At 73.5% G+C, this 56,952-nt stretch carries 52 protein-coding genes (2 of these 52 running past the window's edge); 31 read left to right on the top strand and 21 right to left on the bottom strand.

Annotated features, from left to right (window positions below):
• A protein-coding gene (locus CCO02nite_RS02345) for a DEDD exonuclease domain-containing protein (protein ID WP_146841385.1) crosses the window boundary here: on the bottom strand, positions 1-1,280 show its 5' portion. It extends 613 nt beyond the left edge of the window; 1,280 of the gene's 1,893 nt are visible here — the first part of the coding sequence; its start codon is at positions 1,278-1,280; its stop codon lies beyond the left edge, outside the window.
• 95 nt (positions 1,281-1,375) lie between these two features.
• On the opposite strand from CCO02nite_RS02345, the gene CCO02nite_RS02340 reads away from it, so the two are divergent.
• Complete coding sequence (locus CCO02nite_RS02340; protein WP_146841384.1) at positions 1,376-2,713, top strand: NYN domain-containing protein; 1,338 nt, start codon at positions 1,376-1,378, stop codon at positions 2,711-2,713.
• Positions 2,714-2,772: 59 nt separating this feature from the next.
• Entirely contained in the window at positions 2,773-3,048 is a 276-nt protein-coding gene (locus CCO02nite_RS02335; protein ID WP_222593113.1) for a hypothetical protein, read from the top strand.
• On the opposite strand, the gene CCO02nite_RS02330 is transcribed toward CCO02nite_RS02335, so the two are convergent.
• A complete protein-coding gene (locus CCO02nite_RS02330; protein ID WP_146841383.1) occupies positions 3,018-4,835 on the bottom strand; it encodes an AMP-dependent synthetase/ligase in 1,818 nt (605 codons plus the stop codon). The genes CCO02nite_RS02335 and CCO02nite_RS02330 overlap by 31 nt on opposite strands.
• A 200-nt stretch (positions 4,836-5,035) precedes the next feature.
• Between CCO02nite_RS02330 and CCO02nite_RS02325 the strand changes: the two genes are divergently transcribed.
• The gene (locus tag CCO02nite_RS02325; RefSeq protein WP_146841382.1) at positions 5,036-5,980 is read left to right on the top strand and encodes an ROK family glucokinase; all 945 of its coding nucleotides are present in this window, start codon (positions 5,036-5,038) and stop codon (positions 5,978-5,980) included.
• A gap of 31 nt (positions 5,981-6,011) precedes the next feature.
• Here CCO02nite_RS02325 and CCO02nite_RS02320 read toward each other — a convergent pair whose 3' ends face one another.
• Positions 6,012-6,560 carry a hypothetical protein gene (locus CCO02nite_RS02320; RefSeq protein WP_146841381.1) on the bottom strand — a complete coding sequence of 183 codons (549 nt, stop codon included), beginning with the start codon at positions 6,558-6,560 and terminating at the stop codon, positions 6,012-6,014.
• Positions 6,561-6,659: 99 nt separating this feature from the next.
• Between CCO02nite_RS02320 and CCO02nite_RS02315 the strand changes: the two genes are divergently transcribed.
• The 3 genes from CCO02nite_RS02315 to CCO02nite_RS02305 all read left to right on the top strand — a co-directional run bounded on the left by CCO02nite_RS02315 (position 6,660) and on the right by CCO02nite_RS02305 (position 10,156).
• Positions 6,660-7,457 (top strand): lysophospholipid acyltransferase family protein, encoded by a 798-nt coding sequence (locus tag CCO02nite_RS02315; protein ID WP_246117285.1) that lies wholly within the window; start codon positions 6,660-6,662, stop codon positions 7,455-7,457.
• Positions 7,458-7,586: 129 nt separating this feature from the next.
• Positions 7,587-8,807 (top strand): pyrophosphate--fructose-6-phosphate 1-phosphotransferase, encoded by a 1,221-nt coding sequence (locus tag CCO02nite_RS02310; protein WP_146841380.1) that lies wholly within the window; start codon positions 7,587-7,589, stop codon positions 8,805-8,807.
• The gene (locus CCO02nite_RS02305; RefSeq protein WP_146841379.1) at positions 8,804-10,156 is read left to right on the top strand and encodes a class II 3-deoxy-7-phosphoheptulonate synthase; all 1,353 of its coding nucleotides are present in this window, start codon (positions 8,804-8,806) and stop codon (positions 10,154-10,156) included. The genes CCO02nite_RS02310 and CCO02nite_RS02305 overlap by 4 nt, the downstream gene beginning before the upstream one ends.
• A gap of 129 nt (positions 10,157-10,285) precedes the next feature.
• Here CCO02nite_RS02305 and pknB read toward each other — a convergent pair whose 3' ends face one another.
• Positions 10,286-12,289, bottom strand: coding sequence for a Stk1 family PASTA domain-containing Ser/Thr kinase (pknB, locus tag CCO02nite_RS02300; RefSeq protein WP_146841378.1), 2,004 nt, complete (start codon positions 12,287-12,289; stop codon positions 10,286-10,288).
• 65 nt (positions 12,290-12,354) lie between these two features.
• Positions 12,355-13,491: a lytic transglycosylase gene (locus CCO02nite_RS02295; protein ID WP_146841377.1), complete on the bottom strand. Its 1,137-nt coding sequence runs from the start codon at positions 13,489-13,491 to the stop codon at positions 12,355-12,357.
• Between the two features lie 136 nt (positions 13,492-13,627).
• Between CCO02nite_RS02295 and CCO02nite_RS02290 the strand changes: the two genes are divergently transcribed.
• Positions 13,628-14,050, top strand: coding sequence for an Rv2175c family DNA-binding protein (locus CCO02nite_RS02290; protein ID WP_146841376.1), 423 nt, complete (start codon positions 13,628-13,630; stop codon positions 14,048-14,050).
• Between the two features lie 84 nt (positions 14,051-14,134).
• Here the strand turns inward: CCO02nite_RS02290 and CCO02nite_RS02285 are convergent, their stop codons facing one another.
• On the bottom strand, positions 14,135-15,274 hold the full coding sequence (locus tag CCO02nite_RS02285; protein WP_146841375.1) for a polyprenyl synthetase family protein: 1,140 nt from the start codon (positions 15,272-15,274) through the stop codon (positions 14,135-14,137).
• Positions 15,275-15,283: 9 nt separating this feature from the next.
• On the bottom strand, positions 15,284-15,829 hold the full coding sequence (locus tag CCO02nite_RS02280) for a hypothetical protein (RefSeq protein ID WP_146841374.1): 546 nt from the start codon (positions 15,827-15,829) through the stop codon (positions 15,284-15,286).
• Positions 15,830-15,961: 132 nt separating this feature from the next.
• Here CCO02nite_RS02280 and CCO02nite_RS02275 point away from each other — a divergent pair, with 132 nt between their 5' ends.
• From CCO02nite_RS02275 to CCO02nite_RS02265, 3 genes are all read left to right on the top strand, one after another.
• Positions 15,962-17,149: a DUF4192 domain-containing protein gene (locus tag CCO02nite_RS02275; RefSeq protein ID WP_246117284.1), complete on the top strand. Its 1,188-nt coding sequence runs from the start codon at positions 15,962-15,964 to the stop codon at positions 17,147-17,149.
• A 136-nt stretch (positions 17,150-17,285) separates the two neighbouring features.
• Complete coding sequence (locus CCO02nite_RS02270; RefSeq protein WP_146841372.1) at positions 17,286-17,678, top strand: universal stress protein; 393 nt, start codon at positions 17,286-17,288, stop codon at positions 17,676-17,678.
• A gap of 241 nt (positions 17,679-17,919) precedes the next feature.
• The gene (locus tag CCO02nite_RS02265) at positions 17,920-19,527 is read left to right on the top strand and encodes an RNA polymerase sigma factor (RefSeq protein WP_246117283.1); all 1,608 of its coding nucleotides are present in this window, start codon (positions 17,920-17,922) and stop codon (positions 19,525-19,527) included.
• A gap of 65 nt (positions 19,528-19,592) precedes the next feature.
• On the opposite strand, the gene CCO02nite_RS02260 is transcribed toward CCO02nite_RS02265, so the two are convergent.
• Entirely contained in the window at positions 19,593-20,390 is a 798-nt protein-coding gene (locus CCO02nite_RS02260) for a hypothetical protein (RefSeq protein ID WP_146841371.1), read from the bottom strand.
• Between the two features lie 162 nt (positions 20,391-20,552).
• Positions 20,553-20,774, bottom strand: coding sequence for a DUF7455 domain-containing protein (locus CCO02nite_RS02255; RefSeq protein ID WP_146841370.1), 222 nt, complete (start codon positions 20,772-20,774; stop codon positions 20,553-20,555).
• 191 nt (positions 20,775-20,965) lie between these two features.
• Between CCO02nite_RS02255 and CCO02nite_RS02250 the strand changes: the two genes are divergently transcribed.
• The 3 genes from CCO02nite_RS02250 to CCO02nite_RS02240 all read left to right on the top strand — a co-directional run bounded on the left by CCO02nite_RS02250 (position 20,966) and on the right by CCO02nite_RS02240 (position 25,090).
• The gene (locus tag CCO02nite_RS02250) at positions 20,966-23,095 is read left to right on the top strand and encodes a DNA gyrase/topoisomerase IV subunit B (RefSeq protein WP_146841369.1); all 2,130 of its coding nucleotides are present in this window, start codon (positions 20,966-20,968) and stop codon (positions 23,093-23,095) included.
• 40 nt (positions 23,096-23,135) lie between these two features.
• Positions 23,136-24,164 (top strand): GNAT family N-acetyltransferase, encoded by a 1,029-nt coding sequence (locus CCO02nite_RS02245; protein ID WP_146841368.1) that lies wholly within the window; start codon positions 23,136-23,138, stop codon positions 24,162-24,164.
• Positions 24,165-24,322: 158 nt separating this feature from the next.
• A complete protein-coding gene (locus CCO02nite_RS02240; protein ID WP_246117282.1) occupies positions 24,323-25,090 on the top strand; it encodes a lysoplasmalogenase in 768 nt (255 codons plus the stop codon).
• A gap of 18 nt (positions 25,091-25,108) precedes the next feature.
• Here CCO02nite_RS02240 and CCO02nite_RS02235 read toward each other — a convergent pair whose 3' ends face one another.
• Positions 25,109-27,604 (bottom strand): DNA gyrase/topoisomerase IV subunit A, encoded by a 2,496-nt coding sequence (locus tag CCO02nite_RS02235; RefSeq protein WP_146841367.1) that lies wholly within the window; start codon positions 27,602-27,604, stop codon positions 25,109-25,111.
• Positions 27,605-27,832: 228 nt separating this feature from the next.
• Between CCO02nite_RS02235 and CCO02nite_RS02230 the strand changes: the two genes are divergently transcribed.
• From CCO02nite_RS02230 to CCO02nite_RS02215, 4 genes are all read left to right on the top strand, one after another.
• Positions 27,833-30,598, top strand: coding sequence for a bifunctional acetate--CoA ligase family protein/GNAT family N-acetyltransferase (locus CCO02nite_RS02230; RefSeq protein WP_146841366.1), 2,766 nt, complete (start codon positions 27,833-27,835; stop codon positions 30,596-30,598).
• Between the two features lie 65 nt (positions 30,599-30,663).
• Complete coding sequence (locus tag CCO02nite_RS02225; RefSeq protein WP_146841365.1) at positions 30,664-31,236, top strand: DUF5998 family protein; 573 nt, start codon at positions 30,664-30,666, stop codon at positions 31,234-31,236.
• Positions 31,237-31,238: 2 nt separating this feature from the next.
• Entirely contained in the window at positions 31,239-32,468 is a 1,230-nt protein-coding gene (locus tag CCO02nite_RS02220; protein ID WP_146841364.1) for an alkaline phosphatase family protein, read from the top strand.
• Between the two features lie 45 nt (positions 32,469-32,513).
• Positions 32,514-33,176: a thymidine kinase gene (locus CCO02nite_RS02215; RefSeq protein WP_146841363.1), complete on the top strand. Its 663-nt coding sequence runs from the start codon at positions 32,514-32,516 to the stop codon at positions 33,174-33,176.
• Positions 33,177-33,245: 69 nt separating this feature from the next.
• Here CCO02nite_RS02215 and sepH read toward each other — a convergent pair whose 3' ends face one another.
• Positions 33,246-34,388: a septation protein SepH gene (sepH, locus tag CCO02nite_RS02210; protein WP_146841362.1), complete on the bottom strand. Its 1,143-nt coding sequence runs from the start codon at positions 34,386-34,388 to the stop codon at positions 33,246-33,248.
• Positions 34,389-34,491: 103 nt separating this feature from the next.
• On the opposite strand from sepH, the gene CCO02nite_RS02205 reads away from it, so the two are divergent.
• The 3 genes from CCO02nite_RS02205 to CCO02nite_RS02195 all read left to right on the top strand — a co-directional run bounded on the left by CCO02nite_RS02205 (position 34,492) and on the right by CCO02nite_RS02195 (position 36,491).
• Positions 34,492-35,160, top strand: a complete 669-nt coding sequence (locus CCO02nite_RS02205; protein WP_246117281.1) for a trimeric intracellular cation channel family protein — start codon at positions 34,492-34,494, stop codon at positions 35,158-35,160.
• Positions 35,148-36,017, top strand: a complete 870-nt coding sequence (locus CCO02nite_RS02200) for an inositol monophosphatase family protein (protein WP_146841361.1) — start codon at positions 35,148-35,150, stop codon at positions 36,015-36,017. Before CCO02nite_RS02205 ends, CCO02nite_RS02200 begins: the two co-directional genes overlap by 13 nt.
• Positions 36,018-36,191: 174 nt before the next feature.
• Positions 36,192-36,491, top strand: coding sequence for a DUF4193 domain-containing protein (locus CCO02nite_RS02195; protein WP_146841360.1), 300 nt, complete (start codon positions 36,192-36,194; stop codon positions 36,489-36,491).
• A 120-nt stretch (positions 36,492-36,611) separates the two neighbouring features.
• Here the strand turns inward: CCO02nite_RS02195 and CCO02nite_RS02190 are convergent, their stop codons facing one another.
• The gene (locus CCO02nite_RS02190) at positions 36,612-37,091 is read right to left on the bottom strand and encodes a DUF3093 domain-containing protein (RefSeq protein WP_146841359.1); all 480 of its coding nucleotides are present in this window, start codon (positions 37,089-37,091) and stop codon (positions 36,612-36,614) included.
• Between the two features lie 94 nt (positions 37,092-37,185).
• Here CCO02nite_RS02190 and dut point away from each other — a divergent pair, with 94 nt between their 5' ends.
• The 4 genes from dut to CCO02nite_RS02170 all read left to right on the top strand — a co-directional run bounded on the left by dut (position 37,186) and on the right by CCO02nite_RS02170 (position 39,735).
• The gene (gene dut, locus CCO02nite_RS02185; RefSeq protein WP_146841358.1) at positions 37,186-37,674 is read left to right on the top strand and encodes a dUTP diphosphatase; all 489 of its coding nucleotides are present in this window, start codon (positions 37,186-37,188) and stop codon (positions 37,672-37,674) included.
• A 90-nt stretch (positions 37,675-37,764) separates the two neighbouring features.
• A complete protein-coding gene (locus CCO02nite_RS02180; RefSeq protein ID WP_246117279.1) occupies positions 37,765-38,610 on the top strand; it encodes a DUF3710 domain-containing protein in 846 nt (281 codons plus the stop codon).
• On the top strand, positions 38,607-38,975 hold the full coding sequence (locus tag CCO02nite_RS02175) for an OB-fold nucleic acid binding domain-containing protein (RefSeq protein WP_146841357.1): 369 nt from the start codon (positions 38,607-38,609) through the stop codon (positions 38,973-38,975). Before CCO02nite_RS02180 ends, CCO02nite_RS02175 begins: the two co-directional genes overlap by 4 nt.
• Positions 38,968-39,735 carry a DUF3159 domain-containing protein gene (locus CCO02nite_RS02170; RefSeq protein WP_307724025.1) on the top strand — a complete coding sequence of 256 codons (768 nt, stop codon included), beginning with the start codon at positions 38,968-38,970 and terminating at the stop codon, positions 39,733-39,735. The genes CCO02nite_RS02175 and CCO02nite_RS02170 overlap by 8 nt, the downstream gene beginning before the upstream one ends.
• On the opposite strand, the gene CCO02nite_RS02165 is transcribed toward CCO02nite_RS02170, so the two are convergent.
• A complete protein-coding gene (locus tag CCO02nite_RS02165) occupies positions 39,662-40,396 on the bottom strand; it encodes a potassium channel family protein (protein ID WP_246117278.1) in 735 nt (244 codons plus the stop codon). The two genes, CCO02nite_RS02170 and CCO02nite_RS02165, sit on opposite strands and share 74 nt — an antisense overlap.
• Positions 40,393-41,043 (bottom strand): potassium channel family protein, encoded by a 651-nt coding sequence (locus CCO02nite_RS02160; RefSeq protein ID WP_146841488.1) that lies wholly within the window; start codon positions 41,041-41,043, stop codon positions 40,393-40,395. The genes CCO02nite_RS02165 and CCO02nite_RS02160 overlap by 4 nt, the downstream gene beginning before the upstream one ends.
• A gap of 127 nt (positions 41,044-41,170) precedes the next feature.
• On the opposite strand from CCO02nite_RS02160, the gene CCO02nite_RS02155 reads away from it, so the two are divergent.
• From CCO02nite_RS02155 to CCO02nite_RS02130, 6 genes are all read left to right on the top strand, one after another.
• A complete protein-coding gene (locus CCO02nite_RS02155; protein WP_146841356.1) occupies positions 41,171-43,171 on the top strand; it encodes an APC family permease in 2,001 nt (666 codons plus the stop codon).
• Positions 43,158-44,402: a class I SAM-dependent RNA methyltransferase gene (locus tag CCO02nite_RS02150; RefSeq protein ID WP_146841355.1), complete on the top strand. Its 1,245-nt coding sequence runs from the start codon at positions 43,158-43,160 to the stop codon at positions 44,400-44,402. Before CCO02nite_RS02155 ends, CCO02nite_RS02150 begins: the two co-directional genes overlap by 14 nt.
• Before the next feature lie 109 nt (positions 44,403-44,511).
• Positions 44,512-44,670 carry a translation initiation factor 2 gene (locus tag CCO02nite_RS02145; protein WP_146841354.1) on the top strand — a complete coding sequence of 53 codons (159 nt, stop codon included), beginning with the start codon at positions 44,512-44,514 and terminating at the stop codon, positions 44,668-44,670.
• A gap of 233 nt (positions 44,671-44,903) precedes the next feature.
• A complete protein-coding gene (acnA, locus tag CCO02nite_RS02140) occupies positions 44,904-47,651 on the top strand; it encodes an aconitate hydratase AcnA (protein WP_146841353.1) in 2,748 nt (915 codons plus the stop codon).
• 56 nt (positions 47,652-47,707) lie between these two features.
• Positions 47,708-48,976: a serpin family protein gene (locus tag CCO02nite_RS02135; RefSeq protein WP_146841352.1), complete on the top strand. Its 1,269-nt coding sequence runs from the start codon at positions 47,708-47,710 to the stop codon at positions 48,974-48,976.
• 43 nt (positions 48,977-49,019) lie between these two features.
• Complete coding sequence (locus CCO02nite_RS02130) at positions 49,020-50,288, top strand: serpin family protein (protein ID WP_222593112.1); 1,269 nt, start codon at positions 49,020-49,022, stop codon at positions 50,286-50,288.
• 4 nt (positions 50,289-50,292) lie between these two features.
• On the opposite strand, the gene CCO02nite_RS02125 is transcribed toward CCO02nite_RS02130, so the two are convergent.
• The 7 genes from CCO02nite_RS02125 to CCO02nite_RS02095 all read right to left on the bottom strand — a co-directional run bounded on the left by CCO02nite_RS02125 (position 50,293) and on the right by CCO02nite_RS02095 (position 56,363).
• Positions 50,293-50,886: a TetR/AcrR family transcriptional regulator gene (locus tag CCO02nite_RS02125; protein WP_146841351.1), complete on the bottom strand. Its 594-nt coding sequence runs from the start codon at positions 50,884-50,886 to the stop codon at positions 50,293-50,295.
• Positions 50,879-51,742 carry an alpha/beta fold hydrolase gene (locus CCO02nite_RS02120; RefSeq protein ID WP_146841350.1) on the bottom strand — a complete coding sequence of 288 codons (864 nt, stop codon included), beginning with the start codon at positions 51,740-51,742 and terminating at the stop codon, positions 50,879-50,881. The genes CCO02nite_RS02125 and CCO02nite_RS02120 overlap by 8 nt, the downstream gene beginning before the upstream one ends.
• Positions 51,743-51,857: 115 nt before the next feature.
• Entirely contained in the window at positions 51,858-52,412 is a 555-nt protein-coding gene (locus tag CCO02nite_RS02115) for an aromatic ring-opening dioxygenase LigA (protein WP_146841349.1), read from the bottom strand.
• Positions 52,413-52,595: 183 nt separating this feature from the next.
• Positions 52,596-53,495, bottom strand: a complete 900-nt coding sequence (locus CCO02nite_RS02110; RefSeq protein ID WP_246117277.1) for an aminoglycoside phosphotransferase family protein — start codon at positions 53,493-53,495, stop codon at positions 52,596-52,598.
• On the bottom strand, positions 53,492-54,190 hold the full coding sequence (locus CCO02nite_RS02105) for an NUDIX hydrolase (RefSeq protein ID WP_146841486.1): 699 nt from the start codon (positions 54,188-54,190) through the stop codon (positions 53,492-53,494). The genes CCO02nite_RS02110 and CCO02nite_RS02105 overlap by 4 nt, the downstream gene beginning before the upstream one ends.
• A gap of 20 nt (positions 54,191-54,210) precedes the next feature.
• Entirely contained in the window at positions 54,211-54,903 is a 693-nt protein-coding gene (locus tag CCO02nite_RS02100; protein WP_146841347.1) for a type 1 glutamine amidotransferase, read from the bottom strand.
• A gap of 5 nt (positions 54,904-54,908) precedes the next feature.
• Entirely contained in the window at positions 54,909-56,363 is a 1,455-nt protein-coding gene (locus CCO02nite_RS02095; RefSeq protein ID WP_146841346.1) for a GuaB1 family IMP dehydrogenase-related protein, read from the bottom strand.
• Between the two features lie 171 nt (positions 56,364-56,534).
• Between CCO02nite_RS02095 and dxs the strand changes: the two genes are divergently transcribed.
• Positions 56,535-56,952, top strand: the 5' end (the start) of a protein-coding gene (gene dxs / locus CCO02nite_RS02090; protein WP_443092607.1) for a 1-deoxy-D-xylulose-5-phosphate synthase. 1,478 nt of this gene lie beyond the right edge of the window; only the first 418 of its 1,896 coding nucleotides appear in the window; its start codon is at positions 56,535-56,537; the stop codon falls past the right edge of the window.

Genomic DNA, 56,952 nt, shown 5'->3' with positions numbered 1-56,952 from the left:
CCGAGCATCGCGCGCCGCACGCGCGCCGTGACCTCGGCGTACGTGTCACGGTCCTGCCCGCCGACGCACGGAGCGCCGCACCGACCCATGTCCGCGAGCACGCACGCCGACGCGCCCGCAGCGGCGACCAGCGGCAGCCGTCGCGTGCACTGCCGCACGGGGAACGACTCGTGCAACGCCTCGACCGCGAGCTGGGCGGCTGCCGCCGAGGAGAACGGGCCGAGGTAGGCCGCTCCGTCCTCGTCGCGGACCTCACGCACGACGGACAGGCGCGGGTACGGCTCACTCGTCAGACGGACCCACGGCATGCGCTCCGGGAAGCGTGACCGCCGGTTGTAGCGGGGTGCGTGCTCGGCGATGAGCCGCAGCTCGCGCACGCGGGCCTCCAACGGTGTCGCGCACACCACCGGGTCCACGCGCTGCGCGATGCGCACCATCTCGAGGATCCGCCCGCGCTTCTCGGCCGACGTGAAGTACGAGCGCACCCGCTTGCGCAGCGACGTCGTCGACGTCCCGACGTAGAGCACCTCGTCGTCCGGGCCGCGGAACAGGTAGACGCCGGGAGCATCGGGCAGGCCGTCGGCGAGCGTGCGCTTGCGCCGGACGTCCGCCGGGACCGGGTCGGTCGCGGTGTCGAGGTCCTCGAGGTGAGTCACGCCCAGCGGACCCAGCCGGCCGAGCAGTGCGTGCAGCACGTCCACCGTGGCGCGTGCGTCCTCGAGCGCGCGGTGGTTGGGCGTCACCGAGGCGCCGAACAGGGCCGCGAGCGTCCCGAGCTTGTGGTTGGGCGCCTCGTCGCGCGTGACGACGCGCCGCGCGAGCCGCACCGTGTCGAGCACGCGGTTCCCCGGCCACGCGTAGCCTCCGCGCGCCGCCGCGGCCCGCAGGAACCCGATGTCGAACGGCGCGTTGTGGGCCACGAGCACCGCGCCGTGGCTGAACTCGAGGAAGCGGGGCAGCACGTCCTCGATCACCGGCGCGCCGACGAGCATCGACGTGGTGATGCCCGTGAGCACCTGGATGAACGGCGGCACCGGGCCGCCCGGGTCCACGAGCGTCTGGAACTCGCCGAGCACCTGGCCGCCGCGGACCTTGACCGCGCCGATCTCCGTGATGCCGCACTCTGCCGGTGCGCTGCCGGTCGTCTCGAGGTCGACCACGACGAACGTGACGTCCGCGAGCGGCGTGCCCACCTCGTCGAGGCCCGGCTGGACCGCGGTCCCGGTCGTGGCGACCGCGCCGTCGGCCCAGACGGGGCGCAGGCGGCGGACGGGCGACATGCCGGGGACGTTACCCAGCCCCACCCACACGCGGGGTTCCGTCGGCATCGCCGCACGTCAGGGCGCGCGTCGTGGTCCGGGCCTAGGGTGGCTGGATGAGCAGCCCGATGCCGGTCCCCGCGCAGCTGCGGGCGGCGCTCGTCGCGGTTGCCGCCGACACGTTGTCGGGCCTGGACGCGGTCGCCGTCCCGCCCACGCTGCGCCGGGTCCACCGCTTCGCCCCGCGGGTGCGTGCGAGCGCGGGTGCGCAGCCGCTGTGGGCGGCGCTCGGCGACGACGCATTCCGCGCGCGCGTCGCGCGCACCTGGATCGAGGTGCATCCCGACCTCGCGTCCGTCGTCGGGCCGACTCCCGACGAGACCGCGCCCGACGGGACCGCGCCCGACGAGACCGCGCCCGACGAGACCGCGCCCGACGAGACCGGAGAGGGGGTGCGGTCGGTGCGTTCGCTCGAGGCGGCGGCCGGGGCATGGCTGCTCGGCGGTGACTGGACCCGGTTCCTCCCGGAGCCGGCGGAGCCGCAGGCCGACGTGACGGCCGCGCTCCGCGACGCCGAGCGGGCGAGCCACGAGGTCGAGCGGCTCCGGTCGGAGCTCGCAGAGGCTCGGGCGCTGGCGAGCTCGGCCCAGGAGGCGCTCGCGACCGCGCAGCGCGAGATGCGACGGCTGCGCTCGGACGCGGATCGCGCACGCGCCGAGGGCCGGACGGCCGCGGCGCAGGCGGCCGTGGCGGCCCAGGAGGCCGCGGAGGATCTCGCACGCGCCGTGGCGGAACGCGAGCAGGCGAGCACGGACCGGCGCGTGGCGCAGGCGGAGCGCTCGGACGCGCGGGCCCAGGCCCGCGTCGCGCAGCAGCTCGCGGACGTACGGGTCCGGCTGCTGCTGGACTCGATCGTCGACGCCGCGAGCGGTCTGCGCGCCGAGCTCGCGCTGCCGCCGGCGGCCGAGCTCCCGGCCGACCTCGTCGCACCCGAGCGCGAGCGCGCACCGGTGCGCGCGGGTTCGCGCGGCCGCCAGGTCGACGACCCCGCGCTGCTCGAGGAGCTGCTGCGGTTGCCGCGCGCACACCTCGTCGTGGACGGCTACAACGTGAGCAAGACGTGGTTCGACGCGCTCACGCTCGAGCAGCAGCGTCGTCGGCTCGTGCAGGGGCTCGAAGGGCTTGCCGCCCGGACGGGTGCGGAGGTGACCTGCTGCTTCGACGGGCGCGAGGACGCCGGTGCGCCGACCGCGGCGCCCGTGCGCGGTGTGCGCGTGCGCTTCTCGGTCGGCGAGATCGCCGACGACCTCATCCGTCGGCTCGTCGCCGCGGAACCGCCCGGGCGTGTCGTCGTCGTCGTGACGAGCGACCAGGAGGTCGTGCGCGACGTCGAGGCGCGGGGTGCGTACGTGGTGCCGTCGGCGACCCTCGTCGCCCGGCTCCAGCACGCCTGAACCCGCGGGCGCGGGCCGCCGCGGCGATCGTGTGGGTGGGGGTCGCTACCGTCCGGCGCATGAGGATCGACTGCGATGGATGCACCGCGGGACCCGCGGGCTGCGGGGACTGCGTGGTGACGTTCGTGCTCGGGCTGCCCACCCGCCGCGAGGAACGCCGCCTCGAGCTCGACGAGGCGGAGCGGACCGCGCTGGGGGTGCTGGCCGCGGGCGGGCTCGTTCCGCCGCTGCGGTTGGTCGCCGGCGGCGCAGGGGCGCCCCCGTCGGAGGCGCCCCGAGCGCTGTCGGGTCGCAGCGACGGCGGTCAGTCCTGGCCCGGCCGCGTGTCCTCGTAGAGCGCCTCGACGTCGGCCGCGAAGTCCTTGAGGACCTCGTGCCGCTTCACCGAGAGCTTGGGGGTCAGGTAGCCGTTCGCGAGCGTCAGGTCGGCGTCGAGGATGCGGTACTTGCGGATGGACTCGGCGCGCGAGACCGCCTTGTTGGCGCGTGCCACCGCCTTGTCCAGGGACTGCAGCACGTCGGCGTCCTTGACCGCCTCGGCGACCGTCATCTCGGGCTTGCCGTGCGCTCCGAGCCAACCGGGCAGGCCCTCGGCGTCGAGCGTCACGAGCGCGCCGATGAACGGACGCTGGTCCCCGACGACGACGACCTGGCTGATCAGCGGGTGCCCGCGCAGCCGGTCCTCGAGCACGGCGGGGGCGACGTTCTTCCCGCCGGCGGTGACGATGATCTCCTTCTTGCGGCCGGTGATCGACAGGAAGCCGTCCTCGTCGAGCGAACCCAGGTCACCCGTGCGGAACCAACCGTCCTCGAGCGACTCGGCGGTCGCAGCTTCGTTGGCGTGGTAGCCACGGAAGACCGGGATGCCCTTGATCTCGATCTCGCCGTCCGCCGCGATGCGCACCGCGGTGCCGGGCATGGGCAGCCCGACGCTGCCGATCTTCGTCTGCGACGGGCGGTTCACGGTCGCGGGTGCGGTCGTCTCCGTGAGGCCGTAGCCCTCGAGGACGTGCAGTCCCACGCCGCGGTAGAAGTGCCCGAGCCGCTCGCCGAGCGGCGCGCCGCCGGAGATGGCCCATTTCGCGTTCCCGCCGAGCAGCGCGCGCAGCTTGCTCAGCACGAGCACGTCCGCGACCTTGTACTGCAGTCGCAGCCACAGGCTGGGGCCGCGGGGGTCGTCGAGCGCGCGCGAGTAGACGATCGAGGTCTTCGCGGCGCGCTGGAAGATCGCCCCCTTGCCGCCCGCGGCGGCCTTCTGCTCGGCGCCGTTGTAGACCTTCTCGAACACGCGCGGCACGGTGAGGATGAAGGTCGGCCGGAAGTCGGCGAGGTCCTGGAGCAGCGTTCGCGTGTCGGGCGAGTGGCCCAGCACAGCGCCGGCCGGGATGCACAGCACGTGGATGAACCGCGCGAACACGTGCGCGAGCGGCATGAACAGCAGCGTGCGGGAGCCGGGATCGGAGACGACGACCTTGAGCCCCTCGACGGTGTTCACCGTCAGCTCGTAGAAGTTGCCGTGCGTGAGCTCGACACCCTTGGGCCGGCCGGTCGTCCCGGACGTGTAGATGATCGTCGCGGTGCTGGCGAGCCCCGCGAGATGCCGGCGGCGCTCGATCTCGTCGTCGGGCACGTCTGCACCCGCGGCCACGAGCGTCTCGATCGCGCCGTCGTCGATCACGAGCACCTCGCGCAGGTGCGGCGTCTGCGGGCGGGCCTCGGCCGCGACCGCGGCGTGCGCGGGGGACTCGACGACGAGCAGCGACACGTCGGAGTCCGTGAGGATCCACTCGACCTGTTCCGCGGACGACGTCTCGTACAGCGGCACGGTCACGGCGCCCGCGGCCCAGATCGCCCAGTCGAGCAGCGACCACTCGTAGCGCGTGCGCGACATGATGCCCACCTGGTCGCCGGGCTGGACGCCCCGGGCAACCAGTCCCTTGGCGACCGCGACGACGTCGGCGTCGAGCTCACGTGCCGTGATCGGGATCCACGGGCCGTCGGGCTCCGGCTTGTGCTCCACCAGGACCGCGTCCAGGTCGGTGTTCACCCGCTCCGCGAGGAGGTCGTTGAGGTTGCGCGAGGCGTCGACCTCGACGAGCAGGGGGCTGCGGAACTCGTCCATGCTGGCTCCAGTGACAGTGGGCGATCGGTGGGGACGAGGATACGTGAGGGAGCGGCCCGAGCACCCACCCGTTTGGGTAACCTTTCGGCGCGCCGTCCGACGACCGCGGCGTCCCGGGCTGGAAGGCCCGCACCAGCGCGACGCGGGGGCGCTAGCGTGGGTCGCCGACACCCAGGACGACGCGTAGGAGCGAACGACACATGCACGCCATCGGTGTGGACATCGGCGGGACCAAGATCGCGGCGGGCGTCGTCGACGAGGCCGGCACGATCCTCGCGCAGACCCGTCGGCAGACCGAGCCCGACCACGCAGCGAGCATCGACGCCGCGATCGCGGACGTGTACGCGGAGCTGAGTGCCTCCTACGAGATCGGCGCGATCGGTCTCGCCGCGGCGGGCTTCGTCTCCGCGGACCGCTCCGGCGTGCTGTTCGCGCCGAACATCGCCTGGCGCGACTACCCGCTGCGGGACAACGTCGCCCGGCTGATCGGCGACAAGGTCGACATCGTCGTCGAGAACGACGCCAACGCTGCCGGCTGGGCCGAGTTCCGCTTCGGTGCGGCTCGTGACGTCGACGACATGCTCACGCTGACGATCGGCACCGGCCTGGGCGGCGCGATCGTGTCGAACGGAGAGCTCGTGCGCGGCGCCTGGGGCGTCGCCTCCGAGATCGGGCACATGCGGGTCGTGCCCGGCGGGCACTACTGCGGGTGCGGCCACGAGGGCTGCTGGGAGCAGTACGCGTCGGGCAGTGCACTGGTGCGTGACGCCCAGGCGGCGGTGCTGCGCGACCCCGGGCGCGCCGCGCGCCTGCTCGAGCTCGCGGGTGGATCCGCCGACAAGCTCAGCGGTCCGCACGTGACGACGGCCGCGCAGGAGGGCGACGAGCTCGCGATCGAGCTGCTGGCCGAGCTCGGTCGCTGGATCGGCGAGGGCGCCGCCTCGGCGACCGCGCTGCTCGACCCCGCGCTGATCGTCGTCGGCGGCGGCGTCGCGGCCGCGGGCGAGCTGCTGCTCGCGCCGGCGCGCAACGGCTTCGCGTCGCAGCTCTCGGGACGTGGGCACCGCCCCGAGGCGGCGATCGTCGTCGCCGCGATGGGCAACGACGCGGGCATGGTCGGCGCGGCGGACCTCGCGCGCCTGTGACGTCGTCCGGCCGTCGACGGGCGTTCGGGCCCTAGACGACGGCGCCGGAGTCGTCGCCCGACTCGCCGGGCTCGCGGCGGTCAGGCATGCGCCACAGCAGCAGTCCGACGCCCAGCACGAACACGATGCAGGCCGCCTGGATGAACGCGGGCGGCGCGCTGCGCCACGCGATGAGCACGACGAGCAGGAACACCGGCACGCCGGCGACGGCGAACCACGCCATCGTCAGGAGCGGGTCGCCCCCGAGCACGGGACCCGGATCGGGCGGGACGAAGCCCTCCTCGTCGTCGACCTTCGCCTCGGCGTCGTCGTACTGGCTCGTGCCGTCCCAGTCCCGTCCGGTGCCCTCGTCGCGTGCGGGTCGCACGATCCGTGCATCGCTCGTCCAGGGGGAGTCCACGCCGGGTGCGACCGGGAAGTCGAGCCCGCCGGGTTTGTCCGGGCGCTCGTCGGACGTGATCGCGGCGTCCTCGGCGCTGCGCCGTTCGGCGGCCGCGTCGACGTCCCCGAGCTGTGCGACGATCTGCGCCCAGCGGTCGTCGTCGACAGTCCCGTCGGCGTCGTCGGCACGTGGAGCCATGAAACCACTCTAGAGTCGGACGGAGCGGTCGTCGGTCCGCGAGGCGGCCCGGTGCTGTCGGAGACGTTCGTCTGAGGTCTCGGCTCGAGAGGTGGCCCGTTGTTCTACTGGTTGATGAAGCGGATCTTCGTGGGTCCGCTGCTGCATGTGATCTATCGACCCTGGATCCGTGGTGCGGAGAACGTGCCGGCCGAGGGTGCGGCGATCATGGCAAGCAACCACCTCGCGGTCATCGACTCGTTCTTCCTGCCGCTCATGCTCGACCGTGCGCTCGTGTTCATCGGCAAGCAGGAGTACTTCACCGGCCAGGGCGTCAAGGGCCGGCTGACCGCGGGGTTCATGCGGGGCGTCGGGACGATCCCGGTGGACCGTGGTGGCGGCAAGGCGAGCGAGGCCGCGCTCAACACCGGTCTGCGCCGGCTCGAGGCCGGTGACCTGTTCGGGATCTACCCCGAGGGCACGCGCAGCCCCGACGGCCGGCTGTACCGCGGCAAGACCGGCATCGCACGGCTCGCGCTCGAGTCCGGCGCACCGGTGATCCCCGTCGCGATGGTCGGCACGAACATCGCCCAGCCGGTCGGCCGCAAGATCCCCAAGGTGATGCGGATCGGCATGGTCATCGGCGAGCCGATGGACTTCTCGCGCTACGAGGGCATGGAGAACGACCGGTTCATCCTGCGTTCGGTGACCGACGAGATCATGTACGCGATCATGCGGCTGTCCGGCCAGGAGTACGTCGACGTGTACGCCGCGACGCAGAAGGCGCGCATCGCCGCCGGCCATCCGGCCGTCGCGGGTGACGAGCAGCACCTCGCCGCCGCACCCGGCGGCCGTCCGGTGCCCGACGTCCAGGTTCCGATACCGCCGCAGGACGAGCCGGCCCCGCCGGTAGAATGACCGCGACCCCGGCACGGTCGTCCAGGTAGCGTGCCCGGACCTGGGTCCCGGCGTCGTCGTCGCGCCGCCCCTTAGCGTCGCCTGCGGTGCCAAGCAGGTGCCGAGCCAGCCCTACGGAAGGTGTCTCCCATGTCGGTTCGTCGCGTCGCTCTCCTCACCGCGGGTGGCTTCGCTCCGTGCCTGTCGTCCGCCGTCGGTGGCCTCATCGAGCGCTACACCGAGATCGCCCCGGACGTCGAGATCATCGCCTACGAGCACGGCTACTACGGTCTCCTGCGCGGGGACAAGATCGTCATCGACGACGAGACGCGCGCGAAGGCCGGCATCCTGCACCGCTTCGGCGGCTCGCCCATCGGCAACTCTCGCGTCAAGCTCACCAACGCGAAGGACTGCGTCAGGCGCGGCCTGGTCGCCGAGGGCGAGGACCCGCTGCAGGTCGCGGCCGAGCAGCTCAAGTCGGACGGTGTGGACGTGCTGCACACGATCGGCGGCGACGACACGAACACGACGGCCGCGGACCTGGCCGCCTACCTCGCGGCGAACGACTACGGGCTGACCGTCGTCGGACTGCCCAAGACGATCGACAACGACGTGGTGCCGATCCGGCAGTCGCTGGGCGCGTGGACCGCGGCCGAGGAGGCCGCCGGCTTCGCCGCGAACATCATCGGCGAGCACCGCTCGGGCCCGCGCATGCTCATCGTGCACGAGGTCATGGGCCGGCACTGCGGCTGGCTGACCGCGGCGGCGGCGGTCGAGTACCGCAAGTGGCTCGACCAGCAGGAGTGGGTGCCGAGCATCGGCCTGTCGCGCGAGCGCTGGGACGTGCACGCCGTCTTCGTCCCGGAGGTCGCGCTCGACATCGATGCGGAGGCCGCGCGCCTCAAGGCGATCATGGACGAGCAGGGCAACGTCAACATCTTCCTCTCGGAGGGTGCGGGCATGCACGAGATCGTCGAGCAGCTCGAGGCATCCGGCCAGGAGGTGCTGCGCGACGCGTTCGGCCACGTGCGCCTCGACACGATCAACCCGGGTCAGTGGTTCGCCAAGCAGTTCGCCGAGAAGCTGGGCGCCGAGAAGGTCATGGTCCAGAAGTCGGGCTACTACTCGCGTGCCGCGGCCGCGAACGCCGAGGACCTGCGCCTGATCAAGTCGATGACCGACCTCGCGGTGGAGTGCGCCCTGCGTGGCGAGTCCGGCGTGATCGGGCACGACGAGGAGAACGGCGACGTGCTGCGCGCGATCGAGTTCCCGCGCATCGCGGGCGGTAAGCCCTTCGACGTGACGCTGCAGTGGTTCGTCGACCTGCTCGACGAGCTCGGCCAGCCCTTGGTACCGGCGAGTCACGCATGAGCGTCCAGCCTGACCCGCAGGTGATCGCCGGGCTCGACGCCTGGCGGGACCGGCTGGCCGCGCAGCAGCCCGACTGGCCCGACCACGAGGCCCTGCGCCGCGTCACCGACCGGCTCGCCACGCTGCCGCCGCTCGTCTTCGCCGGCGAGGCCGACGCGCTGCGGGCCCAGCTCGCCGCGGCGGGTCGGGGTGAGGCGTTCCTGCTGCAGGGCGGCGACTGCGCCGAGACCTTCAGCGAGGTCACGGCAGACAACATCCGCAACAAGATCAAGACGATCCTGCAGATGGCGGTCGTCCTGACCTACGGCGCGAGCCTGCCCGTGGTGAAGATGGGTCGCATGGCGGGGCAGTACGCCAAACCCCGTTCGTCGGACACGGAGACGCGCGACGGTGTGACGCTGCCCGCGTTCCGCGGCGACATCATCAACGGCTTCGAGTTCACGCCCGAGGCGCGCACGCCGGACCCGCAGCGGCTGCTCGAGGCGTACCACACGTCGGCCTCGACGCTGAACCTCATCCGCGCGTTCACGACCGGCGGGTTCGCGTCGCTGCTGCGCGTGCACGAGTGGAACCGCGGCTTCACGTCCAACCCGGCGTACAAGCGCTACGACCAGGTGGCGAACGAGATCGACCGCGCGATCCGGTTCATGGCGGCGTGCGGCGCCGACTTCGAGGCGTTGCGCTCGGTCGACTTCTACTCCTCGCACGAGGGCCTGCTGCTCGACTACGAGCGGCCGCTCACGCGCATCGACAGCCTCTCGGGCCTGCCGTACGACTGCTCGGCCCACTTCGTGTGGATCGGCGAGCGCACGCGGCACCTCGACGGGGCGCACGTGGACTACTTCTCGCGCGTGCAGAACCCGATCGGCGTCAAGCTCGGCCCGACGACGACGGGCGACGACGCGATCGCGCTCATCGACAGGCTCAACCCCGCGGGCGAGCCGGGCCGGCTCACGTTCGTCACGCGCATGGGTGCGGGCAAGGTCCGTGACCTGCTGCCCGCCCTCGTCGAGAAGGTCACGGCCGACGGCCGCCCGGTGACGTGGGTGTGCGACCCGATGCACGGCAACGGCATCACGTCCGAGAGCGGCTACAAGACGCGCCGGTTCAGCGACGTCATGGACGAGGTCGCGGGCTTCTTCGAGGTGCACCGCGCGCTGGGCACCGTGCCCGGTGGCCTGCACATCGAGCTCACGGGCGACGACGTGACCGAGGTGATGGGCGGCAGCGAGGAGATCGACGACGCCCGGCTGGCCGAGCGCTACGAGACCCTCGTCGATCCGCGCCTGAACCACCAGCAGTCGCTCGAGCTGGCGTTCCAGGTCGTCGAGCTGCTGCGCGCGTCCTGACCTGCGTGTCCTGACCAGCGCGTCCTGACCAGCACCGAGAGGCCCGTCCGACGACCACGGACGGGCCTCTCGGCGCCCCGGGCGGCGGCGGGCGGTGACGGGTGCGTGACGGGTGCGTGAGGGGTGCGGTCAGACGACCGTGAGCGTGACGGTCGTGCCCTTGGGCACCTGCGTGTCCGCAGGCACGCTCTGGTCGACGACCGTGCCGATGAACCCGCCCCACGAGTCCTTGCGGTCGACCTTCAGCCCGAGCGCCTCGAGCTTCTTCTTGGCCTCGTCGTAGCCCATCTGGAACACGTTCGGCATCGTCACCAGCTCGGGACCCTTGGACACGACGAGCGTGACGGTGTCGCCGCGGTGCGCATCGGCGCCGCTGACGGGGTCCTGGCTGATGATCACGCCGGCCTTCACGGTGTCGCTGTAGGCCTCGCTCGAGGTCACCTTCAGCCCGATCTTGTCGAGCTCGTCGGTAGCCTCCTCGAGCGTCGCCCCGACGACCGACGTCACCTTGACCGGTGCGGGACCCTTCGAGACCGTCAGCTTCACGGTGTCGCCGCGGACCGCCTGCGCACCGGCTTCGGCGTCGGACCCGTCAGGCAGCACGGCCCCGATGACCACACCGAGTCCGGCGTTGTCGTCGTAGACCTGCGGGGCGTACTCGACCTTCAGGCCGGCCTTCGTGAGTGCGGTCTCGGCGTCCTTCTGCATCTGGCCGACGACGCCGTCGGGCACCGCGACGAAGTCCGGGCCCTTCGAGACGACGAGGTCGACCGTCGAGCCGCGGCGGACGCGTTCGCCCGCGGGTGGGTCGGTGCCGATGACCGAACCCTTGGCGACCGTCGAGCTGAAGTCCTCGGTGGGCGTCGCGACGAGGTCGGCGTCCTCGAGCTCCGCGGTCGCGGCCTCCTGCGTGTCGCCCACGACGGTCGGGATCGTCGTGAAGGCGCCGGGTCCGGAGGTCGCGTACCACCAGGCGCCGATGCCGAGCAGCGCGGCGACGAGCACCAGCGCAAGGGTCCACGCGACCACGCGGCGGCGCCGTGACGGCGGCGCGGGCGGCGGGGGAGGCACGGGCTTGGCCGCGCCGATCGGCAGGGCGACGGTCGAGCCCCCGCCCGGGCGGCTGCCGCCCGCTGCGAGCCGCTCGGTCGCGGCGTCGTCCGGCTCGTCACCGTCGGTATCGGTCGCGTCGGAGTCGAGCTCGGTCTCCTTCGGATCGGTCGCCGCGGGCAGCGCGATCACGGGGGCGACGTCCGCGCGCCGCTCGAGCGTGGCCGCGTCGAGCACGGCCCTGGTGCGGCGCAGCAGCGCGTGGGCGGCGCCGGCGTCGACCGGGCGGTCGTCGGGGTCGCGTGCGGCGAGGGCCCGCACGAGGTCGTCGATCTCGACCGGGAGCCAGTCCACGAGGTCGGACGGCGCAGGCAGGTCGGAGTTGACGTGCTGGAACGCGACCTGGATCGGCGTCTCGCCGGTGTACGGCTGACGCCCGGTGAGCATCTCGTAGAGCAGGATTCCGCACGCGTACACGTCGGTCCGGGCGTCGCTCGCGCCGCGCACGACGAGCTCGGGCGCCAGGTAGGCGACCGTGCCCAGGACCGTGCCCGTGGTCGTGGCGGTCACCTCGGTGACGGCGCGCGCGAGGCCGAAGTCGGCGAGCTTGACGCGTTCGTCGGACGCGATCAGGACGTTCTCGGGCTTGACGTCGCGGTGCACGAGGCCGGCGCGGTGCGCGGTCGCGAGCGCGTCGAGCACGGCCTCGGTGACCTGCAGCGCATCCCCGACGGTGAGCGCTCCCTGCTCGCCGATACGGCGGCGCAGGTTCACGCCGTCGACGTACTCCATCGTCAGGTAGCTGGTCTCGCCGTCGACGCCCTGGTCGAGGACGTTCACGAGGCCGGGGTGCGTCAGGCGCGCGGCGGTACGTGCCTCTCGGCGGAACCGGGCGACGAAGTCGGCCCCCGACGTGCCCTCGGCGAGGTGCGGGTGCATGACCTTGAGCGCGACCTCGCGGTCCAGGCGCCGGTCGATCGCGAGGTAGACGGTGGCCATCCCGCCGCGCGCGATCCTGGACACGACCTCGTACCGTCCGTCGACCAGACGGCCGAGGAGCGGGTCGGTGAGGGTCGTCGCCACGACTGGAGTCTACGTTCGGGGTCGCCGCGAACCGTGCATCTCGCCGCCTGAGCCGGGTGGCCGGATCAGCCGAACCGGGCCATCAGGGCCTGGACGTTGGCGACGTACCCCCGCGTGTCGGCGAACATGCCGTACTTCCGGACCGAGGCGGCGCCCTGGTAGTAGCCGGCGATCGCGCTCGGCACGTCCGGGGAGACGCGGACGAGCGCCTTGAGGATGACGACGCCGGCGGTCACGTTGTCGTCGGGGTCGAGCAGGTTGAGGTCGCGTCCGACGAGGCCCGAGGCCCAGTCGCCGGACGTCGGGATGACCTGCATCGTGCCGATCGCGTTGGCCGGGGAGACCGACGTGTGGTTGAAGCCCGACTCCTGGAACGCGATCGCCTGGGCCAGCGCGGGGTCGAGGCCGTACGTGCGTGCGGTCGCGATCACCTTGGCCTGCATCTGCGCGGTCGAGGGCACGCCCGCGGCGAGCAGCGCGTGCTTGTTCGCGTTCGCCGCGTCGACGACGTCACGCGCGTAGGTACGGCCCGCGAACGTGTCGCCGACGAGTGAGGCGCCCGACGACGAGCCCGTCGAGCCGGCCGTGGCACCCGGGATCGTGAGGCGCTGGCCGATGCGGATGAGCGCGCTCGGGCCGAGGCGGTTCGCCTGCACGATCGCGGCGATGCTCGAACCGGTCCGGGCCGCGATCGCGCTCACGGTGTCGCCGGAGCGGACCGTGTACGCGCTCGTCGTGGCCGGTGCGGAGGTGCCCGAGGTCGCGCCCGACGAGGCGCCGGGGATCGTCAGGACCTGCCCGATCCGGATCAGCGCGTTCGAGCCGAGGCCGTTGGCCGCGATGACCGCCGCGACCGTGGTCCCCGACCGTGCGGCGATCGCGCTGACCGTGTCACCCGGGCGGACCGTGTAACGGGCCGTCGTCGCCGTGCTGCCGGCGGTGCGGCTGGGGATCGTCAGGACCTGGCCCGCGAGGATGCGCGACGGGTCGGCGAGGTGGTTGGCCTGTGCGATCGCGGCAGCCGTCGCGCCCGTGCGGGCGGCGATGTGGCTCACGGTGTCGCCGGGCCGGACCGTGTAGCTGTCGTCGGCCTGCGCGGGCGATCCGGCGGCGACGGTGACGGCGGCGAGGGCGAGCGTCGCACCCGTCCCGGACGCGGCCCGGCGCAGGGCGACCGGGCGGCGGTTGGCGGTCACGGACATCTCGGTACCTCGACTCGTCGTGTGGCGCAAGTAAACAGATGTGACTGAAGTGAAAGAAGTGACAGAACGTGAAGGTAGCGGACTGCGGCCCGCGGCGAAACCCCAGGGGGACCGCTGTCACCCGTACCCTGGGCCGGTGACCGATACGACACCCGCCCTCGACGACCTCGTCGACTCCTGGCTGACGCTCCCCGATGTGGCCGAGCGGATCGGCATCGACGTGGGCAAGGTCCGCCGCCTGGTGCAGGAGGGCCGGCTCGTCGCCGTGCGCCGCGGCACCCCGCGCGTCGTGAGCGTCCCGGAGCGCTGCCTGGTCCCCGTCGGGCAGACCCTCGGCAACCAGGTCCTCGGCCGCCCCGAACCCGCGTCCGAGGGGGAGTGGGCCGTCCTGTCGTCGCTGCAGGGCACGCTCACGGTCCTGACCGACGCCGGCTTCTCCTCCGAGGCCGCGATCGAGTGGCTGTTCACGCCGGACGAGTCGCTGCCCGGCACGCCGATCGACGCGCTGCGCGCGGGACACAAGACCGAGATCCGTCGCCGCGCCCAGGCCGAGCTCTAGGGCGCCCCGCCGCCCCTGGCCACGGACAGGAGCCGCTCAGCTCGTCCTGACCCGCAGGGCGCTGTGTCAGGGCAGGGCGTTGTGTCAGGCGTGACGGTCGACGGCGGCGTGCGCGAGCGCGACGAGGACCTCGCCGGCCGGTGCCGGCCACCGGCGATCCGCCGCGAGCGCGAACGCGCGGCCCGCGAGCGTGTCGATCAGCGCCTCGACGTCGTCCACCGCGCCGGCCGCGTCGATCGCCACCGCGATCTGGCGGACGTCGTCGTCGCTCAGCGCGCGGTCGCCCAGGCGCGCGCGCAGCAGCGCGGCCGTCTCGTCGTCGCCGCGCTGGGCGGCGCGTGCGAGGGCCCGGGCGACGAGCACCGTGCGCTTGCCCTCGCGCAGGTCGTCGCCCGCGGGCTTGCCGGTCGCGACGGGGTCGCCGAACACGCCGAGCACGTCGTCACGGAGCTGGAACGCCTCGCCCAGGGGCAGGCCCAGTGCGCGGCAGGCCGCGACGTCCTCGTCGGACGCGTCGGCGAGGACCGCCCCGAGCACGATCGGGTGCTCGACGCTGTAGCGGGCGGACTTGGCGCGGATGACCTCGCGTGCGCGGCGCTCGTCGGCGGCGGGGTCCACGCCCCAGGGCATCGACTGCGCGAGCACGTCGAGGTACTGGCCGATCGTCACCTCGGACCGCATGAGGTCGAACACGGCGCGCGCACCCGCAGCCCTGGCCGCCGGCGCGTCGGCGAGCGCGGCGGCGAACACCTGCTCGCTCGCGACGAGTGCGAGGTCGCCCAGCAGGATCGCGGCGGACATCCCGAAGTGCTCGGCCGTGCCCTGCAGGCCGCGCTCGTCGTGCCGGGCCGCGAATGCGCGGTGCGCCGCGGGGTGGCCCCGGCGCGTGTCCGAGTCGTCCATCAGGTCGTCGTGGAACAGCGCGGCGGCCTGGAACAGCTCGAGCGCGGCCCCGACGCGGAGCACCGCGGTCGCCTCGGACGTGCCCGGGGTGCCGCCGTGCGCACGCCACGACCAGTAGCAGAACGCCGCGCGCAGGCGCTTGCCGCCCGAGAGCATCACCTCGACCGCGTCGGCCAGGTGGTCCACGTCGTCGCTGACCCCCGCGAGCAGGGCGCGTAGCCGCGTGACGTGCTCGGCGAGCTCGTCGTCGACCCCGCCGCGGACGCCCTCGATGTCGACGAGCGCCGACGTGGACAGCGACGTGAGCGGCGAGGAGGTCACAGCGAGAGCCTAGGCCCCGGCCGGTGCCACGGTGCCGCCGATGGTCAGGGTGCGCACGCCGTCGCGATCGAGCACCGCGACCGTGATCAGCTCACCCTCGCCGCGGGTGAAGGTCCCGGTCGCCGCCAGACCCGCCGGTGGTGACGCCGCCGGTGCGGCCGTGAACCCCTGGTCCGCCAGCGCGGTCGTCAGGCTCGCGACGAGGTCGTCGGCCGACAGCGTGGTGCGCAGGTTGAGGCTGATCTCCAGCAGGTCCGGGTCGTCGGGTGACGGACGTGCGCTCGAGACGAGGATGTCCGCGTCGAGCGGCAGCGGGACGAGGTCCGCCGGGAAGCCGTCGGCGAGCGCGCCCACGGTCGAGAACGACTCCTCGGGCTCGTCGAGCAGCTCCTCGGTGGACGTCGGCGCGGGTTCGACGAGCGTCGTCTCGCTCGTGTCCAGCCGGGCGGGCGCCGACGTGCTGCATGCCGTCAGCCCGGCGAGCAGCCCGGGCGCGACGACGGCGGCGAGGGCCGCCGCGAGCACGCGGCGGCGCGGGGCGCGGGCGGGAAGCACCGGGTCAGCGTAGTCGCGACGCGACCCGACCCCAGCCCGACGAGGCGTCGATCCGGATGCACAGATCGGTGCTCGCGGGCTGCGCCGGGCCGGTCGGACGCTGTGCTGTCGGACATGCCGACGACGCTGCGGGTGAGCGAGCCCCGCGAGATCCTGTCCCTGGTGCCCTACCGGCTCGGCTTCCGGCCGGCCGAGTCCGTGGTGGCGGTGAGCCTGCGTGCGCCGCGGGGTCGGGTCGGGCTGATGATGCGCATCGATCTCGACGATCTCGCACACGCCGAGTCGGGCCCGCAGGTGGCCCGCGCCATGGTCGCCACGCTCGGGGCCGACGGCGCGCACTCGTCGTTGCTGGTGGTCTACGTGGCCGACGACCCGCGCGTGGCCCATGCGGCGGCGTCGAGCTCGGTGTCGAGCTCGGTGTCGAATGCGGTGTCGAACGCGGTGTCGCACTACCGCGAGGCCGCGGAGGCCCCGCTGGGCCCGACGACGGTGTGGGTGGTGACCTCGACGGGCTACCTGTCGCTGGACTGCATGCACGGATGCTGTCCGCCGGGCGGACGGCCGCTGCAGGACCTGGAGTCCACGCGGGTCTCGGCGCACATGGTGCTCGACGGGCAGGTGGTGGTCGACTCGCGCGACGACCTGGTCAGGTTCCCGACCATCGACTCCGAGCGGCGCCGGACCGTGGCGCGCATGCGACGGCGCTGGACCGAGCGCGCCCGCGAGGCGCACCTGGCAGGCGAGCCCGCCGCGGTCCGGTGGCGGCGTGAGTCGTTGGCCGCGTGGCGTGTGGCGGTCGCCCACACGGCGGCGGTGGAGGCCGGCGTCCCGGTCGAGCAGCCGCATGCGCCGTGGGGCCGCGTCGAGGCGGGCCTGCAGGACGTTCGCGTCCGGGATGCCGTGCTCGTCGCGCTCGTGCCGGGCACCGGCAACCTCGCGGAGCGCAGCCTGCTCGGGACTCGGCCGAGCTCCGAGGTGGACGCGCAGATCGGTGCGGCGATCGCCAAGGTCGTCAGCCGCGAGACGGGCAGCACTCCGCCGCCGGAGGCGACGCTGCTGCACGAACGCACGCTCGAGGGCGTCGTCGCGCACGGCGCCCGGGGTGCCCAGGCTCCCGCGCTCACGCTGCTCGGCTGGCTCGCCTGGTGGCGCGGCGACGGCACGCGGGCCCGGATGCTGCTCGAGCGGGCGCTGCTCGACGACGAGGACTACCGGCTCGCGGTGCTGCTGACGGCGACGATCGTCGCGGCCTGCCCACCCGGCTGGGCGCAGCGTGACGCCCGGTGGTCGGCCGGGACCCCGGCCGACCACGAACAGTGACTCCCGTGCCGTTGACCTCCGCGCCCCCGACTCCTGCACGCGGACGCCCGCCGAGCCCGGTGTGCGGCTCGCGTGCGCGTCCGCCGCGCCAGTGCGCTGGCCGCGCGGTAGCGTCCGGCCAAGGAGGGGAGGCCCCATGGGCATCGTGGTGGGCTACCTGGCCACGCCGGAGGGACGTGCCGCGCTCGGCGCCGCGGCCGACGAGGCGAGGATGCGTGACGTGCCGGTCGTCGTGGTGGTGAGCCTGCGACCGGACGCCTCGCCCGACGAACGCGCCTCGCTCGACGCCGAGCTCGGGAAGGTCGAACGCAAGCTGACCAAGCGAGAGGTCGCGTACGAGATCCGCGTCCGGGACGGCGGCGACGTCGCCGACGACCTGATCTCGGCCGCGGAGGAGACCGGGGCATCCCTGATCGTCATCGGGGTGCGGCGCCGCAGCCCGGTCGGGAAGCTGATCCTCGGCGTGAACGCGCAGCGCGTGCTGTTCGACGCGCCGTGCCCGGTGATGACGGTCAAGCCGACCGCCTGAGCCGACCGACTGGCCCGACCGACTGGCCCGACCGACTGGCCCCGTTGCACGACAGGACCCGAGGCGGCATCGGGCATCTTGGTGCGCCGATGCGGGAATCCTCGGGCGGCCTCGGACGTTGGTGGTGGTGGCTGTCTTGCGTCAGCCCTGGTTCCGCATGCTCTCAGCGGCTCCCGGCTCGTTACACTGTTACGTCTACCACCCGGCACCTACCGGGTGTCGTGCTGCCGAAAGGTCGTTCGTGTCGTCCCAGACTCCGCACCCCGCGCTTCCGCGCGAGTTCGAGCACCCCGCCCTGCAGGACCTGGTCCTGCGTGGGCGTACCCACGGCTCGGTCGCCGCCGAGGAGCTGCGGGTGGCCTGCGAGCAGGCCGACGTACAGGACGCCAAGCGGCTGCGCGCCGTCGTCCGTGGTCTCGCGACCGCCGGTGTCGCCGTGCGTGAGCCGGCGCCCGTGGCCCGTGTCGCCGCCGCGACCTCGACGTCGCGCACCTCCACCAAGGCGGCCGTCCCGGTCGACGAGGTCGCCGACGACTCGGCCCCGCAGCCGGTCGCCCGCGCCACGCGCACCGCCGCGAAGACGACCGCCGCGAAGACACCGGCCGCCAAGGCCGCTCCCGCCAAGGCCCCCACCAAGGCAGCGGCCACGAAGGCCGCGGCGACCAAGGCTGCGGCGACCAAGGCCGCGGCGAAGGGCGAGGACGCGGTCGACGAGTCGGCCGCCGACATCGACGATGCCGCGATCGTGCTCGACGACCCGGAGATCGAGGCCGTCGTGGCCGAGGTCGCCGAGGTCGTGGAGACGACCGACGACGACTCCGAGGAGGGTGAGGAGGGCACCGAGAAGAAGCCCGCCGCCGAGGAGTCGGAGGACGCCGGCTTCGTCTACTCGGACGCCGACGACGACGACGCGCCCGCGCAGCAGGTCGTCACCGCGGGCGCGACCGCCGACCCGGTGAAGGACTACCTCAAGCAGATCGGCAAGGTCGCGCTGCTGAACGCCGAGCAGGAGGTCGAGCTCGCCAAGCGCATCGAGGCCGGCCTGTTCGCCGAGGAGCGACTCGGTGCGGGCGTGGCGATGGAGCCGAAGCTGCGCCGCGAGCTCGAGTGGATCGCGCAGGACGGCCGTCGTGCCAAGAACCACCTGCTCGAGGCGAACCTGCGCCTGGTGGTCTCCCTGGCCAAGCGCTACACCGGGCGCGGCATGCTGTTCCTGGACCTGATCCAGGAGGGCAACCTCGGTCTGATCCGTGCGGTCGAGAAGTTCGACTACACCAAGGGCTACAAGTTCTCGACGTACGCGACGTGGTGGATCCGGCAGGCGATCACGCGCGCCATGGCCGACCAGGCGCGCACGATCCGTATCCCGGTGCACATGGTCGAGGTCATCAACAAGCTTGCGCGTGTGCAGCGCCAGATGCTCCAGGACCTGGGCCGTGAGCCCACGCCGGAGGAGCTGGCCAAGGAGCTCGACATGACGCCCGAGAAGGTCGTCGAGGTCCAGAAGTACGGCCGCGAGCCGATCTCGCTGCACACGCCGCTCGGCGAGGACGGCGACAGCGAGTTCGGCGACCTCATCGAGGACTCCGAGGCCGTCGTCCCGGCGGACGCGGTGAGCTTCACGCTCCTGCAGGAGCAGCTGCACCAGGTCCTCGACACGCTCTCCGAGCGCGAGGCCGGCGTGGTGTCGATGCGCTTCGGTCTCACGGACGGGCAGCCCAAGACGCTCGACGAGATCGGCAAGGTCTACGGCGTGACGCGCGAGCGGATCCGCCAGATCGAGTCGAAGACCATGTCGAAGCTGCGTCACCCCTCGCGCTCGCAGGTGCTGCGCGACTACCTCGACTGAGACACGACCACGAAGGGCCTGCCGCCGGGAGCCCCGGCTGCAGGCCCTTCGTCGTGCGGGGACTCCTACTCGAGCGCGACGAAGACCGGTTCGTCGCCGCCGCCCGTCGACAGCGCCCACGTGCCGCCGGCGACCTGCCCGCTCGGCACCGAGCGGCACTCGTTGCCCTCGGCGGTCGCGCCCGGGTAGAGCCTCCCCTCGTCCACCAGCGAGTCAGGGATCAGCCCGCAGTAGCTGTCCTCGTCGAAGCCGAACGTGTTGCCCGCCGAGCCGACGAAGTCCACCTCGAGGTCGATCCACGCCAGACCGGTCTCGGCGCCCGTGTAGGTCGCGGTGACGGGGACCATGACGAACTGGCGGCCCAAGGCGGGCGAGTCGTTGATCGGGTCGTCATCCAGGAGCGCGTCGTCGTCCAGGATCGCGTCGGTCGCGTCCTGGACCGTCGTTCCGAGCACGACGGTCCAGTCCTCGAGCTCGATGGTCGAGCCCGCCGGGTAGGGGTTCGCGCGTGTGCCGGTGCCGTCGTTCGTCGCATCGTCGACGTCGTCGGGAGCGGCGGACGCGATCGCCTCGGCCTCACCGTCGTCGCGCGAGGCGGTGGAACCCAGGGCGCCACCCATCAGGAGTCCGACGACCAGACCGACCACGCCCGTGAGCGTCGGGGCGAGCAGCCTGCGCCGGCGCGCTCTGGTGATGCCGGGGATCGGGTCGAGCGACGGCGCGATGCGCGCAGCGTCGTCGACGACGAACACCCAGCCGGCCGGCGCGCGCGGGAAGCTCGGGTCCGGCTTCCAGCCCTTGGGTGGGAGCCAGTCCTCTGGCGGGGGCGGCCACCCGGGCGGCGGGTTGAAGCGAAGTGCCACGGTCGTCCTCTCGTCGGCGCACGCCGGCTCGGCGCGTGCCCCAACGTAGAGGGATCGCGCACCGCGCGACGCGACGTCGCGCCAGGCTGTGGACGACCGGCCGCTGACGTCAGGAGGCCCGGACCATGACGGTCCGGGCCTCCTGGTCGAGGTGGGGTGCGCTCAGTGCGCGGCGCCGGCTCCTGCGCCGTGCTCGGCCAGCAGACGGTCCGTCTCGTCGTGCACGTGCGTCGCGAGCTCCGCGAACTTCGGAGCGTGCTCGCGGGCGTGGTGCGCGCAGAAGAGGAGCTCGCCGACGGGCAGCACGACGCGGACGTAGGCCTGCGCGCCACAGCGGTCGCAACGGTCGGCTGCGGTCAGTGGTTCGGTCGTCGTCCCTGTCACGCCTCCATAGAACCACCCGGGACTGTGTTCCAGCGCCTCGGGAGCGGGTGGTTCGCTATGCGCGTACGCAAATGTCACCTGATCGTGACGTGCACGACACGGGAGGCCCGCGCAAGGGCCTTTCGGCACGAGTTCGGACGGCTGCGGCATGGTGTCGGGGCCGTGTCGGCGGCCGCGACTACCATCGCGGCGTGACGACGACTCCCTCGCGCTCCGACTACACGGCGCGGCACCTGTCCGTGCTCGAAGGCCTCGAGGCGGTGCGCAAGCGGCCGGGCATGTACATCGGGACCACCGACAGCCGCGGCCTGATGCACTGCCTGTGGGAGATCATCGACAACTCGGTGGACGAGGCGCTCGCGGGCCACGGCGACCGGATCGACGTCGTGCTGCACGCGGACTCGTCGGTCGAGGTGCGCGACAACGCGCGCGGGATCCCGGTCGACGTCGAGCCGAAGACCGGCCTGACGGGTGTCGAGGTCGTGTTCACCAAGCTGCACGCGGGCGGCAAGTTCGGCGGCGGGTCCTACGGTGCGTCCGGTGGTCTGCACGGCGTCGGCGCCTCGGTGGTCAACGCACTGTCGGCGCGGCTGGACGTCGAGGTCGACCGCGACGGCAGGACGCACCGGATGACGTTCCACCGCGGCGAGCCCGGGGTCTTCGACGACGCCGTGAGCCGTTCGCCGGAGTCGCCGTTCCGGCCGTTCGTCTCGGGCTCGGAGCTCGCCGTCGTCGGCAAGGTGGCTCGCGCCCGCACCGGTACGCGTGTGCGGTACTGGGCGGACCGCCAGATCTTCCCGGCCACCGCCGTGTTCGCGTACGACGAGCTCGTCACGCGAGCGCGCCAGACGAGCTTCCTCGTGCCCGGCCTGACCATCGTCGTGCGCGACGAGCGCGGGCTGAAGGGCACGCCGGGCGCCGACGGGCCGCACGAGGAGACGTTCTGCCACACGGGTGGCGTGGTCGACTTCGCCGACCACCTGGCGCCGGACGCGCCGGTCACCGGGACGTGGCACCTGACCGGGACCGGCCAGTACACCGAGACCGTTCCGGTGCTCGACGAGCGGGGTCACATGACCCCGCAGGAGGTCGCGCGCACGTGCGAGGTCGACATCGCGGTGCGCTGGGGCACGGGCTACGAGACCGAGGTGCGCAGCTTCGTCAACATCATCTCGACGCCCAAGGGCGGCACGCACCTGTCCGGGTTCGAGGCCGGCCTCCTGCGCACGCTCAAGAAGCAGGTCGAGGCGAACGCGCGCCGGCTCAAGATCACGGCCAAGGACGCGGCGACCGAGAAGATCGAGAAGGAGGACGTCCTGGCCGGCCTCACGGCGGTCGTGACGGTCCGCATCGCGGAGCCGCAGTTCGAGGGTCAGACCAAGGAGGTCCTCGGCACCGGTCCGGTCCGCGCCATCGTCGCGCGCGTGATCGACACCGAGCTCGGCGCGATCTTCACGTCCCCCAAGCGCGACCACAAGGCGCAGAGCGCGCTGCTGCTGGACAAGGTCGTGGGCGAGATGCGCGCACGCCTGTCCGCGCGCAAGCAGAAGGAGATCTCCCGGCGCAAGAACGCGCTCGAGTCGTCGTCGTTGCCGGCCAAGCTGGCCGACTGCCGGATCGACGACGTCGAGCGGTCCGAGCTGTTCATCGTCGAGGGGGACTCCGCGCTCGGGACCGCGAAGCTGGCGCGCTCGTCGGACTTCCAGGCCCTGCTGCCGATCCGCGGCAAGATCCTCAACGTCCAGAAGGCGTCCGTCACGGACATGCTCAAGAACGCCGAGTGCGCGGCGATCATCCAGGTGGTCGGTGCGGGGTCGGGCCGCACGTTCGACCTCGACGCGGCGCGCTACGGGAAGATCGTCCTGATGACGGACGCGGACGTCGACGGCGCGCACATCCGCACCTTGCTGCTCACGCTGTTCTTCCGCTACATGCGCCCGCTCGTCGAGGCCGGGCGGGTGTACGCGGCCGTCCCGCCGCTGCACCGCGTCGAGCTCACCGGCGTGCGTGGCGACGCGGACAAGTACATCTACACCTACTCCGAGGCGGAGCTGGCCGCGACGCTCAAGAAGCTCGACAAGGCCGGCAAGCGCTACAAGGACGACATCCAGCGCTACAAGGGCCTCGGGGAGATGGACGCCGACCAGCTCGCGGAGACGACGATGGACCCGCGGCACCGCACGTTGCGCCGGGTCACGGTCGAGACCGCAGCGCGCTCCGAGGAGGTCTTCGAGCTGCTGATGGGCTCGGACGTCGCTCCGCGCAAGGACTTCATCGTCGCCGGGGCGGCAGGGCTGGACCGCAGCCGCATCGACGCGTAATCGGATTGCCCCGCGCCCGCGCTTCCAGCATCGTGGCGGGGTGACCACGACACTCGCCCCGCTCGCCGAACGCGTCGCCGCTCCCGCGACCGTCCGGGTGCCCGACGCCTCGACCGGCCTGACCTGGGGTGCGCTCGCGCGGTCCGACGTCGCCGAGCTCACCGCGCTGGTCGTCGCGTGCCAGGAGGCCGACGCCCTGCCGTACCGGATCTCGCAGGCCGAGGTCGACGAGCACTTCGACGACTCGAACCTCGACGTCGAACGCGACACGCTGGCCGGCCGCGACGAGGCAGGAGCGCTGCGGGCCTGGGCGCTGGTCCAGCAGCCCGCGGGCGACACACGCGTGGTGCGGGCGTTCCTGGACGGTGGCGTCCACCCCGAGTGGCGCCGACGGGGGATCGGTGCGCAGGTGCTGGCCTGGTCCCAGGACCGCGGACGTCAGCTCTTGGCCGCCACGGGCAAGCAGGTGCCGGCGCGACTGTCGGTGTACGTCGACGACACCGCGACGGCCACGGCCGCGGCCGTGCGCGCCGCCGGGTTCACGCCCATCCGGTACTACGCGGAGATGCGCCGGGCGCTCACCGGCGACGTGCCTGAGCCGTTCGCCCCCGAGGGCGTACGGATCGTGCCCTGGAGCGCCGAGCTCGACGAGCAGGCGCGGCTCGCGCACAACGAGGCGTTCGCGGACCACTGGGGCAGCGAGCCGCGCACGCCCGAGCAGTGGGTCCAGACCCGTGCGATGTTCGCGCCGACGTGGAGCTTCCTGGCGCTCGACCAGGCGTCGGACGAGGTCGTCGGGTACCTGCTCTCGGGCCGGTACGAGCAGGACTGGCCGGTCGCAGGCTACTCGTCGGGCTACACGGACGTCCTGGGCGTGCGCCGTGCGTGGCGCGGGCGGGGGATTGCGCCCGCGCTCCTCGTCGCGGCGATGCACGCGTACCGCGCGGACGGCATCGAGTACGCCGAGCTGGGCGTCGACACCGCGAACCCGACCGGTGCGCACGGGCTGTACTCGCGCCTCGGGTACGTCCCGTACCTGAGCTCGACGGCGTTCTCGATCGAGCTGTAGTCCCACCGCCACGCATCCACCCGCTCGCGAGTGACTCACTCGCGCGCAGTCGGGCGTAGGTCCGGGGCGCGTGGCGGGCTAGCATCGGCGTCGCGCCCGGTTCCCCCGCCGGGCGTGTCGCACGCCGGACGACGAGGTCCGGCCACCGGAGGTCTGCTGTGCTCCGTCCGCCCCCGTGGGTGCTGCGTGCCAGCGCCGTCGCCTACGTCGTCGTCACGCTGACCCACCTGACGGCGCTCGTCGTCGACGCGGATGCGCTCGCCGACGTCTCGCAGTGGTTGCTGATGCCGACGCTCGCGGTGGTGCTCCTCGCGGCGACCCGTTGGCCGCGCGGCAGGCTCGTCGCATGGTCGCTGGTCGCGCTCGGGTTCAGCTTCCTGGGCGACTTCCTGCCGTCGCGGCTGAGCGGCGACGCGGCGTTCCTCGCGATGGTCGGGTGCTTCCTGCTCGCGCAGGCCTCCTACGTGGTGGCGTTCGCACCGCTGTCGGGCCGGTCGGTCGCCCGACGACGGCCGCTGCTCGTGCTGCCCTACACGGTCGTGCTCGTCGCGCTCGTCGGGTTCTGCGCTTCGCACGCCGGCTCGATGCTCGTCCCGGTGGCCGTGTACGGCGGTGTCCTGACCGCCATGGCGGTGCTCGCCACGGGGCTGGGCACCGTGGGCGCGGTCGGCGGTGCGGTGTTCCTCGTGTCCGACGGGCTCATCGCGCTCGAGCGGTTCGTGCCGGGCTGGGAGCTGCCGGGGCAGTCGGTGTGGGTCATGGCGACGTACGCGCTCGGGCAGGCGCTGCTCGTCGTCGCCGTCGTGCGCGTCAACCGGTCGAGCCGGCGCGCACCCGAGGCCCCCGCCCCGGCGACCACGAGCCGGGCACCCAAGCGCGACAACGTCGTGGCCCTCGTCGCGCACCCGGGCGGGCTGCCCGCCTAGCGGCCCGACCGCCCGCGATCAGCCGATCGCGCGCACCGGCGCCGACAGGGCCGTCCCGGACATGTCGCGCCGGGGCTCCACGGGTGGCAGCTCGACGGGCTGACCTCCCGAGCCGCACGCCCACGCGGGCGCCGGGCCGACCCAGGCCAGCAGGAGGGCGTCCTCGCCCTTGAGGAACCGGTGCGCACGCACGCCGCCGGTGGCGCGGCCCTTGGCCGGGTACACCTCGAACGGCGAGACCTTCGCGCTGCCGGGCTGCGTGCCGGGCAGGGCCGACGACGAGCCCGCGACCGTCACCACGACCGCGTCGACGGCCGCGCCGGCGGGCACCACCGCGAACGCGACGACCTGGCACCCGCTCGCGAGGTTGATCCCGGCCATGCCGCCGGCGGCACGGCCCTGCGGGCGTACCGCGGACGCGGGGAAGTGCAGCAACGACGCGTCCGAGCTGACGAGCACGAGCTCGGCGTCATCGGCCGCACCGGTCGCCCCGACGATCTCGTCGCCGTCGCGCAGCGCGACCACCTCCCAGGTGTCCTTGTTGCCCGGCACGTCGCCGGCGGCGACCCGCTTGACCACGCCCTGCGCGGTGGCCAGCGCGAGCGTCGGTGCGTCGGCGGCCAACGACGCGAGCGCGACGACCCGTTCGCCGGTCTCGAGCGCGACCAGCTCGCGGACGGGGATCCCGCCGGACAGCGAGGGCGCGCCGTCGGTCGGGGGCAGCGCGGGCAGGTCGAGCACCGAAGCGCGCAGCATGCGGCCGCGCGAGGTCACGACGCCGATGTCGGCGCGGGCGCTCGTCGCGACCACCGACGCGAGCACGTCGTGCGCGCCGCGCCGGGCGCCCTCGGGACGGGTCGGCGCCTCGTCGGACGCCGTCCGGGCGAGCAGCCCGGTGCCGGACAGCAGCGCGAAGCACGCCGTGTCCGCGATCTCCAGCGGCGCGGCGCCGGCCGCCCGCGCCGACGAGCGTGCCGGGGCACCGGCGAGCGCGCCGACGCTGGCCCCGCCGGCGGACTCGAGCAGGATCGTGCGGCGAGGCGTGCCGTACGTCGCGGCGACGTCCGCCATCTCGTCGGACACGAGCGAACGCAGCAGCGCGTCGTCGGCGAGGATCGCGCGCAGCTCGGCGATCTCGGTCTCGAGCTGCGTGCGCTCGGACTCGAGCTCGAGCCGGGAGAACTTCGTCAGGCGCCGCAGCCGCAGCTCGAGGATGTACTCGGCCTGCACCTGCGTCAGGTCGAACACGACCTGCAGCCGCTGCCGCGCGCCCTCGGCGTCGTCCGACGAGCGGATCACCTGGATGACCTCGTCGATGTCGAGGATCGCGACGAGCAGCCCTTCGACGAGGTGCAGCCGCTCGAGCCGCTTGGTGAGCCGGTGCTGGGAGCGGCGCCGCACGACGACGATGCGGTGCTCGACCCACACGACGAGCAGCTCGCGCAGGCCGAGCGTGCGCGGCTGGCCCTCGACGAGAGCGACGTTGTTGATCGAGAACGAGTCCTCGAGCGGCGTGAACCGGTAGAGCTGCTCGAGCACGGCGTCGGGGTCGAACCCTGACTTGACCTCGATCACGAGGCGCAGGCCGTGCTGGCGGTCGGTCAGGTCGACGGCGTCGGCGATCCCGGACAGCTTCTTGGCCTGCACGCCCTCCTTGATCTTCTCGATCACCTTCTCGGGTCCGACGAGGTAGGGCAGCTCGGTGATGACGATGCCCTTGCGTCGCGCGGTGACGTTCTCGATGCGTGCGGTCGCGCGCGTGCGGAACGCGCCACGCCCGGTGCGGTACGCGTCGCGCACACCGTCGAGTCCGACGATCTTGCCGCCCGAGGGCAGGTCAGGGCCGGGGACGAACCGCATGAGGTCCTCGAGCGTGGCGTCGGGGTGCTGGACGAGGTGACGCGCGGCGGCGACGACCTCGACGAGGTTGTGCGGCGCCATGTTGGTGGCCATGCCGACCGCGATCCCGGCCGCGCCGTTGACCAGCAGGTTCGGGATCGCCGCGGGGAGCACCTCGGGCTGTGTGAGCTTGTTGTCGTAGTTCGGGACGAAGTCGACGACGTCCTCGTCGAGACCGGTCGTCATCGCGACCGCCGACGGCGCCATGCGCGCCTCCGTGTAGCGCGGGGCGGCGGGACCGTCGTCGAGCGAGCCGAAGTTGCCGTGCCCGTCGACCAGCGGCAGCCGCAGGCTGAACGGCTGCGCGAGCCGCACCATCGCGTCGTAGATCGCGGTGTCGCCGTGCGGGTGCAGCTTGCCCATCACCTCGCCCACGACGCGCGCCGACTTCACGTATGGACGTTCGGGCCGCAGGCCCATGTCGGACATCTGGAACAGGATGCGGCGCTGCACGGGCTTGAGCCCGTCGCGTGCGTCGGGCAGGGCGCGCGAGTAGATGACCGAGTACGCGTACTCGAGGAACGAGCCCTCCATCTCGGCGGCGACGTCGATGTCGACGACCTTCTCGACGAGATCGTCGGGGGGCAGGTCCGGGGTCGCGGGGCGACGCGCCATGCGGTGGGGCTCCTCGGGTGGTGCGGACGTTCGTGCGGTGACCGTCGACCATTCTCGCCCGTGCGGCCTCGGGGTCGCGCGCGGCACGCGGAACGTGCGGGGTGCGTGGCATGTGGGAACGTGCGGGGTACGTGGCACGTGGGAACGTGCAGGTGCGTGGCACGTGGCAACCGGCAGCGTGCGGCAAGCGGCAGCGCGGCCCGGGACTCACCCGGATAGCCTGGCCCGATGGTGGACCACGCGGTCGACGCGCCCGGCGGGCACCGCCCCGAGCGGGACTACCCCGCGTGGTGGGAGGCCGACGTCGTCCTCCAGGACGGCATGACGACGCGCGTGCGGCCGATCCGCCCGTCCGACGCGGACGCGCTGCAGGCCTTCCACGTCGCGCAGTCGGAGCGTTCGACATACCTGCGTTTCTTCGCGCACCTCGAGCGGCTGTCGGACCGGGACCTGGCGCGCCTGGTCACGGTGGACCACCAGGACCGGGTCGCCCTGGTGGCGACCGTGCAGGACGACGAGGGTGTCGAGCGCATCATCGGCGTCGCGCGGTTCGACCGCGTGGGCGGCGACGAGGCCGAGGTCGCGTTCAACGTGGCCGACGCGCACCAGGGCCGCGGCGTGGGTTCGGTGCTGCTCGAGCACCTCGCGGCGGCGGCGCGCGAGCGGGGGGTGCGGCGGTTCGTCGCGGAGGTCCTGCCGCAGAACGGGCGCATGATCGCGGTGTTCCGCGACGCGGGCTACGCGGTGCGGCAGCACGCCGAGGACGGCGTCGTCGCGCTCTCGTTCGACATCGACCCGACCGACAGGTCGCTCGCGGTGATGGCGGACCGTGAGCGGCGCTCGGAGGCCCGCTCGGTGCGCGCGCTGCTGCACGCCTCGTCGGTGCTGGTCGTCGGGCCGCACCACGGCCCCGACCGGAACGGTCACGGGCCCGACGAGGAGCACGTGCGGCCGCTGCACGACGGCCTCGCGCGGGCGGTCCTCGCTCACCTCACGCGCGCGCCGGGTGCGCCCCGGGTGCAGGCGGTCGGCGTCGAGCCGGACGCGCCGGCCGGGCAGGTGCACCGCGTGGCCCTCGACGACGTGTCCGGCCCGGTGGACCTCGCGGTCGTCGCGCTGCCGCCGCAGGACGCCCCCGCGCTGGTGCGGCGGCTCGCGGCGCTGGGCGTGCACGGCGTGGTCGTGCTCTCGTCGGGCTTCGCCGAGGCGGGCGACGAGGGCCGCGAGCGGCAGCGCCGGTTGCTGGCGGCGGCGCACGGTGCGGGGATGCGCGTCGTCGGGCCGTCGTCGTTCGGGCTGCTCGCCCGGCGACCGGACGGACTGCTCGACGCGACCCTGGCCGACGAGCCGCCGGTCGCGGGTTCGGTCGGGCTGTTCTGCCAGTCGGGGCCCCTGGGGGCCGCGCTGCTCTCGGCCGTGCGGCGCCGCGGGCTCGGGCTGTCGTCGTTCGTCTCCGCAGGTCACCGCGCCGACGTCTCGGGCAACGACCTCATGCAGTACTGGGACGACGACGCGACGACGACGGTCGCGGGGCTCTACCTCGAGTCGATCGGCAACCCGCGCAAGTTCTCCCGGGTGGCTCGGCGACTCGCGCTTTCGACGCCGGTCGTCGTCGTGACGGCCGGCCGCTCGGGTCAGGTGGTGCCCCCGGGGCATGCGGTGCGGCCCACGCACGCGCCGCCGCGCACGCTGGCCGAGCTCATGCGTCAGTCGGGCGTGATCCAGGTCGACAGCACGCATCAGCTCCTCGACGTCGTGCAGGTGCTCGCGCACCAGCCGCTGCCGGCGGGTCGGCGGGTGGCGATCGTCGCGAGCCAGTCGTCGGTCGCGGCGCTCGTCGCGGAGGCCTGTGCGACCGCGGGGCTCGTCGTGGCCGGTGCGCGCGTGCTGCCCGAGGACGCCGCGCCCGAGGAGGTGCGCTCGAGGCTGCGCGACGCCCTGACGGGACCGGACGCCGACGTCGCGGTCATCGTGCGCATCCCGACCCTGGGTGGCGTGGACACCGAGGTCGCACGTGTCCTGGCGCACGAGGCGGCGGCCTCGGGGCGGACCGTGGTCGCGTGCGTGCTCGGCCTGCGCGGGGTGACCGCGGAGCTCTCGGCACCCGACGCGGACGGACGCGTGCGGACCGTGCCGGCCTACTCCACTCCCGAGGACGCCGCGGTCGCGCTCGGTCACGCGGCGCGGTACGCGGCGTGGCGGTCGAGCGACCGGGGGGCCCTGTTGCACCCGGTGGGTGCCGACGTGCGCGCCGCGCGCCGGCTCGTCGCGACCTGGCTCGACGGGGTGCCGCAGGACGGGGTGCTCGCGCTGGACTCCGTCCGGACGGTCGAGCTGCTCGCCGCCGTGGGGCTGCGCGTGCTGCCAGCCGTGGGCGTGCGGGACGCCGACGAGGCGGTCGCGGCTGCCCGCGCGATCGGCTGGCCTGTCGCGCTCAAGACGACCGCGCCGGCGCTGCGGCACCGTGCCGACCTCGGGGGGGTGCGCCTGGACGTGGCCGACGAGGCCGAGCTGCGCGACGACGTGGCACAGGTGCTCGCGCTCGCGGCGGCCCACCACCCGGCGCCGTCGGGGCCGCCCCTCGAGGTGCAGGCCATGGCCGCGCGCGGCTCGTCGTGCGTGGTGCGCAGCGCGGAGGACCCGCTGTTCGGGCCGCTCGTGAGCTTCGGGCTCTCGGGTGACGCGTCGGACCTGCTGGGCGACGTCGCGTACGGCGTGCCGCCGCTGACGGACGTCGACGTGGCCGAGCTCGTGCGTTCCGCGCGGTCCGCGCCGCGGCTGTTCGGCTACCGCGGGCTTCCCGCGCTGGACGTCGAGGCGCTCGAGGACGTCGTCGCGCGCATCGCGGTGCTGTCCGACGACGTGCCCGAGATCCGCTCGCTCGAGCTCAACCCGGTCGTCGTCGCCGAACGCGGCGCGACGATCCTTTCGGCACGGGTGAGTCTCGCGCGCGCGGACCGCGCGGACACGACGCGCCGGCTGCAGCGCACATGACCCCGCGCATCCACCGATCGGACCGCGATCGTCGACGCGGCGCCGCGGGGTGGGAGGATGGCCGGATGCCAGCCGTCTCGACCGCCCTGCGCGAGGATCTGCACCGCGCGGGCTACTACCCCGAGCTCGTCGCCGACGTCCTGGACGTCGCCCTGTCCGACGAGCCCGTCCTCGCCCATCTCGTGCACCCGGAGACGACGTTCGACTCGGCGGAGGTGCGCCGGCACGTGACCGTGCTCGCGCTGACCGCCACGCGCCTGGTGTGCGCGCACGTCGACGACCACCCGGCCGATGCCGAGCACCCGTCGGCCTCCGCGTCGGCGACCACCGAGTCGGTGCCGCTGCGCGAGCTGCGCTCGGTCGCGCTCACGCACGTCGTCGCGCAGCCCGAACGGCACCACGCCGGGGAGTCGGCGCTCGAGCTCACGCTCGCGATCGGTTGGGGTGCGGTCTCGCGCGTCGACCTCGAACCCGCCTCGTGCGGCGACCCGCAGTGCGACGCCGACCACGGCTACACCGGCACGCTCGCGCCGGACGACGTCGTCGTGCGCGTGAGCGCCGCCGCCGAGGGTGTGCAGGCGGTGCGGGCGGCGACCGACTTCGCCCGCCGGCTCTCGGCCGCCAGCGCCGGGAGCTGACGATGGGGGAGCCCGCGGCGGTCCGTGGCCTCGCCTACCGCGGCCGCAGCGAGCGACCGGAGCTACGCGCCGAGGCGGAAGCGCGCGGTCTGGTGCTGCCGGGCACCACCGGGCGGGCCTGTCTGGGAACGGCTCTGCCGGCGGTCGCCGGCGCGGTCACGAGCGCGCTCGGTCTGGCGGCCGACCCGGAGTGGGTCGCGGCGGCCGAGCTGCTCGCCGTGCCGGCCGCATCGCGCGTGTGCGTCGTGCTCGTCGACGGACTCGGGCACCGCAACCTGCTCGAACGCAGCGGACACGCGCCGTTCCTGCGCCGATTGGCCGCGGACAGCACGCCGTTGACCAGCACGTTCCCGTCGACCACCGCGACCGCGATGGGCACGTTCGGCACGGGCACCTCACCGGGCCGAACCGCGATGCTCGGCTACACGGTGCGCGTGCCGCAGACCGGGGCGCTGGGGAACCTCGTGTCCTGGACGGACCTGCCCGATCCGGAGCGGTGGCAGCCGCACCCGACCGTGCTCGAGGGCCTCGTCGCGGCGGGAGTGAGCGTGACGAGCGTCGGGCCGTCGCGGTTCTCGGGCTCCGGTCTGACGCGCGCTGCGCTGCGCGGTCCGACGTACCGCGACGCCGAGAGCCTGGCCGCGCGCGTCGACGGTGCCCTCGCCGCGCTGCGCGAGCCCGGCGTCGCGTACCTGTACTGGGGCGACGTCGACAAGGCCGGCCACCAGCACGGCTGGGGGTCGTGGCAGTGGGGCGACGCGCTGGAGGCGATGGACGCCGAGCTCGGCCGGCTCGCACGTTCGCTGCCCCGCGACGCGCTGCTCGTCGTGACCGCCGACCACGGGATGGTCGACGTCGACCCGGCCGCGCGGTGGGACGTCGCGCACGACGAAGCGCTGCGCCGTGGGGTCGCGCTGGTCGCGGGCGAGCCGCGAGCGCTGCACCTGCACCTCGAGCCGGGGGTGGACGGCGACGACGTCGTCGACCGCTGGCGTGACGTGCTGGGCGACGCGGCGCTCGTCGTGACCCGTGACGAGGCCGTCGCGGCGGGTCTGTTCGGTCCGCTCGACGAGCGGGTCGCCCCGGTGATCGGCGACGTCGTGGTCGCGACGACCGGGCGTGCGACGATCGCGGACTCGCGCACGCAGACGGCGGCGTCGCTGCAGCTCGTCGGCGTGCACGGTTCGCTCACGCCGCACGAGATGCTGGTGCCCTGGATCCTGGCCGGCTGACGGCCGTCGCCCGGCGGACGGGCGCTCGACGAGAGGTGGTCGGCGGTGGCCGAGCTCGTGTTCTTCTCCGGCACGATGGACTGCGGGAAGTCGACGCTCGCGCTGCAGATGCATCACAACCACGCCGCGCGCGGGCGCGACGGCGTGCTGTTCACGCGGCAGGACCGCGCGGGCACGGCGACGATCTCGAGTCGACTCGGACTGACGAAGCAGGCCTGCGAGGTCGACGACGAGACCGACTTCTGGGCCGAGGTGATCACCCGCCGCACGCACGGGCGTCCGGTCGACTACGTGATCGGGGACGAGGCGCAGTTCTACACCGCGGCGCAGGTCGACCAGCTCGCGCGCGTGGTCGACGAGCTCGGAGTCGACGTGTACGTGTTCGGCATCTCGACCGACTTCCGCGCGCGACTGTTCCCCGGCAGCCAGCGGCTCGTCGAGCTGGCCGACCGGGTCGACGTGCTGCAGGTGCGCGCGCTGTGCTGGTGCGGGGCGCGGGCCACGCACAACGCGCGCACGGTCGGCGGCACGATGGTCGTCGAGGGTGAGCAGGTGGTCGTCGGCGACGTGTCCGGCGGGGCCGACGAGGTGCAGTACGAAGTCCTGTGCCGCCGCCACCACATGCGCCGGATGACCGCCGCGACCGCGCGCGCCGCGGCGCCCAGCGCACTGACGCTCGTGGCCGCCCAGACCCCGCTCGACGTCTAGCAGGGCCGGCGGGTCACGTCGGGCGGGTCACGTCGGGCGGGTCACTGCGGGCGAGTCACTCCGGGCGAGTCACTCCGGGCGCGCGCCGAAGACGATCTCGTCCCAGCTCGGCACCTTGGCGCGGCCGCGCTTCGAACGCGGCCGGTCGGTCCCGGTCGGCACGGCGGCCGCGGGCTCGTCGTGCTCCGGCTCCTGTTCCGGTCCCGGCGCGACCGCGCTCTCGACCGCAGCGTCGGTGCGTCGGTCCTCGACCGTCGGCGTCGGTGCGGTCCGGACGGCGTGCATCGTGCGCACGGGCAGCACGACGGCCTCGTCGGCCGGGTCGGCGTCCGACGGGTGTGCGCCGGGAACGCCGCCGAGCCCGCCGAAGTCGAATGCGTGCTGGGGGCCGAAGCCCTCGAACTCCCCGTCGTCGTCCTCGTCGTCGGAGGTGTCGACGGGCTGCCGCACGCCGCGGCGGGCGCGCAGGTCGTCGAGCAGCGCGTCGGTGCGCTCCGCCGGGTCGGGTGCCGGATCCACCGCGGGCACGGGGTCCTGCTCGCGTGTGTCGTCGTCCGCGGGCGCCGGTCGCAGCGTGGCGACGGACTCGAAGTCGAACACCACGTCCCGCACGGCGGCCAGGTGGCGTCGCGCGACCGGCTCGTCGGGCAGCTCGGTCTCCGAGAGCCAGCGGGCCTCGTCCTCCTCGGCCGCGACCGTGCGGGCGGACGTGTCGAAGGTCCAGCGCGCCTCACGGTCCTCGTCGCCCACACGGAACCGCGCGAACACGTACCAGGGACCTGTCGCCTCGCGGGCGGCGTCCCACGCGAGCGAGCCCAGATCGATGCCGCGTGCCGCGAGACGGTCGGTGACCAGGTCGCCGAGGGTCGGTGCACCGGCTTCATGGCCGATCCGGGCGCCGCGCGCCTGCTCGGCGACGTACTCGCGCTCGGCCAGGACGGGTCCCTCGTAGCGGCGCACGCTCTCGACGGGCAGGCCCGAGGAGTCCGCGACCTCCTGCGTGGTGGCCCCGGCGCGGATGCGTGCCTGGATCTCCCGCGGGCTCAGAGCGCCGGCGCCCTCGGCGCGCAGCTGCTCGAGCTGCGGCCGGTCCCGGCGCACGGCAGCGCGCAGCGGCTCGTCGATGCGTACGCGGTAGCGGGTGCCGTCGGCCCGCGACAGCACCAGGTGCTCGCCGTCGTCGTGCAGACCGACCAGCTCGAGCTCGTCCATACGTCCTCCCTGCCTCACGGACGAGGGTGCCACCGATGCGCCGACGCGCGGCGGACCCGGCTCGGTGTGCCGCGGACGCATCGCGCACTGCCAGGATGGCGTCGTGCCCGTCGACCTGTCCGTCGCCGACATCCCGTACTCCACCGTCCTCGAGACCGTCGGCGTGTTCGTGGGCGCCATGTCGGGTGCGCTGGCCGCGGTGCGCAAGCAGTTCGACGTGTTCGGCATCCTCGTGCTCGGCTGGGCCGCGGGCCTCGGCGGCGGCCTGCTGCGCGACGTGCTGATCGGTGCCGTGCCACCGGTCGGCATCTCCGACTGGCGGCTGATCCTCACGGCCGTGCTCGGCGCACTGGCGATGTACTTCTTCCACCCGCGCCTCGAACGTGCACGGCGGTTCATCGTCGTGCTCGACGCCGGGGCCCTGGCGTTGTTCACCGTCGTCGGCGCCGCGAAGGGGCTCGAGTACGGCACGACGCTGATCGCTGCCGTGCTCGTGGGCGTGATCTCGGGCGCGGGCGGAGGGATGCTGCGCGACCTGCTCACCGGCGAGGTGCCGGTGGTGCTGCACGACCGGCAGCTCTACGCGATCCCCGCGCTGCTCGGTGCCGTCGCGGTCGTCGTGCTGTGGGACCACGGGCTGCTCACGACCGCGAGCGAGGTGCTCGTCGTGCTCGCGATCTTCGCGCTGCGCGTGCTGGCGCTGCGCTTCCACCTGCGCGCACCCGGTCCGTGGCGCGGGCGCTCGGGTCCTGGGCAAGGATGGTCGACGTGACCGACGAGACGCACGTGCCCACCGGCCCCGACGAGATCCGGCGGCTCGTCGAGCTCGCGTCCGACCTCGCGCGCGAGGCGGGACTGCTGGTGCACGACGGACGGCCGGCGCGTGTCGACGTCCACTCGACGAAGTCCAGCCCGCAGGACGTCGTCACCGCGATGGACCTCGCCTCGGAGGACCTGCTGCGCCGCCGGCTCACGCAACGCCGCCCGCACGACGGCGTGCTGGGGGAGGAGGAGGGCTTCCGCGCGGGCACGTCGGGCGTCACGTGGGTCGTGGACCCGATCGACGGCACGGTCAACTACCTGTACGGCCTGCCCGCGTACGCGGTGTCGGTGGCCGCGGTCACCGCACCCGACCCGGCGCTCGAGCCGACACCCGAGAACTGGACGGTGCTCGCCGGTGCCGTGTTCGCGCCGTGGGACGGGCGGCTGTTCGCGTCGGGCCGGGGGATCGGCGCGACGCTCGACGGCCGCCCGATCCGGGTCAACCCCGCACGCCCGCTCGTCGACAGCCTGCTCGGAACGGGCTTCGGCTACCTGGCGGAACGGCGCCGGGCGCAGGCGGCGGTCGTCGCCGCGCTGCTGCCGCAGGTACGTGACATCCGTCGCATCGGATCCGCTGCGCTGGACCTGTGCACGCTCGCGTCGGGTGGGCTCGACCTGTACTACGAGCGCGGGCTGGCGCCGTGGGACCTGGCCGCCGCCGCGCTGATCGCGCAGGAGGCCGGTGCGCTGGTCACGGGGCTTCGCGGAGCGCCCGCGGGCCGTGCGATGACGGTCGCGGGGCCGCCCGGGTCGTTCGAGTCGCTGCGCAGTCTGCTCGAGGACCTGGACGCCGACGGCGGTGCCTGACCGGCCCGTTAGGGCAGCGGTACGGGCGCCGGCCGCACGCGCGAGACGGTTGCTCTCGTCACCTCTGCTCGCATCGGGCGGCGAAGTGGTGCACAATCCCGTGCGCGCCGGGAACATTTCGGCGCCCTCGCGCATTGATCCCGCGTACGCGACACGCACAGAAGACGGAGTGTGATGGCTACCGACTACGACGCCCCGCGCAAGACCGAGGAGGACCTGGGCGAGGATTCGCTCCAGGAGCTCCAGGCCCGGCGCTCGGACAAGAACTCGGGCGTGGTGGACGAGGACGAGACCGAAGCGGCGGAAGGGTTCGAGCTCCCTGGAGCGGACCTTTCCGGCGAGGAGCTCTCGGTCCGCGTCCTTCCTCGGCAGGCGGACGAGTTCACCTGCTCCCGGTGCTTCCTGGTGCACCACCGCAGCCAGCTCGCCTACGAGCGAGACGGCCAGCCGGTGTGCTCGGAGTGCGCCGCCTGATCTCACCAGCACGATCCACGCGGCACAGCGCCGCACAGCACGGCCAGGTCCTCTCAGCGGACCTGGCCGTGCTGCGTCGGGCACGTGCTGAGCGCGTGCTGAGCCCGTGCCGGGCAGCGGTCAGTGCGCCGTCAGCGCGGCCACGAGTTCGTCGGGGCGCCGGGTCGAGACGATCCAGTACGGCGTCGGGTCGGCGGGGTCGTCCAGCTCGACCCGGACCGCGGTGCGCACCCAGCCGCGCTGGCACAGGTAGGCCCGCGCGTCGAGCGCCGGCCCGAGCTCGGTCCGCACGTCCTCGGGCGCCAGGGCGCGCGGTCCGACGAGCAGGTCGAGCGGGATGTGGGCCTCCGCGGCGAACAGCTCGCCCTGGGCCACGCGCACGCGCGGCGTCGCGGCGACGAGCACGACGACCACGACGACGAGCGCGACGAGCCCGACGACGAGGCCGAGCAGGGCGCCGACCGGCACGAGCGCGATGCCGAGCATCCCCGCGAACGCGATCGCGGCCACCCAGCCTCCCGGCCCGGGCCACAGGCGCTCGTCGAACACGGGAGCGGGGGCGGGAGCGGGGGTGGGGGTGCCGGGCGCCGGAGCAGACATGTGCCCAGGATGTCATCCACGGGTGCACCGCCCGGCCGGCCGGCGCTGTGGACGCAGGGCAGCGCGCGTGCGAGGGCGGGTAGGGTCGGGGCCCGTGACGACCGACCCTGGCACCGAGGTGCTGCTGCTGCGCCTCGACCCCGAGCTGCCCGCACCTTCCTACGCGCACCCCGGCGACGCCGGCGCCGACCTCGTGACCCGCGTCGACGTGACGATCCCGCCCCAGGGCCGCGTCACGGTGCCGACGGGCGTCGCGATCGCGCTCCCGGACGGCTTCGCGGCGTTCGTCCACCCCCGCTCGGGGCTCGCGGCGCGCCACGGCCTCACCATCGTGAACGCGCCGGGCACGGTGGACGCCGGCTACCGGGGCGAGATCGCCGTGACGCTGCTCAACACCGACGTCGAGCAGCCCGTGGTCCTGCACCGCGGCGACCGCGTCGCGCAGCTCGTCGTGCAGCGTGTCGAGCGGGTGAGGTTCGTCGAGGTCGAGAGGCTGCCCGGCTCCCACCGTGGTGAGGGCGGCTTCGGGTCGAGCGGCGGCTGGCACGGGGCGTCGGCGGCCGGGCCGGAAGGTCGCGGCTAGGTCGAAACGGCCGGCCGGGATTACTGTCGAGACGGACGGGCCCCGTAGGGGGCGCAGCATTCGCGCGCGTGCGCGCAGGAGGAGTGTGTGGTGGCTCTGTTCCGCCGCAAGACCAAGGACGACGAGCTCGTCGAGCAGGACACCGTCGAGCAGGACGTCGTCGACGACGTCGACCTCGCGGCGCCCGACGAGGACGACGAGGTCGACGACGCGGGTGACGAGGTCGACGACGAGGGTGCGGACGAGGGAGAGCTCCTGCCCGACCCGCCGATCGACCGCTCGAACGGTCCGTGGGACGAGACCGAGGAGCCCGCGTCGCGCGCGCGCGTCGACCTGGGTGCGCTGCTCGTGCCCGGCGTCCCCGGCATGGAGCTGCGCATGGAGATCGACAAGACGAGCGGGACGGTGTCCGCCGCGACGGTCGCGATCGACGGCTCGACGCTGCAGCTGCAGGCCTACGCCGCGCCGCGCACCGAGGGCATCTGGTCGCAGATCCGCGCCGAGATCCGGGAGTCCGTGCTCGCGCAGGGCGGCGCCGCCGACGACCTGCCCGGTCCGTTCGGTCGCGAGCTGCTCGCGCGGCTGCCCGCCCGCACGCCCGAGGGGCGTACGGGCCACCGGCCGGCGCGCTTCCTGGGCGTCGACGGGCCGCGCTGGTTCCTGCGCGGCGTCGTGACGGGCCGTGCGGCCGTCGAGCCCGAGGCGGCTCGCGTGCTCGAGGACGTGTTCGGCGGCGTCGTGGTCGTACGCGGGACCGAGGCCCGCCCGCCCCGCGACCTGCTCGCGCTGCGCCTGCCGGGCGCCGCGCGTCAGGTCGCGACCGAGGGTGCCGAGGACGTCGCGGCCGCGGACGGAGGCGCGGACGCCGCCCCGACGTCCCAGGCGCCGTCGTTCGACCCGCTCAAGCGCGGTCCCGAGATGACGGAGACCCGGTGACGATCCGGGATGCCCTGCGCACGCTCGCGGCCTCGCAGGACGAGATCGAGGCCTCCGAGGAGCGTGCCGAGGCGAGCACGGCCGTGGGTTGCACCGCGGTCGGGGACCTCGCGCCGCGCGCCCGTGCGAAGGTCAGCGGCGTGATCCGCTCGGTCGTCGTGCGCCCGCGCGACGGCGTGCCCGCGCTCGAGGCGGAGCTGTACGACGGCAGCGGCTCGCTCGCGCTCGTGTGGCTCGGGCGTCGCGAGATCGGCGGCATCGACCCGGGCCGCCGGCTCAAGGTCGACGGCATGGTGTGCCAGATGGACGGCGTGCGCACGATGTTCAACCCGGCCTACGAGCTGCGGCCGCGCGCCGGTGAGTGAACCCGTGGGCGAGGGCCCGCTCGACGCGATCGACGACCTCGTGCCGCCGGACGACGGCGGCGCCCGGGGGATGCGTGCGCTGACGCAGGAGGAGTTCTCGCCGCTCGACGCCGTCGGCGGCGTGCGGGGGATCATCGAGTCGGTCGCGCCGGGCGTGCTGTTCGTCGTCGTGTACCTGATCGCCGGGCAGCAGATGACTCCGGCCCTGGTCGCGGCCGGCGGTGCCGCGCTCGTCGCGGTCGTCGCGCGGCTCGCGCAGGGCACCCCGCCGACGCAGGCGTTCTCGGGACTGCTCGGCGTCGGCATCGGCGTGATCTGGGCCTGGCGCACCGGAGAGGCCAAGGACTTCTACGCCTACGGGTTGTGGGTCAACGTCGCCTACCTCGTCGGCACGCTCACGACGATCCTCGTGGGCTGGCCGCTCGTCGGGCTCGTGATGGGGCTGTTCGCCAAGGGCGGGCCGATCGCCGGCGGGTCGTGGCGTGGCGCGGTCGCGTGGCACGACGACCGTGAGCTGCGCCGTCGCTACGCGTGGGCGACCGTGCCGTGGGTCGCGATGTTCGCCGTGCGGCTCGTCGTGCAGGTGCCGTTGTACCTGTCGTCGCAGGTCGCGTGGCTGGGTACCGCGAAGCTCGTGATGGGGGTGCCGCTGACCGCGCTCGCGCTGTGGGTCAGCTGGCTCGTGATCAGCTGGGGACGTCGTCCCCCGGAGCCGGAGCAGACCACACCGGATCCGGGGTCGCTCCCGGCGGCGAGCTGACGCCGGTCGTCAGGAGTCGTTCGAGCTCGACCTCGTCGGCGTCCCGACCGGTGACGAACAGCAGCTCGTCGCGGCCCTCGAGGGTGTCGTCGACGCTCGGCGCGATGGGCCGGCCGTCGCGGACGATGCACGCCAGGACGACCTCCTGCGGCCAGACGACCTGACCCACGCGGGCACCCGCGAGCGGCGCGCCCTCCGGGAGCGTCATCTCGAGGATGTCGGCCTTCGACTGATGGAACGTGAAGATGCGCACGAGGTCGCCGACGGCGACGGCCTCCTCGACCATCGCGGTCATGATGCGCGGGGTCGAGACCGCGACGTCCACGCCCCACGCCTCGTCGAACATCCACTCGTTCTTCGGGTTGTTCACGCGTGCGACCGTGCGCGGCACGCCGAACTCGGTCTTCGCGAGCAGCGAGATGACGAGGTTCGCCTTGTCGTCGCCGGTGGCGGCGACCATGACGTCGCACTCGTCGGTCTTAGCCTCGCGCAGCGTCGGCAGCTCGCAGGCGTCGGCCAGCAGCCAGTCCGCCTCGGCGACCTGTGCGACGCGCATCGCGGTCGGCTGCCGGTCGATGAGCGTGACCTCGTGCTCGTGCGCGAGCAGCTCGCGCGCGATCGAACGGCCGACAGAACCCGCGCCCGCGATGACGACCCTCACTGCGACTCCTCCGGTGCCTTGGTGAGCGTGCGTTCGGCGGTCGCCAGGTCGTCGACGCGCAGCACGACGTGGACGAGGTCGTTCTCCTGCAGGACCGTGTCGGCCGTCGGGAGCACGCCGTCGCCGTACCTGGTCAGGTACGCGATGCGCCCGCCGGTGGCCTGCTCGATCGTGGTCACGGGCAGACCGACCCAGCCGGGGTGCAGGTCCATCTGGGCGAGCGTGAGCTGGCCCGAGGAGTCCCGGAACTCGTCGACCGCACCGAGCGGCAGCAGCCGGCGCAGCACCTGGTGCGCGGTCCAGCGCACGGTCGCGACCGTCGGGATGCCCAGGCGCTGGTAGATCTCCGCCCGGTGCGGGTCGTAGATGCGGGCGACGACGTTCTCGATGCCGTAGGTCTCGCGCGCGACACGCGCGGCGAGGATGTTCGAGTTGTCGCCGTCCGCGACCGCCGCGAAACCGAACGCGTCCTCGATGCCGGCCTTGGTCAGGGTGTCACGGTCGAAGCCGAGGCCCGTCACCTTGTGCCCGCCGAAGCCCGACGTCAGGCGCCGGAACGCCTCGGGGTTCTGGTCGATCACGGCCACCGAGTGGCCGTGTTCCTCGAGCGTCTGGGCCAGGCTGGCACCGACGCGTCCGCAGCCCATGATCACGAAGTGCACAGCCGGTCACGCTATACCCGACCGGGCGCTCATGACGCCCGACGTCCGACGGGCCCACGCGGCGACGGCAAGCGTGCGCGGGGCGGGTCGCGCGGACCTAGCATGGTCCCTCGTGTCGGACCTCTCGGATGCCGCCAAGCGCCTTCTCATCGGGCGGCCCGTTCGTAGCGAGCACCTGGGCCACACGCTGCTGCCCAAACGCATCGCGCTCCCGGTGTTCGCGTCGGACGCGTTGTCGTCGGTGGCCTACGCGCCCGACGAGATCCTGCTGACGCTCTCGATCGCGGGGATGTCGGCGCTCGTCGTCTCGCCGTGGGTCGGCATCGGGGTGGCGATCGTGCTCGCGACCGTGGTCGCGAGCTACCGGCAGAACGTGCACGCCTATCCGTCGGGTGGCGGTGACTACGAGGTCGCGACCGTGAACCTCGGCCCCAACGCCGGTGTCACGGTCGCGAGCGCGCTGCTCGTCGACTACATCCTCACCGTCGCGGTCTCGATCTCGTCCGGGGCGCAGTACGCGGCCTCGGCGTTCCCCGCGCTGCGTGGGCACGAGGCGCAGTTCGCGATCGTGCTCGTCGTGCTGCTCACGGTCGTGAACCTGCGTGGCGTCAAGGAGTCGGGGCGCGCGTTCGCGGCCCCGGTCTACCTGTTCATGTTCGCGATCGGGTCGATCGCTGTCGTCGGGACCGTGCGGCACTTCCTGGGCACGCTGCCGATGGCGGAGAGCGCCGAGCTGACCGTCGCGCCGCAGGCGGGATGGGACCAGGGTCTGGTCGGGCTGGCCGGCTTCTTCCTCGTCCTGCGCGCGTTCGCGTCCGGGTGCGCCGCCCTGACGGGTGTCGAGGCGATCAGCAACGGCGTTCCCGCGTTCCGCAAGCCCAAGTCGCGCAACGCGGCGACGACGCTCGCGCTGCTCGGCACGATCTCGATCGTGATGATCCTGTCGATCCTGTTCCTCGCGCGCGCCACGGGAGTCAAGTTCGCCGACCGCCCGCACGAGCAGCTCCTGCTGCCCGACGGCGCTACGGTCGGCCCGGACTACACGCAGCACCCGGTCATCAGCCAGCTCGCGTCGGCCGTGTTCCAGGGCATGCCGGTGCTGGTCGCCGTGATCTCGATCGTCACCGGGCTGATCCTCGTGCTCGCGGCGAACACCGCGTTCAACGGCTTCCCTGTCCTCGGCTCGATCCTGGCGCGCGACGGCTACCTGCCGCGCCAGCTGCACACCCGCGGCGACCGGCTCGCGTTCTCGAACGGCATCGTCACGCTCGCGCTCGTCGCGATCGTGCTGATCTGGGCGTTCGACGCCCAGGTCACGCGGCTCATCCAGCTCTACATCGTCGGCGTGTTCGTGTCGTTCACCCTGAGCCAGCTCGGCATGGTCCGGCACTGGACCCGTGGGCTGCGCACCGAGCCGGTCCCGGCCACGCGCTCGCGGATGAAGCGCTCGCGCGTGGTCAACACGATCGGGCTCGGCATGACCGGCACCGTGCTCGTGATCGTGCTGCTCACCAAGTTCACGCACGGCGCGTGGATCGCGATCCTCGCGATGATCGTGGTCTTCGTCCTCATGCAGGGCATCCACAAGCACTACGTCGCGGTCCGCCGCGAGCTCGCGCTGGGACAGGAGGCCGCCGCCGCCCGGGCGCTGCCCAGCCGCGTGCACGCGATCGTGCTGGTCTCGCACCTGCACCGTCCGACGATGCGCGCGATCGCCTACGCGCGGGCCTCACGGCCGAACGTGCTCGAGGCGGTCACGGTCGGCGTCGATCCCGACGACGTCGCGCAGCTGCGCATCGCCTGGGACGAGATGGACCTGCCGGTGCAGCTGCGCGTGCTCGACTCGCCGTTCCGCGAGATCACGCGCCCGGTGCTGCAGTACGTCCGCTCGATCCGCCGGGACTCGCCGCGCGACCTCGTCGTCGTCTACATCCCTGAGTACGTGGTCGGGCACTGGTGGGAGCAGCTCCTGCACAACCAGAGCGCGCTGCGGCTCAAGGGCCGTCTGCTGTTCACCCCGGGCGTCGTCGTGGCGTCCGTCCCCTGGCAGCTCGCCTCGTCGGCAGGACAGACGGGTCTCGAGGAGCCCGACGACAGGAATGCGCGTGGCTGACATCGAGCTCGAGATCGGACCGGTCGCCCACGGTGGGCACTGCGTCGCCCGGTACGACGGGCGGGTCGTCTTCGTGCGGCACACGCTGCCGGGCGAGCGGGTGCGCGCGCGCCTGACGGAGGCCGCGCCCGAGGCGAAGTTCTGGCGTGCGGACGCCGTCGAGGTGCTGGAGGCGTCCCCCGACCGGGTGCCGTCGGCCTGGCCGGCCGCGGGTCCCGGCGGCGTGGGCGGCGGCGAGCTCGCGCACGTCGCGTTGCCCGCGCAGCGCGCCTGGAAGGCCGCGGTGCTTCGCGAGCAGCTGCAGCGGCTCGCGCGTCTCGACGTCCCCGTGGAGGTGCTCGCCGCACCCGGCGACGACGAGCGCGGCGGGCTCGAGTGGCGCACGCGCATCGAGCTGGTGGCCGACGGGTCCGGGCGTGCGGGCATGCGCCGGCACCGGTCGCACGACGTCGTCGCACTCGACGAGATGCCGCTCGCGGTGCCGGCGATCGCCGAGCTCGACCTGTTCGGTCGGACGTTCCCGGCGGGGGTCCGCATCGAGGTCGTCGCGCCCGCGGGCGGGGACCAGCCGATCGTGCTCGTCGAGGGCGAGCCGTTCGACCTGCGGCACCGCCGGCCCGACCTGCGCGCCAACGCACGTACGACGGTGCGCGAGCGCGTGCAGGTCGGCGGGACGATCTACCCGTTCCGCGTGGCCGCGAGCGGGTTCTGGCAGGTGCACCGCGCGGCGCCGGAGGTGCTGGTCGGTGCGGTCCTCGCCGGTGTCGGCGATGTGGTCGGCTCGACCGTGCTCGACCTGTACTCGGGTGCAGGCCTGTTCGCGGCGCCGCTCGCCGATGCCGTCGGGCCCTCGGGCGAGGTCGTGTCGGTCGAGGGCGACGAGCGTGCGGTGCGCGACGCGCGCCGCAACCTGCACGACCGCACCAACGTCGAGCTGCACGCGGGCGACGTGACGCGCGTGCTGACCGGGGAGCGCGACGCGGCCTCCGACGTCGTGCACGCCGACGTCGTCGTGCTCGACCCGCCGCGGGCGGGCGCCGGTCGCAAGGTCGTCGCCGCGACAGCCGCGCTGCGGCCCGAGCGCATCGTCTACGTCGCGTGCGACCCGGCCGCGCTCGCGCGCGACGTCGGGCTGCTCGCCGAGGAGGGCTACGGCCTCGAGTCCGTCGTCGGGTACGACCTGTTCCCGATGACGCACCACGTCGAGGCGGTCGCGGTCCTCACCCGGTGACCGCGTCGGGGGCCGACGTCCGGTCCGGGCTGCGATGGTGCGCGCGGTCGCCGCGGCCTAGCGTGGACACTGCGGGCACGGCCCGCGGACGACGAGAGGGGACGCAGCGATGAGCGAGCACGACGAGCACAGGCTGGCCGAGGCCCGGCGCACGGCCACCCAGGAGCTCTACAAGCAGGGAACTCCCGAGTACGACGCGCGCGCGCACCGGCGGGCCGTCGAGGCCGAGCGCAAGGCCGAGGAGGCCGTCAAGCGCGACGAGCACTGAGCGAGCACCGAGTGAGCGCAGCGCGAGCGCAGCGCGAGCACTGCGCAAGCGCTGAGCGACCACTGTGGCCCGTCGGAGCGCGCTCGCCCGGCGGGCCGCGGTCGCGCCGGCGCCCCGAACCATGTATCTTGACGTCGAGATAATCGCGTCCGCAGCGGCTACGCTGGGCGGACGCCCCGCGAGCCGGGATACCCCCAGATCCTGGCCGACTCGCCGCACGTGGAGGAGCGCCAGTGAGCACCGTCGACAGCTTCGGATCGCAGGGAACTCTCGAGGTCGGTGACGCCTCGTACGAGATCTACCGGCTGGCGGCCGTTCCCGGCCTCGAACGCCTCCCGTTCGGTCTCAAGGTGCTCGCCGAGAACCTGCTGCGCACCGAGGACGGCGCGAACATCACCGCCGACCACATCCGCGCGCTCGCCGCGTGGGACCCGGACGCCCAGCCGGACACCGAGATCCAGTTCACGCCGGCGCGCGTGATCATGCAGGACTTCACGGGCGTGCCGTGCGTCGTCGACCTCGCGACGATGCGCGAGGCGGTCGCCGAGCTCGGGGGAGACCCGGAGCGGATCAACCCGCTGGCTCCCGCCGAGATGGTGATCGACCACTCCGTGCAGATCGACGTCGCAGGGCGCGCCGACGCGTTCGAGCGCAACGTCGCGCTGGAGTACCAGCGCAACCGCGAGCGCTACCAGTTCCTGCGCTGGGGCCAGACGGCGTTCGACGACTTCAAGGTCGTCCCGCCGGGCACCGGCATCGTCCACCAGGTCAACATCGAGTACCTCGCGCGCGTCGTCATGGTGCGTGACGGCAAGGCGTACCCGGACACGTGCGTCGGCACCGACTCGCACACCACGATGGTCAACGGCCTGGGCGTGCTCGGCTGGGGCGTCGGCGGCATCGAGGCCGAGGCGGCCATGCTGGGCCAGCCGGTCTCGATGCTCATCCCGCGCGTCGTCGGGTTCAGGCTGACGGGGAACATCCCGGCCGGCGTCACCGCGACCGACGTCGTGCTCACGATCACGCAGAAGCTGCGCCAGCACGGCGTCGTCGGCAAGTTCGTCGAGTTCTACGGCGAGGGCGTCGCGGCGGTGCCGCTCGCGAACCGCGCGACCATCGGCAACATGAGCCCGGAGTTCGGCTCGACCGTCGCGATCTTCCCGATCGACGGCGTCACGATCGACTACCTGCGGCTCACCGGCCGCTCCGCCGAGCAGCTCGCGCTGGTCGAGGCGTACGCCAAGGAGCAGGGCCTGTGGCACGACCCGAGCGCCGCCGGCTACACCGAACCCGTCTACTCCGAGTACCTCGAGCTCGACCTGTCGACGGTCGTCCCGTCGATCGCCGGCCCCAAGCGCCCGCAGGACCGCATCGAGCTGAGCCGGGCCAAGGAGCAGTTCCAGCGTGACCTGCCGACGTACGCGCCCGAGGTGGCGCTCGCGACCGACGAGGCCGAGCGGGAGTCCTTCCCGGCCTCGGACTCGCCCGCGATCTCGTCGGCCGTGACCCGCACGCACCCGGTGACCGACAGTCAGGGGCGCCACTTCGAGCTGTTCCACGGCGCCGTCGCGATCGCGTCGATCACGTCGTGCACCAACACCTCGAACCCGTCCGTCATGCTCGCCGCCGCACTGCTCGCCAAGAACGCGGTCGAGAAGGGGCTGGTCGCCAAGCCCTGGGTCAAGACGTCGATGGCGCCCGGATCGCAGGTCGTGACCAACTACTACGAGAAGGCCGGCCTGTGGCCGTACCTCGAGAAGCTCGGCTTCCACCTCGTCGGGTACGGCTGCGCGACCTGCATCGGCAACTCGGGTCCGCTCGACGAGCAGGTCTCGGCCGTCGTGCAGGAGAACGACCTCGCGGTCGCGGCGGTCCTGTCCGGGAACCGCAACTTCGAGGGTCGCATCAACCCGGACGTGAAGCTGAACTACCTCGCGTCGCCGCCGCTGGTCATCGCGTACGCGCTCGCCGGGACGATGGACTTCGACTTCGAGGCGGACCCGCTCGGCCGTACCGAGGACGGCCACCCGGTGTTCCTGCGGGACATCTGGCCGACGCCGGAGTCCGTGCAGGCCACGATCGACGCGTCGATCGACCGCAAGATGTTCGAGGACGACTACGCGGACGTGTTCGCGGGTGACGAGCGCTGGCGCGGCCTCGAGACGCCCGAGGGCAACGTCTTCTCGTGGGACCCGGCCTCCACCTACGTGCGCAAGCCCCCGTACTTCGAGGGGATGGGCGCCACTCCCGAGGCCGTCACGGACATCACCGGCGCACGCGTGCTGGCCAAGCTGGGCGACTCGGTCACGACCGACCACATCAGCCCCGCCGGCTCGATCAAGGCGGACTCGCCCGCGGGTCTGTACCTGGCGCAGCACGGCGTCGACCGCCGGGACTTCAACTCCTACGGCTCGCGCCGCGGCAACCACGAGGTCATGATCCGCGGCACGTTCGCGAACATCCGGCTGCGCAACCAGCTCGTGCCCGGGGTCGAGGGCGGGTTCACCAAGAACCTGCTCACGGGCGAGGACGCGACGATCTACGACGCGTCGGTCGCGTACCAGGCCGCGGGCGTGCCGCTCGTCGTGCTGGGCGGCAAGGAGTACGGCTCGGGCAGCTCGCGCGACTGGGCGGCCAAGGGCACGCGCCTGCTCGGCGTGAGCGCGGTCATCACCGAGTCGTTCGAGCGCATCCACCGCTCCAACCTCATCGGGATGGGCGTCCTGCCGCTGCAGTTCCCCGAGGGTGAGTCGGCCGACTCGCTCGGGCTCGACGGCACCGAGACGTTCGACATCGCAGGGGTCACCGCGCTCAACGACGGTGTCACGCCGCGCACGGTCGCGGTCACCGCGACGAAGGCCGACGGCTCGGTCGTCGCGTTCGACGCCGTCGTGCGCATCGACACCCCCGGTGAGGCGGACTACTACCGCAACGGCGGCATCCTGCAGTACGTCCTGCGCCAGGTCGCCGGCGTCGCCTGATCGGCCGCGACCCCCTGCGCACGCAAGATCGCGGGGGGTCGCGACACAGTCAGGGCATGCGCGGAGCAGTGCGGATGACGGGTGCGGTCGTGGCCGGAGCGGTCGTGGGCGGCACGGCAGTCCTGGGCGGCTGTGCCGCCTCACCCACCGCGCCGCCGAGCGCAACAGCCCGCGCCGACGTCACGCGGGTGACGGTCCGGCTCGACGACGCGGACGCGCTGGACGACGTGGTCGCCGCGACATGGGCGCTCGGGGTCGAGGCGCTGCGTGAGGGCGAGGACGACGACGGGACGGTCGTCTCGCCGTCGAGCCTGCTCACCGCGCTCGCGATGCTCGGCGAGGGCGCGGGCGACGGGCACGCGCCGTTCGACGCCGCGCTGGGCGCCGTGGGCGACGAGCGCACCGACGCCGTCAACGCACTGCTGGCCGCGCTTGCACGCTACGAGGGCGACCCGGCGCTGGTGGCCGCCGACAAGCTGCCCGTCGTCCCGATGCTGCACACCGCCCAGCAGATCGTCGTCGACGACGACGCGACGCCGCAGCGGGCGTTCCTCGACCGGCTCGCGGCGGGCTACGGCGCGGGAGTCGTCGTCGACGACCTCGCGACGCGCAGCGACGCGCTCGACGAGTTCGCCCGGACCCACACGGGCGGCCTCGTGCCGACGAGCCCGATCACGCCGGACCCGAACCTGGTCGCGGTGCTGCAGGACGCGGTCGTGCTCGCGGCCGCGTGGAAGACGCCGTTCGACGTCGCCCTGTCCGGTGACCAGCCGTTCACGGTGGTCGGCGAACGCGTCCTGGTCCCGACGATGGAGGGGGAGTTCGACACGGCGGCGGTCTCCGCCGACGGCTGGCAGGCGGTCCGGCTGCCGTACCGGGACGACCTCGTCGCCGACCTGTACCTGCCGCCCGAGGGCAGCGCCGCGGCGGACGACCCGTCGGCCGCCGAGCCGACGACGCTCGCGGGCCTGTCGACCGCGCTCGACGACGCAGCCGCCGATCGCGTGCTGGTCCGGCTCCCGACGATCGACCTCGAGTCGACCACCGACCTCATGACCCTGCTCGCGGGCCTCGGGATCGTCGGCGCCGACCTCACCGGAGTCGTGGAGGGCTCCGCCGTGCAGGCGGTCCAGCAGGCGGTGCTGCAGGTCGACGAGGAGGGCACGCGCGCCGCCGCGGTGACCTCGGTCGGCGTCACCGAGTCGTTGCGGATGCCACCGCCGAACCAGGTCGTGCTCGACCGGCCGTTCCTCATGGTCGTGCGCGACACCACCACCGGCTGGCCGGTCTTCCTGGCCGAGGTGCTCGACCCGCGCGCAGGCTGACGCCGGTCCCGTCCGCCTGCAGGGATCCGGCGGATGAGCACACATGGTCGGTATGAGGATGCTGCGGGCGGGGGCGGTCCTGGGCGTGCTGGCGCTGGCAGGGTGCGGCGGCACGGTGCAGGCGGCGCAGGAGAAGACGGGCACGGGGGAGCGCGCGCGGGTCGCGGTCGCGGACGCCGGTGCGCTCGACGACGTGGTGGCGGCGTCGTGGGCGCTCGGCGTCGAGACGCTGCAGGCCGTCGACGACGACGCGGGGGCGGTGGTGTCGCCGTCCAGCCTCGTCTCGGCGCTGGCCATGCTGGCCGAGGGCGCGGTGGACGGTGAGACGGCGCCGTTCGACGCCGCGCTCGGCGCGAGCGGGCAGGAACGGACCGATGCCGTCGACGCGCTGCTCGCCGCACTGGCGCGCTATGACGGCGACCCCGCGCTCGTGGCGGCGGAGCACCCACCGACCACGCCGATGGTCCACACCCGCCAGCGCGTGGTCGTCGACGACGACGCGCGGATCGCGCAGCCCTACCTCGACCGGCTCTGGCGGGCGTTCGGTGCCGGCGTGCTCGTCACCGACCTGGCCTCGTCGGACGGCAAGGCGGCGCTCGACGCGTGGGTCGCGCTGGAGACGGGCGGTCTCGTCGACAGGTCGGCGATCGTGCCCGACGAGAGCCTCGTGACGGTGCTGCAGGACGTCGTCGCGTTCGCCGCGGCGTGGCAGCAGCCCTTCGCGGAGGCGGGCACGTCGAACGCGCCGTTCGCGATCGGCGGGGGCGCCGGCGCGGACGTCCCGACGATGCACGCGCTGCTGACCGTTCCCGCCGTGCAGCGCGACGGCTGGGTCGCCGTGCGGCTCCCGTACGCCGACGACCTGCACGCCGACGTGTACCTGCCGCCGGACGGCTCGGACCTGGCGACGGATCCCGCGGGCGCGGACCCGCAGGTGCTCTCCGCGTTGTCGGCCGCGCTCGACGACGCGGCGCCGGTGGTCGTCCGGCTGGCGCTGCCGAAGCTCGCGCTGCGCACGACGACCAACCTCGCCGGCGTGCTCGACGAGCTGGGTGTGGGGAGCCAGGCCCGCACGGGTGTGCTGGCCGACGGTTCGCCCGTCACCCTCGCGCAGGCGACTCAGCAGGCCGTGCTCCTCGTCGACGAGGAGGGCACGCGGGCAGCGGCCGTGACGGAGCTGGGCGATGCAGGCTCGGCGGCGCCGCTCGTCGACCTCGAGGTCGACGTCGACCGTCCGTTCCTGCTCGCGGTGCAGGACGGCGAGACGGGCTGGCCGGTCTTCCTCGCCGCGGTCCGCGACCCGCGCGGCTGACCGCTCAGCCGACGACGGGCCGTGCCGTGCCCGCCCCGGCAGCCACCAGGGCCTCGACCAGCCCGGCGACGAGGAAGTCGAAGCTCACGTCGACGTCGTCGGGCATCCCGAACCCGCCGGCCAGCTCGAGCGAGACGAAGCCGTGCAGCGTCGCGCGGACGGCCCGCACGGCGTCGACCTGCCGGTCCGGCGGGACGCCGAGCGCCGCGACCGCCGCACGCGCGACCCCGACGGCGCGGGCGCCCGCGACCAGCAGCTCGGCGGACGGTTCGCGCACCCAGTCGGACTGCGCAGCGGCGTAGCGGCCCGGGTGCGCGAGCGCGTGACGACGTAGTGCGTGCGCGAGCGCCACGAGGGCCTCGCTCGACGACCTGCCGTCGAGCGCACCGGCCATCACGTCGGCGAGCTCGTCCACGCAGTGCAGCGCGACGGCCGCACGCAGCGCAGGCAGCCCGGCGACGTGCTTGTAGAGGCTCGGCACCGCGACGCCGGCCCGCTGGGCGACGGCCGCGAGCGTGAGCGCATCCGGTCCGTGCTCGTCGACGACCGCGAGCGCCAGGTCGGCGACGAGCTGTGGGCTCAGCCCCGCCCTAGGCACGGGCCTGCGCGGGCGCCCAGCCCCCGACCTCGCGCGGCAGCCCCGCGAGGAAGCCGAGCACCTCGGGCACCACGACGTCGGCGCGCTGCGCGTGCGGGTAGTGCGCGGCGTCGTCGACCAGGACGACCTGCGCGTCCAGCGCGGAGCGGATCCAGGTGGCCTCCGCCCGCGGGTCGGGGAAGTCCGGGTCGAGCGCTCCGACGAACGCGATCGTGGGCGCGTCGACCTCGGCGAGGCGCGCCTCCACGACCGCGTGCGTGAGCTGGCCCGCGAGGCGACGCAGCTGCCGCAGCCGCGCGCGCGAGCGGTAGCTCGCACGCAGCTCCGCGACGTGCTCGTCGAGCCACGGCTGCTGCGCGCCGCGGTGCAGCGGCGAGCGGTAGTACGACGTCCACGCGAACGCGCCCCACGGCGGTACGAAGACCGCCTGGAACGCGATGCGGGCAGCCCCGCCGCCTCGGTTGCCCGACGGGTCGCGCAGGAACGGTCCGGACAGGGCGAGGCCGGCGACGAGGTCGGGACGCTCCGCGGCGGCCCACGCGGCCGCACCGGCGCTCATCGAGTGCCCGACGAGCACGGCCGGCCCGCCGAGGTGCTCGACGAGCGCGATCGCGTCCTGCGCGGTCGCGACGTCGCCGAAGGTACGGAACGTCAGGTCCGAGTCGCCCTGGCCGCGCAGGTCGGCGACCGCGACGCGGTAGCCCTCGGCGAGCAGGGGGCCGGTGAGCTCGCGCCAGGTGCTGCGCGTGTCGCCCATGCCGGGAAGCAGGACGACGAGCGGTGCGTCGTCGGGTCCGTCGAGGGTGTACGCGATGCGGCCCTCGTCGCGGTCGAGGTGGTGCACGGTGGTCGTCACGAACAGAAAGCTAACTGCATTAGCCACATGCGTCAACCCATGCGAAGGCCCTCGCTCCGGGGGGAGAGCGAGGGCCTTCGGTGCGCGGCAGGGGCCGCGCGTCCTGGGACGTCCGTCAGGCGGTCGCAGGCGTCGCCGGCGCGGCGGCCTCGACCTGGACAGCGGGCGCGAGCTTGCGCAGCGCGACACCGATGACGGTGACGACCGCACCCAGGCCGACCACGAGCAGGGCCACGCCGAAGGCGATGACCGACGTAAACAGCGAGGCCCGCAGGAACGAGCCGTTCATGACCGTGGTGCGGGTGTTCTGCAGCGCGATGAGGTCCTCGTTGGCGGCGATCTCCTCGTCGGACAGGCCCTGTGCGGCGAGGTCGGCCTTGAGCTCGGTCATCTCGGCGCCGATCTCGGCGTAGGTCAGGCCGCCCGAGGCTGCGAGGGCGTGGTGGTTGATGATGGCCGCCTGCGACCACGCCTCCCACGGCGTGTCGACGGTCTGACCGGCGAACGCCTCGGCGTCGTCGGAGACGGTGATGTTCTCCGCCTTGAGGTTCACCGAGACGGCGATCCAGGTGGCGGCCCCGGCGACGATGAACACGCCGCCGAAGATGATGGTGATGAGGGCGAGCAGACGGACGAGACCGTTGCTGGAGCCGGTCGCGGAGGTCGACATCGAGAGTCCTTCGGGGCGGTGGTCCGGCTGTGCCGGGCGATCCGTCAGCGGGTCGCAGAACTGATCGTTTCGGTACGCAGGGGTGAGTTCGTAGGACCAAGGGCACGTGTGCGTCAGGTCACATGGATGCGCGTGTACACCGACCGAACCGCAGGTCACGCCGCGGTGGGCGGTGCGAAGGCGTCAGAGCGCCGCGTCGAGGGAGAGCTGCGCCGCGGTGTGCCGCCCGATGACGGCCAGCGACGGGTACTCGTCGGGATGTGCCAGCAGCGTCGGGACGTACGCCGCGGCCCACGCGCGGGCGCGCTGCCAGGTCGCGTCGTCCCAGCCGCGCAGCTCGTCCGACCGTGCGACGAACGCGGCCCGCCCGGCCGGCCCGAACGTCAGCCACGCCGTCGCGAGGTCGGACGCCGGGTCGCCCGCGGACAGGTCGCCGAAGTCGATGAGGCCGACGAGCCGGCCGTGGTCGGCGAGCAGGTTGGCCGGGTGGGGGTCCCCGTGCACCCACCGCGGCGTCCCGCCGTACGCAGGTGCCGCGAGGCCCCGGGCCCACGCGTCGGCGAGCACGTCCGTGTGGGGGAGGTGCGCCGCGGCGAGCCGGGGTCCGACGACCGCCGCACGCGTCGCGAGCGGGACGGCCCGGAACGGGTTCTCCGGTGCGTCGGGCGGCGCCGGCCGGTGCAGGGCCGCCAGCGCCTCGGCGAGGTCGGTGGCCCAAACGGCCCGGTCCTCGACGCGGGTCCGGGCGGCCGTGGTGCCCGCGAGCCAGGGCACCACGGACCACGACCACGGGAAGTGCGGGCCCGGCGCACCGGTGCGCACGGGAACGGGCACCGGCACGGGCAGGTGCGCGGCGAGGCGGGGCAGCCAGCGGTGCTCGCGCTCGACGAGGGGCGCGGAGAGCGCGCGCACGGGGAACCGCAGCGCGAGGCCGTCGCCGAGCCGCCACGTGATGTTGTCCCAGCCGTGCACGCGGCCGTGCAGGGGCAGGTCGGCGAGGTCCGGGTGCTGCTCGGCGAGCAGGGTGCGTGCGAGCCGGGCGTCGACGTCGATCTCGATCTTGGGGTGCACCGGGCCGCTCACGTGCCCGGGTCCAGCACGCGACGGGTGTCCCACGGCTCGCTCCAGCCGAGGGCGTCGAACATGCGCGCCAGCACGATCGCGGTGAAGCCCCAGACCAGCACGTCCCCGACGTCGAACGCCGGCGTGCGCACCGTGCGCCCCGCGCGCTCGTGCACGACGACGCCGCGGTGCACCGGGTCGAGCAGGTCCGCGACCGGGATGCGGAACACGTCGACCGTCTCCGCGTGGTCGACCGCGGCGACGCGCGACGGGCGGGTCCACCACGCCGGGACGGGCGTGACGAGGTGGTCGCTGACCGGCAGCGCGAGCGGCGGGAGCGTGCCGAGGACCTCGACGCCCGCCGGGTCCAGGCCGACCTCCTCGACGGCCTCGCGCAACGCCGCCTCCCGCGGGCCGGCGTCGTCGGGCTCGAGCCGCCCGCCGGGGAACGAGACCTGGCCGGCGTGGTGGCCGAGCGACGCGGCGCGGCGCTGCAGCAGCACGTCCAGCCCGGCCGCGACGGCGGGCCGGTCGGCGGCCGCGGGGACGTCGTCGAGCAGCCCGAACAGCACGAGCACCGCCGCCGGCCGCGCCGACGCCCCCAGCGCGGCCCAGCGGGCGGGGTCGACCTGCCAGTCCAGGCCGCGCGCGCACAGCGCCGTGAGCTGCGCCCGGGCGTCCGGCACGGCGTCGCCCGGACCCGGCCCCGAGCCCACCGCCGAGCCCACCCCCGGGCTCACCCGCGGGCCTGCACCTGGTCCGCGAACGCGGCGACGAGCTTGCGGGCCGCAGGCACGAGCGTCGGCAGGTGTCTCGCACCGTCGCTGCGGATCTGCGCGACCGCCTCGTCGTCGAGCTCGCCGACGAGGTCGGGCGTGCCGAGCCACAGGTCGAGCATCGACGGCTCGAGCTCGATGTGGAACTGCACGCCGAGCGCCGCACCGGCCCGGAACGCCTGCACCGGCGTGGCGTCGTTCGAGGCGAGCAGCGTCGCACCGGCGGGCAGGTCGATCGCGTCGGAGTGCCAGTGCAGCACGGTCGGCCGGGTGCCGAGCGGCCCCAGCACGACGTCCTCGGCGACGACGTCGACCTCGCCGAAGCCGATCTCGGTGCCGTGCCGACGGTGCAGGCGCGCGCCGAGCGCCAGGCCCAGCAGCTGCATGCCGAGGCACACGCCGAGCACGGGCACGTCGGCCTCCACCGCCTCGGCCAGCAGCCGTCGCTCGGCCGCGAGACCGGGGAAGCCCGCGTCGTCGTCGGCGTCCATCGGACCGCCCATCACGACGATCCCCGCGAGCTCGTCGAGCGCGGGCAGGCGCGGTGCGGGGTCCCCGACGACCGTGCGGACGCGCAGCGGGGTGTCCAGGCCGGGCGCGATCAGGCCGGGGCCCTCGTAGTGGACGTGCGTGAGCACCAGGACAGGTCGCACGACGCTCACCACCCGTCCGGCAGGGGGCGGCCTTCTTCGTACCCGGCGGCGGACTGGATCCCGACGACCGCGCGGTCGTGCAGCTCGTCGAGCGTGACCGCACCCACGTAGGTCGCGGCCGAGCGCACGCCGGACGTGATCTGGTCGAGCAGGTCCTCCACGCCCGGACGGCGCGGGTCGAGGTACATCCGGGACGACGAGATGCCCTCCTCGTACACGGCCTTGCGCGCGCGGTCGAACGCCGAGCCACCGCGTGTGCGCGCCGCGACCGCACGCGCCGACGCCATGCCGAACGACTCCTTGTAGAGCCGACCGGTGCCGTCCTCGTGCAGGTCGCCGGGCGACTCGTGCGTGCCGGCGAACCAGGACCCGACCATGACCTGCGAGGCGCCCGCGGCGAGCGCGAGCGCGACGTCGCGCGGGTGGCGCACCCCGCCGTCGGCCCACACGTGCCGGCCGAGCCGGCGGGCCTCCGCGGCGCACTCGAGCACCGCCGAGAACTGCGGGCGGCCGACCGCGGTCATCATGCGCGTGGTGCACATCGCACCCGGCCCGACGCCGACCTTGACGATGTCGGCACCGGCTTCGACGAGGTCGCGCGTGCCCTCGGCCGTCACGACGTTGCCGGCGACGACCGGCACCTGCGGGTCGAGCGCACGCACCGCGGCGAGCGCCTCGAGCATCTTGCGCTGGTGGCCGTGCGCGGTGTCGACGACGAGCGTGTCGACGCCCGCCTCGAGCAGCGCGGCGGCCTTGGCCTTGACGTCGCCGTTGATGCCGACGGCTGCCGCGATGCGCAGGCGGCCCTGCTCGTCGAGCGCGGGTCGGTAGATCGACGAGCGCAACGCGCCGACCTGCGTGAGCACCCCGACGAGGCGGCCGTCGCGGACGACCGGGGAGAACCGGCGCCGGCCGGCGTGCAGCGTCTCGAACGCCGCCTCGAGGCCGCGCAGGCCGCCCTGCTCGACGACGTCCAGGTCGACGGTCGTCGGCTGCCCGGTCATGACGTCCGCGACCTGCGTGAACCGGTCGACACCCTGGCAGTCGGCCTCGGTCACGACGCCCACCGGACGGCCGTCCTCGACGACGACGGCCGCGCCGTGCGATCGCTTGCCGATCAGCGTGAGCGCGGTGTGCACGGTGTCGTGCGGCGAGACGACCACCGGCGACTCGACGACCGGGTGCGCGGCCTTGACGGAGGCCACCACGTCGGCGACGACGTCCACCGGGATGTCCTGCGGGATGACCGCCATCCCGCCACGACGGGCGACCGTCTCGGCCATCCGGCGACCGGCGACCGCGGTCATGTTCGCGACGACCACCGGGATCGTCGTGCCGGTGCCGTCGACGCTCGCGAGGTCGACGTCGAAGCGGGAGGTGACCTCGGAACGCGACGGCACGAGGAAGACGTCGCCGTACGTGAGGTCGGAGGTGGCCGACTGGCCAGGCAGGAAGCGCATGGAGGGTTCCCCTTTCCGGCCCATGGTAGGCGGATGCAGGCCCGCGACACCTGTCATCGCACGACTGCGGGCGGGGTCGGCTCTACAGTGGGAGGTCGACACGCAGTCGGCGGCCGCACCGCGCGGCAGCGCCGCCACAATCACGGACGGACCCGGACGGAGGCGAGAGGCGTGCCCAAGCCGAAGCCGATCCTGCCCACCATCGGCTCTCCCGCCGACGTGCGCGCGTTGCGCCCCGCACAGGTCACGGCGCTCGCCGAGGAGATCCGCACGTTCCTCGTCGACTCGGTCTCGCGTACGGGCGGTCACCTCGGCCCCAACCTCGGCGTGGTCGAGCTGACGATCGCGCTGCACCGCGTGTTCGAGTCCCCGCGGGACACTCTCGTGTTCGACACCGGTCACCAGTCCTACGTGCACAAGCTGCTCACGGGCCGCGGAGACTTCCGCAGGCTGCGGCACCGCGACGGGCTCTCGGGGTACCCGAGCCGGTCCGAGTCCGAGCACGACGTGGTCGAGAACTCGCACGCGTCCACCGCGCTGAGCTGGGCGGACGGTATCGCCAAGGCCAACGAGGTGCAGGGCCGCGACG

The sequence above is a fragment of the Cellulomonas composti genome (genome assembly GCF_007990245.1).
GTDB classification, from domain to species: Bacteria; Actinomycetota; Actinomycetes; order Actinomycetales; family Cellulomonadaceae; genus Cellulomonas; species Cellulomonas composti.
This window is presented reverse-complemented; position numbering and strand designations above follow the sequence as displayed.

Excerpts from the sequence above, each read along its gene's own strand:
- CCO02nite_RS02310 (WP_146841380.1), top strand. The coding sequence starts at position 7,587 with ATGTCGGTTCGTCGCGTCGCTCTCCTCACCGCGGGTGGCTTCGCTCCG.
- CCO02nite_RS02190 (WP_146841359.1), bottom strand. The coding sequence starts at position 37,091 with ATGTCTGCTCCGGCGCCCGGCACCCCCACCCCCGCTCCCGCCCCCGCT.
- CCO02nite_RS02195 (WP_146841360.1), top strand. The coding sequence starts at position 36,192 with ATGGCTACCGACTACGACGCCCCGCGCAAGACCGAGGAGGACCTGGGC.
- CCO02nite_RS02200 (WP_146841361.1), top strand. The coding sequence starts at position 35,148 with ATGGTCGACGTGACCGACGAGACGCACGTGCCCACCGGCCCCGACGAG.
- CCO02nite_RS02320 (WP_146841381.1), bottom strand. The coding sequence starts at position 6,560 with ATGGCTCCACGTGCCGACGACGCCGACGGGACTGTCGACGACGACCGC.
- CCO02nite_RS02135 (WP_146841352.1), top strand. The coding sequence starts at position 47,708 with ATGCGCGGAGCAGTGCGGATGACGGGTGCGGTCGTGGCCGGAGCGGTC.
- CCO02nite_RS02235 (WP_146841367.1), bottom strand. The coding sequence starts at position 27,604 with ATGGCGCGTCGCCCCGCGACCCCGGACCTGCCCCCCGACGATCTCGTC.
- CCO02nite_RS02220 (WP_146841364.1), top strand. The coding sequence starts at position 31,239 with ATGGGGGAGCCCGCGGCGGTCCGTGGCCTCGCCTACCGCGGCCGCAGC.
- CCO02nite_RS02305 (WP_146841379.1), top strand. The coding sequence starts at position 8,804 with ATGAGCGTCCAGCCTGACCCGCAGGTGATCGCCGGGCTCGACGCCTGG.
- CCO02nite_RS02225 (WP_146841365.1), top strand. The coding sequence starts at position 30,664 with ATGCCAGCCGTCTCGACCGCCCTGCGCGAGGATCTGCACCGCGCGGGC.
- CCO02nite_RS02295 (WP_146841377.1), bottom strand. The coding sequence starts at position 13,491 with ATGTCCGTGACCGCCAACCGCCGCCCGGTCGCCCTGCGCCGGGCCGCG.
- CCO02nite_RS02150 (WP_146841355.1), top strand. The coding sequence starts at position 43,158 with ATGCGCGTGGCTGACATCGAGCTCGAGATCGGACCGGTCGCCCACGGT.
- CCO02nite_RS02340 (WP_146841384.1), top strand. The coding sequence starts at position 1,376 with ATGAGCAGCCCGATGCCGGTCCCCGCGCAGCTGCGGGCGGCGCTCGTC.
- sepH (WP_146841362.1), bottom strand. The coding sequence starts at position 34,388 with ATGGACGAGCTCGAGCTGGTCGGTCTGCACGACGACGGCGAGCACCTG.
- CCO02nite_RS02330 (WP_146841383.1), bottom strand. The coding sequence starts at position 4,835 with ATGGACGAGTTCCGCAGCCCCCTGCTCGTCGAGGTCGACGCCTCGCGC.
- CCO02nite_RS02270 (WP_146841372.1), top strand. The coding sequence starts at position 17,286 with ATGGGCATCGTGGTGGGCTACCTGGCCACGCCGGAGGGACGTGCCGCG.
- CCO02nite_RS02145 (WP_146841354.1), top strand. The coding sequence starts at position 44,512 with ATGAGCGAGCACGACGAGCACAGGCTGGCCGAGGCCCGGCGCACGGCC.
- CCO02nite_RS02095 (WP_146841346.1), bottom strand. The coding sequence starts at position 56,363 with ATGCGCTTCCTGCCTGGCCAGTCGGCCACCTCCGACCTCACGTACGGC.
- CCO02nite_RS02130 (WP_222593112.1), top strand. The coding sequence starts at position 49,020 with ATGGTCGGTATGAGGATGCTGCGGGCGGGGGCGGTCCTGGGCGTGCTG.
- CCO02nite_RS02325 (WP_146841382.1), top strand. The coding sequence starts at position 5,036 with ATGCACGCCATCGGTGTGGACATCGGCGGGACCAAGATCGCGGCGGGC.
- CCO02nite_RS02115 (WP_146841349.1), bottom strand. The coding sequence starts at position 52,412 with ATGTCGACCTCCGCGACCGGCTCCAGCAACGGTCTCGTCCGTCTGCTC.
- CCO02nite_RS02230 (WP_146841366.1), top strand. The coding sequence starts at position 27,833 with ATGGTGGACCACGCGGTCGACGCGCCCGGCGGGCACCGCCCCGAGCGG.
- CCO02nite_RS02335 (WP_222593113.1), top strand. The coding sequence starts at position 2,773 with ATGAGGATCGACTGCGATGGATGCACCGCGGGACCCGCGGGCTGCGGG.
- CCO02nite_RS02160 (WP_146841488.1), bottom strand. The coding sequence starts at position 41,043 with ATGGGCTGCGGACGCGTCGGTGCCAGCCTGGCCCAGACGCTCGAGGAA.